Origin of the sequence: Anabaena sp. UHCC 0451, from assembly GCF_034931405.1 — a bacterium.
In the GTDB taxonomy this organism is placed as follows: Bacteria; Cyanobacteriota; Cyanobacteriia; order Cyanobacteriales; family Nostocaceae; genus RDYJ01.
Genome location: NZ_JAYGHA010000007.1, coordinates 1 through 57,671 on the forward strand (window position 1 = coordinate 1; position 57,671 = coordinate 57,671).

The window sequence follows — 57,671 nt, forward strand, 5'->3', positions numbered from 1 at the left end:
GGTCTATTTTTTTACAAACCCCTTCATTGCAATAATGAGGGGGTTTGTTTTTGGCTAAAGCCTAATTACAATATGAGAAGTTTTATGTTTTTTTACTCAGTAATACCTAATCAATTTTACTCGAGTTTTTCCACGACTTAGCAACTCCTAAGTATCTAAAGTATCTAAAAAATTCTTCTATATTAAGAAATGTTGTCAAGCATGGCTGCAATATTATACAATGTTAAAATTGATAGCAGTAAAATTATAAATAATTTAATATGGCAATTATGATACCTCCCTCTCTTCCTAAAAAAGCAAGTGAGGGAGAAAAAAGAATATACAATATTCTCAAAAATAAGCTGTCAGATAATTTCTATGTTTGGTATGAACCTAGAATAGATGGCCGTTATCCTGACTTTATTATTTTGTCCCCTGATTTTGGATTACTTGTTATAGAAGTTAAAGGATGGTATCTCAAACACATACTTAAAGCTTCCTATGATAGTTTTGAAATAGAGAATAATCAAAATGATTTAGAGACAATTGAAAAACAGAAATCTCCTTTACGTCAAGGTAAAGATTATCTTGACAAATTATTAAATCTTCTCAAAAAATCTAGAGTATTAACTAACCAATCAGGCAAATACCAAGGAAGTTTATGTTTTCCTATTGGTGTTGGTGCAGTTATGTCTAACTTAACCTATGAACAAGCTGATAAAAATAATTTAACTGATGTACTACCAATTAAAAGTGTAATTTATCGTGATGAATTATTGACATGGGAAAAAGATGATATTCAAGAAAAAACAATTATCCAGCGTTTTCAAGAAATGTTTGGAATTAACTTTGTTTTTTCTCCTTTAACACCTGATCAGATTAGTACCATCAAAGGAATTATATATCCTGAAATTGTTATTAGACAAGAAAAAGCTACATTAAAAAGTGTTAATTCTGAATTTTCAATTTTACCAAGCGATATTATATTAACAACATTAGACAGTAAACAAGAATCTTTGGCTAAAAGTATAGGAGATGGTCATCGTATCTTCTTTGGTGTGTCTGGTTCAGGGAAAACCCTATTGTTAATCTCACGTGCTAAATACTTAATCAACCAAAATCATAATGCAAGAATATTAATACTGTGTTTCAACGTATGTTTAGCAGCCTACATAAAATCAGTTTTTCATCAAGATTCACAAAATAAGCATTATCAAAATATTGAAGTCAGAAATTTTGATGACTGGGCAAAATCTGTATTAGGTAGATTACCCAGTCAAGTCCAAGGAAATCGGGATGAATATACAGGTAAAATAGTTATTGATAAATTATCTGAATATTCACTAGAACAAAAATGGGATGCCATTTTTATTGATGAAGCGCATACTTTTGTTCCTATTTGGTTTCAGTGTTGTGTTAATGCTCTGAAAGATAGTGAAAATGGTGATTTAATGATTGTTGCAGATGGCAACCAAAGCCTTTATAAAAGGTCTAATTTTAAGTGGACAGATGTAGGAATTAAAGCACAAGGCCGCACTATAAGCAAGAAATTTGACTTAGACAAAAACTATCGTAACACTCATCAAATTCTATCATCTGCTTTGAATGTTTTAAACCGTGTCTCTGATTTAGTTGAACCTTTAGAAGATGATGATATAACTTTCCCTCTGGTTAAACCCGATTTAGCATTGAGACAGGGGGATAAACCAAAAATTTATATAAGCAGCACACCTGATGAACAAGAGAAATCTATTATATCAACTATCCATTCTTTAAAATTATTAAATATTGATAATCGTGATATAGCTATTTTATATAGACAAGCAGGTCAGGAATATCTACAAAGATTAAATGGTATTATTCAACAACTAAATCATCAAGGTATATCAACTTATTGGGTTAATCAAAATGATAATTCTAAGAGACAATATAACCGAGAAAGAGAAGGTGTCAGAATTATAACTATGCTTTCATCTCTTGGTTTAGAGTTTAAAGCAGTATTATTAATTTGGTTAGAACAGTTTGATGATTCTATTGGTAAAAAAGACGCTGAAATTTTAGCAAGAAGACAGATTTATGTTGCAATGACTCGCGCTCAGGAATATTTAAGTTTATATATTAATAATCAATCTAAACTAACATCGGAATTAAAGAATAATTTAAATTTTGACATATTCAATTAATAGAAATATTACTGTATCAGGGATTAATCATTATGAATGAAAATGAATTAATGAACACTGCAAATGAACTACTTAAACAACAGCAATGGAAGGAAGCAGGAACACTTTTTCGGCAAGTATGGGAAAATGAAAATAATGCTTATGCTGCAAGTCGTTATCTCAAATGTTTACGTAAAGCTGGTTATGCTTCAGCCTCTATTAAACAAGGAAATAAAGCACTTAATCAATTTCCTGGTAATAAATATATTAAAAATGAATTAGTTTGGGCATATTATGATGATACTATTAAACCCGAAGAATCTAAAGAAAATTTATACCAACTAATAGAATCAGCAAAAATAATTTTAAGTTTACAGCCAGATAGTTTAGCTAAAGAATTAACTGTTTTTGCTGTGATTAAAGCTGCTAAACAAAAAGAAAAGTGGGATATTGTCTTGGAATGGTGTAATGTACTAAAACCAGAAGAATTGAATGATGAACCAACAATTATTGATGGTAGAAGAGGCAGGTCTAGAAAGGAGCAATGGTTTTTCGCTAAGGTAAAAAGTCTGATTGAACTTGAATTATGGAAAGAAGCTCGTGTTTGTGCATTAGCAGCAATTAAAGTTTATCCCAAAGAAATGAATTTTTACCGATTTTCTGCTGGAGCATTAGCTAATCTAGGAGAAGAAGAAAAAGCTATTCTTGAGTTGCAGGATATCCTACTAAAACATCGAGAAGAATGGTATATTTACCAGGATTTATCAGATATATATTTAAGTATTAATCAGCCAGAAACAGCCCTAAAGTTTGCTTGTCAAGCAGCATTATCTCCAGGAGAAGATAAAATAAAAGTTACTTTATATGAAAAAATTTGTCAGCAAAGCTTATTATTAGGAAAGTTAGAAATGTCTGCACAACATTTAGAACTATCTAAAGCAATTCGAGAAAGAGAGGGGTGGAAAGTCAAAGATACCTTACAACAATTACAAACAAAAATTAACCAAGAAATCACTAATCAGCAATTAACATTTACTCAATTTGAGGGAGATATTACTAAATTAAATCAAATATGTCGAAAATACTGGAAGGAAATTTTATATGAGGATATTCCCCGTTATTGCGGTACAATTGAATCATTACCACCTAATCAAGCGCATGGATGGATTATAGATGATACTGGAAATCGTGTCTTCTTCTTACAAAAGGATTTACCTAAATTTTTGCGTAAAGAAAATCAAAGAGTAAGTTTTATTTTACAAGAAAGTTATGATAGAAAAAGAGATAGAAAATCATTTAAAGCCGCAGATTTTCAAATACAAAAACAATAATTTATCGAAGGGAATATGTGAGCAATTTTTGTCAAGATAATGAAAGATGAAACTACTTAGGTGAGATAGATCCCGGACTTATTCAAGAAGTCGGGGATCTAAACGTCTATCTTCACCTAACTTGAAGCACTTGTATAAAACCTTAAAGCAAACCGCCAAAACCAGGTAGAAACAAATAATAACACCACCGCTAAAAATACAGCACCTATTAACCAAGTTAAATTACCTTGACCTAACATTGCTTGGGCGGGAACTGTCGTTAAAAAAGCTACTGGAACTACAAAGGTAAAGAAAACACGGTAAGTAGCTGGATAAGCTACAATCGGGTATCTACCAGCTTCTAATAAACCTCTTAATACCTCAGTGGCATTGTATATTTTCACAAACCAAATGCTAGTAGCTCCCAGCATAAACCAGAGACTGTAAAGAATGACCAAGCCGCAAACCAAAGGAAATATACTCACTAAATAGTCATCTATACCTAAACCCAGGCGTTTACCTGCATAGCCAATGATGATACAGGCAAAGATTAAATCTGGTAATCCCCACGGTGATAGGGTGTGGGTAGAAAGCCAAAATTGACTGCGGATGGGTTTTAATAATACAAAATCTAATGTCCCTTCTTGAACATGACGGACAATGCGGTTTAAGTTGGGAGCGAGGAATGTGGCTGAAAAACCTTGCAGGAGCGTGAAAATTCCTAAAACTATTAAAGCTGCATCCCAAGACCATCCGGGAAAGGTGTAACCTGTGCGATAAAACAAGAATAAGCTGAAAATACTGCCGACAAGATTTCCTAAGCTGCTGAGGGTAGCGATGATGAAGTTGAGACGATATTCCATCTCTGCGGAAATGGCTGCACTCCAAAAAAGTCTGATTACTTTCAAGTATCTTTGCATTCTTTTTGTTTAACTTCTTACCCACTTCATCTAAGATAACTTTATCTCAACTTCATACGGTTTTTTAATTTTACCGATTGCATAAGGTTAAGATGTTGGATGCAACTTCTCGGTTAAGTCTGATTTTATGCACGTTGATTTACGACAATTCGGCATTTAATCAAAGAAAATAGTGTGAATAAAGGTTAAAATCTCTTTCTTAGTAATCAGAAAACTTATCTATGGCTAAACTGTCTAACGAATTACAACGCTATTTTTTTGAAGAAGAAAGACCTGATAAAGTAACTTTGGCGGATATTTTGTTACTAGCTGGGGAAAGAATTTTTGGCTTTTTGCTGGTAATTTTGTCTTTACCTTCAGCTTTACCAGTACCTGCACCTGGTTACTCAACACCTTTTGGTATTCTAATTTTTATTTTGGCTGTACAGTTAATAGCAGGTGCAAAAACCCCTTGGCTACCTCAAAAAATGCTTAATCATCAGATTCAACTTTCTACAGTTCAGGGGTTTCTGAAAGCGGGACTGCCTTGGTTGCGAAGAATTGAAGCGATCGCTCGTCCGCGTTTATCTTATATTTGTACCACATTACCAGGTAGAATCACCATTGGCTGTGCGATCGCTCTGATGGCAATTTCAATGATGATTCCCATCCCTGGAACTAATACTTTACCCGCAATGGGCATTTTCGTGACAGCCTTTGGCTTGTCAGAAGATGATGGTGCTATTAGCTTAGGCGGTTTAGTGTTGTGTTTGATGGGAGGGATTTTAACAACATCAATTTTATTAGCTTTGGTTTGGGGTGGTTCTAGTCTGTTGGATGTGATCAAAACTTGGTTGGGACGGTAGGTGACTGGTGACTGGGAGGATGAATAACCTCATGACTAAAGACTAAAGACTAAAGACTAATGACTAATGACTAATGACTAAAAAACGTTCTAATTATTGGTTACTTGTACCCTATCTCCGCACCCAGTGGGAAACCATCGCTAAGGGATTTGTCGGTATTGTAGGATATGTGCTGGCTACGTTAACGCTGATTAATTTGGCGGGTAAATTGGCGGTTCCCTTTGGACAGGGTAATGTAGTAGCGATCGCTCAATTAACGGGTATCTGTGCTTTAGTATTTCTAGTGCGGGGTTTTTTCCAATCTGTACAAGATTTATACATGGCTAGGGCAGCTTTAAGGGTTGCTTTTCATCTGCGTCAAAAGGTTTATTCACATTTGCAAAAACTCAATCTCAGCTATTTTGAAACTGCAAAAGCTGGTGATTTATCTTATCGTCTCACCGAAGATGTGGACAGAGTTGGAGAAGTTGTCAATAAGCTATTTCATGATTTTGTTCCCTGCGTTTTGCAGTTGGTTGCTATTCCCATTTACATGATTTATTTGAATTGGCAATTAACTTTAGCTACAGTGATTGTAGCACCAATTATGGGAGTTTTAATTGGTTGGTTTGGGGAACGTTTACGTAAATATTCCCTCAAAAGTCAAAATCGTATTTCCGATTTATCAGCTATCTTAACAGAAGTTTTTAGCGGTATTCGTTTGATCCAAGCTTTTGCAGCAGAAAACTACGAAATTGCTAGATTTAGCCATGAAGCTGAACGTAGTTTAAAAGCTAAATATTCAGCAGAAAAATTAAAAGCAATTCAAATTCCCATTGTCGGTTTTTTAGAAGCTTTGAGCGCGTTATCTTTGCTCATGGTAGGAACATGGCAAATTTCTCAAAACAATTTAACTGTAGGAGCTTTTTTCAGTTATTTAGCAGCAGCAGCTTTGTTAATTGATCCTATCGGTCATACTACCAATAACTATAACGAATTTAAGCAAGGTGAGGCTTCAGTTGATAGAGTATTTGAGTTATTAGCTATTCAACCGACGGTATTAGAAAAACCAATTGCCATTACTCTTCCATCTGTAAATGGCAAAGTTGAATATCGTGATGTTACCTTCTCTTATAAACCTGGTGAACTGGTATTAAATAATATTAGTTTATTAGTAATGCCAGGACAAGCGATCGCACTTGTGGGTGCTTCCGGTGCTGGTAAAACTACTTTTGTAAATCTGTTACCGCGATTCTATGATCCTGAATTTGGGGAAATTTTTATAGATGATGTCAATATTCGAGATGTGACATTAAATAGTTTAAGAAAACAAATTGGTATAGTTCCCCAAGAAACAATTATGTTTTCAGGAACTATAGCCCAAAATATTGCTTTTGGACAGGATACTTTTGAGATGAAAGCAGTGGAAGAAGCCGCAAAAATTGCTAATGCTCATCAATTTATTATGCAATTACCCGAAGGTTATCAAACTTGGGTAGGTGAACGAGGTGTGAATTTATCAGGAGGACAAAGACAGAGAATTGCGATCGCCCGTGCTGTACTATTAAACCCGCAAATTTTGATACTTGATGAAGCGACATCGGCATTAGATTCTGAGTCAGAAGCTTTGGTACAGGAGGCTTTAGAAAGATTGATGAAAAATCGTACTGTGTTAATTATTGCTCACAGATTATCGACAGTGAGAAAATGCGATCGGATTTTGGTTTTAGAAAAAGGGCAAATTGTCGAGTCAGGAAATCATGAAGAATTGTTAGCTTTAGAAGGGAGATATGCGCGATTTTATGCTCAACAGTTTAATGTTTAATTAAGTAAATCTGATATTATCCTAGCTGTATTATCCACTAAGAAAAAGCTGCTAAATAGGGCTTGCTGTTCGCGGAGCGTGCCGTCAGGCATATAAACCGAAAACCTATATATATTAAGAGTTGCAGAGTTAAAAAAGTGAATTAGGTGCAAGGAATAAGCATTGAAGCCATTAAAAACCTATCACTTTCTGAAATTTGAGACTATTCTTATCTCCTTCTAATTCTTCCTCCTGACTCCTGACTCCTGACTCCTGACTCCTAGCCTTCACGAAAAGACTTTTTCAGCAAGCCCTAATTACCGGAGATGTCTATTGGGGAGATGGGTCAGTTATCAGTAATTACTGTTTGCTGTCCCAATCCCTCATCCTTAGTAAACTAAAGGTGCTACATTACGCATTTGTCGTAAAGAATTTATACAAGCAGGACAGTCACAGCCAAACAAATCAACCGCCTTATTACTTTCTTCAATATTGAACTCTAGCATAAGAACATCATTAGGAGTCAAAGAATCTTCTGCTTGGGCTTGGTACTGTGGAATTTGAGCCAATACGGAAGCTCTAGCACAGACTAAACCTACTTTATGTTTATTGCGAATGCAAGACAAATTATCTGTACTTTGGGCTGTGCTTTCAGCTGGAAGTTCTACAGCTTGGGCTTTATTTACCATTACACCCATCGTTAAGAAAGAGCTAATCAACACAGGAGAAGAAAACAAGCTTAGTATAAATTTGTTCATTTTTTTATTTGACAAAAGTCCTTGAATACTCAGGATAAACGATTAATTCTTTCAATTCAAGAGCAGATATATCAGGAATATTGACACTCCCCGGTCTAAAGACACGGGGATTCTGAAGAAGTCCAAAAACGGACTCTTAAAGGCGTATTTAAAGCGCCACCATAGACTCCATCAAGATTTAATCCCAACGTTGTCTTTACTTTTCTGAAAATATTTGCTGTGGCATTAGCATCAGTATTAACATATAGTAATCCTATTTGATTTGTAATTATTGCCAGAGTCAGATATCCGATTTCTCTAAGCTTGTTGTTCATACACAATAAATAAACAAAAAAAATGTCCGCACGAGCGGACATATATCAGGGCTTCTGTCACTTTTGTTGGCTACAATCATGTATGAAACATGATGCTTTTATTGTTAATTATAAAAACTAGAATTTCAAGTATTTATTACTATTTAGCCAGACATAATTACTGGAATTATATCTTTTTTTTGTGAGATTTTAGGAAAAATTACAGATATTTAAGCCGACTATTTATATTTGGGGTAAGCATATTCTCATGATTTTCTAGAACGAACATATAAATATAAAATGCTCTTAATAAATAGCTAGATTTATTAGATAACAAACATTTGTCTAACAGCATAACACAACTAACTAAAATTAGTCGTTTATTTGTAGACATAATTCCAATATTTATTTCTTGGAATTTCTCAAATTTTCTGATATTTTTTACTTACAACTTAAATGTGGTCAGGGATAACAGCCGATACAAAAATTCTCACAATTGTTTGTTTTTTATTCCTACTTCATTCTGTAATTGTCGTCACTATTCCTTTGGGAATATAAATTAGAAATTAGAAATTACACATTAAGACAAATTAAGAATAATAACGCCGTGGTGTATAAACCCGGATATCTTTTTCACTGGTTTCTATTTTCCGCGTTTGAGAAGAACCAACAATAATCAAGGTTCGCATATCGGCTTCTATTGGTTCTAATTGTTCAAGGGTAATAACTTTTACTACTTGTCCTGGTCTGCCAAGATTCCACCCTAATATAACAGGAGTATCCGATTTTCTATACTGTAGTAAGATATTTTTTGCCTCTGCTAATTGCCAAGTACGTTGTTTAGAAACAGGATTATAAAATGCGATGACAAAATCACCTTGGGCTGCATTTGTGATGCGTTGGGCGATAATTTCCCAAGGTTTCAAAATGTCAGAAAGCGAAATTACACAAAAGTCATGTCCTAAAGGTGCGCCAATAGCTGCGGCGGTGGCTTGCATGGCGGAAATGCCGGGGGCGACTTGAATATCAATGGTTTGCCATTCTGGTTGATTATATCGGTCTATGACTTCAAAAACTGCGGTGGCCATGGCATAAATACCGGGGTCTCCTGAAGAAACTACTGCTACATATTTACCCTCTGCGGCTAAGTCTAAGGCCATTTTTGCCCGTGTTTCTTCTTCTCTGTTATCAGATTCATGAATTTTTTTACCATCAGCTAAAGCACCAATTAAATTAATATAGGTTTTATAACCAACTAAATCAGTAGCATGACTGAGGATTTCTTTAACTTCAGGAGACATCCATTTTGATGCACCAGGTCCTGTACCAATGATGGCTAATTTTCCCTGTGGTTGTCCGATGGTTTGGGGGTCGATAATTTGGGGATAAATGGTAATTGTAATCTGGGAAAATGGAGAACAAAAGGATTTACTATTTGCATCTGTCCCAGCATAAACAACAGCTTCATGTAAGCTGTATCCTTGTGTTGTCAATTCTGTCAGTTGACTGACTTTAAAAAATCTAATTGGTACTTTGAAGATATGAGCGATATTTTCAAGTATGGGATTAGTCGCTAGATATAGAGGTGCAAGAATAACAGCGACTGCTTTGGGGGAAACCTGCGCGTCTTCTAGTAGTTCGTAAATTTGGGTAAGTGTTTCTGAGTTGGGAGAATTGATGGCGATTGCAATCTTGGCGGGATGATAAACTAAACAATTAGTTTGAGAAATCGCGGCATTTTCTGTAACTTGAATAGTTAACTCGCCATTATCATCAATCGGTAAGTTACTTTCACTCAACCAAGGTGCTATTCCTACTAATTTAACTTTTGCCCCTGCTAATAAGTCAGCAATAAATTTTTTTGCATCTTCTGGGTTAGCTAAATGATATCCAGGAGGAGGAGATAGCAAAGCTGTTTGAAAACGCAAATCTCCTGTAGTCGTAATCGCTGCTTTTACATTTAAAGCTTCTGCAATATGACGTGCTAATTCATTTACTCCATTCAGTCCACCCAAAAGCGGGACAACGGCACTACCATCTTCAGCTACAGCTAATACTGGCGGCTCTTGACTTTTATCTGTAATCAGTGGTGCTAAAGTTCTAATCAAAATTCCAGCCGCACAAATACCAATTATCGGTGTTCCTGCTGCGAATAACTCCCGCAGTGTATCGCCGAAATTTGTGAACCTCACATCCACTTCATCGGTACGACCAACTAAACCGTATAACTTAGCCCCTGGTAAATTATTTGTAATTTGCCTTGCTACTGTGACACTATTTTGACCCAGTATGACAACGGCAGGTGCAACCCTTGTTTTCATTTAATTAATATTTAATTTATATTTACCTAATTATTATTAGATAGTTCTTCCTTATCAAAATCAATCATAGCAGATTTTTTGGTTGAAGTCAATACTCTTAACTTACTATTGCGCTGAATTTTGATCAAAATTTAAGTGGGTAATGGGTAATTTTTGATCATTCTTCGGCCTTCTGCCTCCTTAAAGCTTCTGCTTAGTAGGTATGATAATCATCGAGAAATAAGGTACTGCTTCGGCATCAACTTCATCTAGAGGGATGATGCGTTGTTCCGTAGTGGTTGCCCGTTCAATATATTTTGCCCGTGAAGTGAGTCCTAGTTGATGCAAGACATCACGCACTTTAGCAAAATGACGACCGAGTTTCATAATTGCAGCTGCATCTGTAGCTAAAAGTTGGGCAATTAGCATTTCTGTGGGCAGCGTGGCGGGTAGAACTGTGAGAATGTCGTTGTAATAGGTGAAGGGTACACCCAAGGAGACTGGACAGGCCATCAAAGAAGAAATACCAGGGACGACTTCCGTTTGATAGTGTGCAGATAAACGGGTGAAGATATACATAAAAGAACCGTAAAAAAACGGATCACCTTCACAGAGTACAACGACATCCCGACCAGCAGCTAGATGTTCGGCGATGGGTTCAACTTCTTGGTCATAGATGGATTTGGCTTTTTCTGGTTCTAAAGCACGGGGAAGATGGTATAAAACCTCAATTTGATTACCGGGTAAATATGGCGACACAATTTTTCTAGCGATACTTTCCCGGTCTACGGCTGATTGATAGGCAATAACAGAGGCCGAACGTAATAAGCGTAATGCTTTTAATGTCAAAAGTTCTGGATCTCCAGGTCCGACACCAATTCCATACAGACGGCCTTTTGGGTTCATATTTCTTCCTCTGTGGCTAAGGCATTAACAGCAGCAGAAGCGATCGCACTGCCGCCCCGTCGTCCATGTAAAGTTATAAATGGGACATTGCGGCTATCTGCGGCTAAAGCGATTTTTGATTCGGCTGCACCGACAAACCCCACGGGAAAGCCTAAAATTAATGCCGGACGTGGTACTCCTTCATCTAGCATTTCCAGTAATCTAAATAAGGCTGTGGGTGCATTACCAATGGCGACTACTGCCCCTTCCAGATGAAAACGCCATAGTTCTAAAGCTGCGGCTGAACGGGTATTTCCCAACCTTTTGGCTATGGTAGGAACTTCGGGATCATTCAAGGTGCAGATAACTGCGTTCTTGACAGATAATCTTTTTCTGGTGACACCTTCGGCAACCATACGACAATCACACAAAATGGGTGCGCCAGCTGCCAAGGCTTTTCTCCCTGACTCTACTGCATTTCGTGAATAGGCTAAATCAGTGGCAATATCCGGCATTCCACAGGCATGAATCAGACGGACGGCAACTTGCGCTACATCTTCGGGCAGAATGTCTAAGTTAGCTTCTGAGCGAATAATGGCGAAGGATTTTTTGTATATTTCGTTGGCATCACGTATATAATTAAACATAGTTCTGAGATTTGGGATTTGAGACTTAAATTGATTGAACAGTGAACAATTGTTTGAGTTCAGATATATCATAACGATTGGCAAATTCTCTAAATGATTCTTGAGAATTAACCCGGTTACTTTTATACATTTTCAACATTTGTTCCATCAGTTGGGGTAATTTCGCCACACTTACATAATCGCAAATTTGACGACCAAATTGCTGTACAGTGTCGTCAGCAAGATAGACTTGATATCCTATCATTGTTTCATTTTCTGCCTCAAGATTCACACCAAGTAATGTAATATCACCTTGATGATGTTGAGCGCAAGATTTAATACATCCACTAAAGTGAATATTAATGGGAGAATCTAAGGTAAGTTGAGTTTCTAAATATTCTCCTAATGTTAAAGCGTGACTTTTTGTATCTGTCGCAGCAGCAACACAACCCTGTTTACCAGAACAAGATACTAACCCGCTTTTAATGTTTATAGCTGAATAACTAAGTCCTAAATGGGTAATTTGTGTTTCCACTTCCCAAATGTGCTGTTGGGGAATATCAGTGATTAATAAATTCTGCCAAGGTGTCAGTCTTAGATTACCATTACCATATTTTGTGGCTAAATCGGCTAAACCCCGAATTTGCCAACTTTGTAACCGTCCTAAAGGTAAAACAACTCCGATATAGAATAATCCTAATTGTTTTTGGCGGTGAATACCCAGATGGTATAGATTTTGTTGTTCATAATTCTGTATTTCTGAATTTTTGCGTCCATTGATGAGATTTTGATGCTTTAGTTGGGAATTTAATAAATTTTTATATGCAGTTAAATATTCTTGAGCTTGTTGCAGATAATTTTCCCAACCTAAATTATGAATAACTTCTCGTAAACGTGGTTTACGTCGGCTACTAGAATCTGTATGTTGTAAATACACTGCCGCTAAAGCTGCTAAAACTGGAATACATTCTTCTGGATGTAACAAAATTCCTGTATTTGTAGCTAATTTTCCTTTTTCACTAGCACAAATATTCAAAATGAAGTAAACTGAATTTAGTCCCCATTTCCCCGTAGGAAAGAACTTAGGTTCTTTCCTACCCCCCTCATCTCCTAGAACAGCAACAAAAGTGATGTCGTTGGGGCAGTTTTTGACAGAAAGTTTACCACCACCATCAAAACAAACACTGAATTTGGCTGAAAGTCCCCCCAAATGTGAATTAGCGGTTATATATTCATCCCAAGCTTTCACTAAGGGACGAGTATCAATTAATTCTTGATTGTCTATACCCGCCGTGGGACTGGTCATAATATTGCGAAGATGGTCTACAGCGGGATTAATAGAACCTAATCCTAAATTTTGCAAACGCTGGAGAACTTCAATATTTATTTCTTGTTTAATCTCTCTAATTTGTAAATTAGCCCGATTTGTCACATCCACATATCCTCCGCCATAATTATCTGCTATGTTAGCAATAGTGCGGAATTGGTCACTACTCAAAATGCCCCCAGGAATTCTTAAGCGAGATAAGATGCCATCTTTAGCCGTTGTAGTGTAAAATAAACCTGGACAGGTAGTAAATGCGCTTAACAAAACTAGAACCCCTTCCCTGTGCGACGCAGAGATAGAACTGATATAGATTTCCCTAGAGTTGGCATTCTGACTCGTTCAATTTCGGATTTTAGATTTTGGATTTTTGGTTTTCTGATTACCTGTATTGATTACAAGCTTTATCTCAGTATTAACCATCTAAAATCAGCAATCTAAACCCTCAAATTGCTTTACAGCTGCGGCACAGTCCCGGAATTTAACCAGAGTTTCCCAAGTCTAAGAAATAGTAGTGTACCACAAGAGAAGATTTATTGGTGAAAATATTTGCAAAATTCTCTAGATTACCAACTTATTTGTTGTCAAAACCTTGCGGTATCTAAGGAATTCATCACTGATGCAGGATTAAATTCTGAAGACTTTTGACTAGGGAAGTCATTCTTTTGGTTGATATCTAAGTTAAAAATCCCTCTTCTTTAGTCAGAGGAAAATAATTATCTGTTTATTTAAAATGAGAGAAATGAGGTTAGTCAAGTGTAAAGTAAAACCAAAGCAAAGAAGTATTATAACTGATGAGGCATTGGTAATAGGTAAATAATGTAGAAATGTGGGAATGTGAAATTGTTATATTCCCTATTTGATTGGAATAATAAAAACATGAAAATACCACCAGAAATCACTTATCGTAATCTAGAAAAATCAGAGGCAATTGATAATTTAGTCCATGAAAAAATTGCCAAGCTTGAGCATATTTGTAATTACATTAATAGTTGTCATATTGTGATTGAAAAAATCCATGATAGACCCCGTAGTGGTTCTCCTTATCGAGTAAGAATTGATCTGACTATTCCCCCTGGACATGAATTAGTAGCACAAAGAAATCCCGGTGAAGGTATTCAATATCAACCTTTAGATGCAGTAATTAGAGAAACCTTTGATGCTATGCGTCAGCAGTTAACTAAAATTACTCAACTACAACGTGCAAGTGAACAAGCTAACAGATATGCAGAAGTAAAAGAAACTACAGCTTTTGTGACTAAATTATTTCGAGAAGATGGCTATGGATTTCTAAAAAGTTTAGATGGACGGGAAATATATTTCCATCATAATAGCGTTTTACATCATGATTTTGAACGATTAGAAATTGGTACGGGTGTGCATTTTTCCTTAGAAGAAGGTGAAGAAGGACCCCAAGCAAGTACAGTAAAAATAGTTGATAAACCCGGTGTTCGTGCTGGTAAATCATCAGAAACCATAATTGAACCGCCCTTAGATTGGCAGGAATAATTGTATGAATATACAAGCTGATGAAGTGAAAACAATTGCATCTCAATTGCTGGCTGCAATGCTATCTAATCCTCATATTTATCCCCAAGTTAGTGATGAAGGATGTTGTGGAAATATGGAGCAGCAATTAATTATTATATCTGTAGAAATGGCAGAAAGCTTAATGGAACATATTGAAAAAACTCATTCCCAAAGTGAACGAAAATTAGTATCTCAGCAATAAATAATGTAGAGCCGTAAGAATTCATCTGAGGAGATAAAATCCTCGATTTCTTTTGTTTATTGTGTCCCTAAGTGATAAATTGATCTGGTAAAGTCGGGGATCTGGGTATGAACGATTGCTATAGCTGAATACTTACATAGATCCCTAATTTATGTACTACAATAAATCAGGGATCTGTTAAATATTTTAACGGTGTGAGAGTTCTAATAAAGTAATTGTTTGTGGTCTAAAGCTTGATGGACTTTCCCAATAATTGGCTTTATTAATATTCAATTTTAGCAAAGCAATGTTTGGCTCATCTATTCCTGCATGAAACCAAGTTTGTAATTCTGGTTTCCATTTTTCTTCTAATTTATTTCTATCTCTCACAAGTTCTGCTGTACCGGAAATAGAAACATATCGCTGTTGTTCAGGTGAAGTAAAACTCACATTTACTTGTTGATGGTGTTCAATTTCTAATACCTTATGGGAATTAGCAAAGGTAAAGAACCAAAGTTTACCCTCTGCGTCAATGTCGCTAAAAATAGACATAGGACGACTGTGCAAACTACCATCATCATCGACTGTGGTTAACATCGCTGAGTCAATATTTTGAATCAGTGTACGCAATGTTTGAATTTGTTGATTTTGGTTTGGTGAATTTGTCATGGAACTATTTTTATTAAGTAAAGGTTATTGAATATCCTTTTTAGTAATAAAGTTTTTAGGTTTATATTGCATGAATCTAGAGGTGTAATTCTCATGTCATTAACTCAGCTAGTTGGTGTATCACTAAAGTAATAGTATAAGATAAAAAAGGTTTTTATTTTGCTGTTTGCTCACAAATACTTCTGTTACTTTAGGATGATGGAAATAGGTTTAATTTTAATTAAACTTTGATATTGATTGGCTAGATAACGTGATATTAATGGAGATTTAAAAATGACATCAACATTAGATACAATGGTTGAAGGTTTGACAGCAATAGTTTTCTCACCTTTGATTTTACCTATTGCATCAGCAGTCAAACAACCTGTAGTTCAAAATACTATCAAGGATGGTATTCTTTTATCGAAAAGGGTTAAGGATGCAGTTGCAGAAATGGGTGAAACTTTGGAAAAAGCAACCGCAGATGCGAGAAAGGAAAAACCAGCCAGTTTAAAATCTAGAACTTATCCAAACTATGTCACAAATGGTAAGTCAGAAGCAGCAAAAGATTTTATAAATATCATATCTGATCTCAATACAGATGTGGGAAGAATGACAAATGGTGTTGCTGATTTACGAGTGATATTACCTGTAGGAATAGGTTTACTTTCGATCCAACAATTGCTCAAAAAAGGACTACAGCTAGAAGAAATACCTTGGTATATATTGGCTTGGTATGCTTTCGATATTTTTACGAGACTGAATGTTGAGGATGAAACTCAATTAACGAATTTATCAATTAATACGGTTTCCATGGAATTTCAGGAGCAACAAAGTAGTGATTCAAATAATACACAGCAGTGTCAAAGGGAGAGCTAGATATAAAATTAAGGAACTTTATCATTCGCAGTGTTTAAAAACATATTTAGAGCGATCACTTGTCAACTACTCAGAAATTATTTCTGTTTCTGCTAATGTCTTAACTAGCAATATCTTGGTGTTTTTTAAACAGGATATTAGCTATAAAAAAATTGCATTTTTTATTGAAAAAGCTTTATCAGATTATCAAGATAAGGCTGGATTTATTGATGTAAAAACATTAGCAAAGGTTACTCAAAAAGATAAATTAACTGTATCCAATCACGAGCAAAAAACCGAAAACTGGCATTTAATGACAGCGGATAATGTTCTACAATCATTAAATACTTCAAACATTTCAGGATTATCCAGTATAACTGCTAATAAACACCTGAATAAATATGGTAAAAATCTGTTATCAACAACAGTAACACGCTCAGAAATAAGTATATTAACTGAGCAATTTAAATCCTTACCAGTTGCTTTATTAGGTGTTGCTGCCGGAATTTCTATTTTCACCGGGGGAATTATTGATGCTGTAGTAATTTTGGGTGTAGTTGGTTTAAATGCTGCCATTGGTTATCTTACAGAAAGCCAGTCAGAACGCATTATTAATTCCCTAAAAAATCGCTCAGAAAAATCAACTTGGGTAATTAGAGATAATAAATTACAAGAAATACCTACAGAAAATGTAGTATTAGGAGATATTTTAGTTCTTAAACCTGGTAGCTATATTGCCGCAGATGCCAGAATTATTGAAGCTGAAAATTTAAGTATTGATGAATCTGCTTTAACTGGGGAAAGTGTTCCCGTCACTAAAAATACCATATCATTAAATAGTGAAGATGTGCCTTTAGCTGATCGCTTGAATATGATTTATAAAGGTACATTAGTAATTAATGGACAGGGAATAGCAGCGGTAATTGCTACAGGACAATTTACCGAAATGGGTAAGATTCAGCAATTAGTAAGTGAAGCAACAACAACCCAAACTCCCCTGGCTAAACAATTAGATCAAGTGGGTAGCCAACTTGTTTTAATTAGTATGGGATTATGTGGTTTAGTATTTGGAATGGGGGTTTTACGAGGATATAATTTATTAGCAATGCTGCAATCTTCTATATCTTTAGCAGTCGCAGCAGTTCCCGAAGGTTTACCAACAATTGCCACCACAACCCTAGCTTTAGGCATTCGTGATATGCGAAAAAATCACGTTCTTGTCCGCAGTTTAAATGCAGTTGAAGCTTTGGGTTCTGTACAGACTATTTGCTTAGATAAAACCGGAACTCTCACAGAAAATAAAATGTCTGTAGTGGAAATTGTCACCGACAGTAAACACATTCAAGTAACTGATGGTGAATTTATTGCAGGTGAAGAAACTATTAATCCCTACACTTGTCATGAACTATTAAAATTGATTCATATTGCAGTTCTTTGTAATGAAAGTGAAGTTAGTCAAAACAATAATGGTGAATATCGGGTTACAGGTTCAGCTACAGAAAATGCTTTGATTCACACAGCGATTAGTGCGGGTGTAGATGTAATAAAATTGAAGGAAAAATATCCTTTGCTGCAAACTAATTTGCGTTCAGAAAATCGCAACATGATGAGTACGATTCATGATACTAATAATTGTCAGCAAATGGTGGCAGTTAAAGGAAACCCTGCGGAAGTTTTACAAGTTTGTCATCGGTGGCTGAAAAATGGTGAAATTATACCTTTGACAGCAGAAGATCGGCAAAAAATGGAAATAGAAAATGATCGTTTGGCAGGAAAAGCATTAAGAGTTTTAGGGATAGCTTATGGTTATAGAGAGGAATCTGAAAATAACAATAATCATGAATCAGATTTAATTTGGTTGGGTTTGGTGGGGATGGCAGATCCAATTAGAAAAGGTGCAAAAGAATTAATTGCAAACTTCCATCAAGCAGGAATTGATACGGTGATGATTACTGGTGATCAAACTCCTACAGCTTATGCGATCGCCAAAGAGTTAGAATTAAATCGACATCCTCAATTAGAAATTCTTGACTCTAATAACCTCAATAATCTCACACCCGAAGCATTAGCAGCACTCAGCGACAAAGTTGACGTTTTTGCCCGCATTAGTCCTAGTAATAAATTGCAAATTGTTCAAGCATTGCAGGCATCAGGTAAAGTGGTTTCTATGACCGGTGATGGCATTAATGACGCACCCGCACTAAAAGCCGCCCAAGTCGGTGTAGCAATGGGTAAAGAAGGTACAGATGTTGCCCGTGAAGTTGCTGATATTGTGTTAGAAGATGACAGATTAGAAACAATGATGATTGCTGTTAGTCGGGGCAGAACAATTTACAACAACATCAGAAAATCTGTACATTTTCTTTTAGCTACAAATCTCAGTGAAATTATGGTGATGACAACTGCTACCGCAGTCGGTATTGGTGAACCTTTAAACGCAATTCAACTGCTATGGTTGAACTTAGTAACTGATATTTTCCCTGGACTTTCTTTAGCTATGGAAGCACCAGAAGCAGACGTATTAAATCAACCACCTCGTAACCCTAATGAAGCAATTATTAAAAATACCGATTTTGGCAGAATTGTATTTGAATCTGCTGCCATATCTATTAGTACCTTAGCTGCCTATGGTTACGGTATTTCTAAATATGGAATTAGTCCTAAAGCTAGTACCTTAGCTTTTATGACTCTTACTTCTGGACAATTACTACATACTATTAGCAGTCGTTCTGAAAAACACAGCATTTTTAGTAAGGAAAAACTACCATCTAATCCTTATTTAAATACTGCTATCGTTGGTTCTTTTGGTATTCAACTTTTGGCTTTAGCTGTGCCACAGTTACGGAGTTTGTTGAAAATTGCACCGTTAAATATAGGAGATACTGCTGTAATTGCTGGTGGTGCTGTGTTGCCTTTGTTGGTTAATGAAGGGAGTAAAAAAATAAATTAAATCATGATAGTAACGAACCGCAGAGGCGCAGAGAGCGCAGAGAAAAGAGAGGATTTTTTTTATGAAGAAGGATTTTATGTTTACGTCGGAATCTGTTACGGAAGGGCATCCTGATAAGCTTTGTGATCAAATTAGTGATGCTATTGTAGATAGGTTTTTACAACAAGATCCTTATGGGAGAATAATTACAGAATGTGCAGTTTCTACAGGTATTGTTTTTATTGCTGCTCGATTTGAACCTAGTGCTAATGTAGATTTTACTAATATAGCACGACAGGTAATTGAACAGGTTGGTTATCAACAAAAGGAATTTAATGGTAAAAATTGCAGTATTTTAACTAGCTTAATAGAATTGCCTCCTGATGAACATCATTTATTTGATGAGAAAAATTTATCTGATGCGGAAATAGAAAAAATCACTGTTACTAATCAAGCTACGGTTTTTGGTTTTGCTTGCAATCAAACTTATAATTTTATGCCTTTACCAATTTGGTTAGCACATAAATTAGCTAGACAAATTAGTGAGGTTAGAAAGCAGAAAATCCTCCCCTATCTCACCCCAGATGGTAAAACTCAGGTAGGTGTTGAATATAAAAACCGTAGACCTTTTAGAATTCACAGCATTGCAGTTATTGCTAGTCAAAATCAATCTGAAAAACCTGATTTACAACAATTACGTGATGATATTCGTGAAACTGTGATTTCTCCTGTGTTTGAGAATGAAAAAATTAAACCTGATGCCAAAACTAAAATATTTATCAATCCTGATGGCAGATTTATTACTGGTGGACCAACTACTCATGCAGGTTTAACAGGTAGAAAAAATGCTATTGATACCTATGGTGAATATTCTAAACATAGCGGTTCGGCGTTAAGTGGTAAAGACCCGATTAGAATAGATAGAGTTGGTGCTTATGTTGCCAGATATGCTGCTAAAAATGTTGTTGCTGCTAAATTAGCTGATGAATGCGAAGTGCAATTAAGTTATTCTATTGGACTTTCTCGTCCTGTGAGTGTGCAGGTAGAAACTTTTGGAACTGGAAAGATTTCTGATGAGGAAATAACGGCAATTTTAGAGAAACATTTTGATTTTCGGTTAGCAGGAATTATTAAACAATTTAATTTGAGGTTTTTACCTTCTTTAACTAAAGGTGGTTTTTATCGTCAGCTTGCTGCTTATGGTCATGTGGGTAGAAGTGATATAGAATTGCCTTGGGAAAAGGTGGATAAGGTTGGGGTGTTTTAGACTAAATCTATCTTTTGTTAAGGTTGTTATGAAATATTTAAGTTAGGGAATAAAAAAATAATTCATCCTAATATATTTAGGATAAATTAAATTTTAAGCAGTGATTAAACCTAGCTTTGTTAATCTAATAGTTAGTGCTTGAACACTAACAGCAAATTCATCTGCTAATTCTTTCACAGCTTTATCATCATCAGGTGGCAGATTACGAACTTTTTCTATCAGCACCGATTCAGGCATCAACAATTCTGCGGCAAAAGTATTTGCTTCTATTTCTTGTCGTTTAGTTCCCTCCGATGCTTTCTCATCTCTAAAAAAGACAAGTGATGAGTCAATAAAAACATTAGATACAGTATGGTGTAGTAAAAAGTGTCCTAATTCATGAGCTATAGTAAATCTTTGCCTATTTGGGTGATGGTTATCATTGATACCAATTATGGCATAACTATCTTTAATAACCAACATTCCTGATGTTTTATCTTCTAATTTTTCTTTACGGACGCTTATATTGTGTTCTTTTAAAATAGCATCTAGCTTAATTGGTAAAGTATCACCAAAGCGTTCTAGTATTTTTTGGGCTGCTTGTTTTGCTTTCCTACTCATTAGTTCTTCTCCCCTAATTATTCTTCCATTAGCTGCTGGAGAAATTCAGCAGTTTTAGGAAGTTCTTCTTTGACTTCATCTTCTATTGTCGTTGATTTTGTATTGAGATTAGTGACTTCGGCTTCAGTTGGCAATATCGCTGCAACCTTTACATCTAAAACTATACACAACTGATATAGCACATGGAGCGGTGCTTTCTGACGGCCAGCCTCAATATTAGTGATTGAGGTGCGTAGTACACCTATTGCATCTGCTAACTCAGCCTGAGTCATACCCATTTCGGTACGTCGTTGTTTTATGCGTCTACCTATCTGCTGATACAGGTTATTTTCGTTGATTTTCATAAGGTTAAGTATGAGTGTTTATGCTTACCTAGTCAAATGTCAATATAAACAACATAATATTTTGTTTTTGTGCTTGACATTAGGTAATAGCTTTGCTAGGATAGGTGTGTTAACTTTCATAAGTAATAGCACTATGTATCTTGCTGAACCAATTCAGATTCACTTACAATGGACTCCTGGGAACAATCACGTCCTTCCTTATAACAGCATCACTGTCAGATCATTTGTGCCGCCGTTAGTAGGAGGAGTCTATATTCTCTACACGCTTTCAAAGTTAAATAGGCGTTATTATTCGTTCTATGTTGGAGAATCTGAAGATTTACGTGGTCGTTTACTAGCTCACTTAGCCGAGTCAGAACAACATAAAAATGTACACATTTACAACACTGTGCAAACATATATCTGTGGTTTCGAGTTTGCTGTTATTTCGCCTACTAAGAAAACGATACTGAGAGCAGCCGAAGCAGCTATCTACTACAATTCTCCGGTCTCATTCCGGTATAATGACGAAAGAAGGCTATCGTATAACCCAAATTACAACTTTTTGGGTATATAAACTTATAATTAGGCTTATATTTGATGTTGCGCCATGACTTGAATATAATGGCTTGACGGCAATTTAGAGTTAGATAAGACATTATATGTGCGATCGCATTTCCACACAGAATATAGTTATGCGATCGCCTCCTAAACCTTATAATCAAGTTATAACCATGACATATTTTTTAGACACAGGCTTTCAGAAATTGAACGACCCAGAAGAAGGCATCTATAATAATATGGAGGCTTTCAGTAGAGGCAACTTGAAAACTGTAGATATACAACTTGAAGAAACCATTCTGGAAAAAGCACTTGCTTTGGCAAAGTCCCACAATTTAGACTTGTCACAGTTGATTGCTTACGCAATTGATAAACTGGCAGTAGCTGAACCAGAAAATTACCCCTTACTAGGATTATTTGCTGATGATCCTGAATCAGTAGATGCGATGCTAGAAGAAGTAATGAAAGATCGAGCAGCACACCCATTAAATCAACGTTTTGGACAAAGTAATACTTGACACTGACATTCTTTCCGAAAGCCTGAAGCGCAGAAACCAGCGTGTTGTATCCAGGGCTATTGCTTATCTAACTGTTTTTGGTCGTTATACTATCAGCACTATTACAGTCTTGGAAATTGTCAAAGGCTGGCATAAGCTGCAACGAGAAGATAAAATTCAGGAATTTTTTGCCCAAATTTCTGTTGCTGAAGTGTTAACAATGCAACTGGCTGAGGCTGAGTTAGCAGGACGAATTTATGCGGATTTAGAACGCACAGGGCAACCAATAGGACTTGCTGATGCTATGATTGCAGCGATCGCTATCCAACAAAACTTAATTTTAGTTAGCGGTAATTTATCTCACTATCAGCGTATTCAAACATTGGGTTACAACTTAAAACTAGATAACTGGCGAATATAAACACAGTTTCATAAAAGCAGTCATAATTGAGAATTGAAATGTAAGCATTCAAATATAAACTGAATGCTTACCTATGCTAAATTGATATTAATAATGTTCGGTTAAGAGTTTTTGTAGGTTGGGTTAAGCGACAGCGCAACCCAACAAAAGTCCGTAAATATTGGGTTTCCTAGCGTCAACCCAACCTACCTAATTTAATGTTTTTAGCTTAACCGACAAGTATTGAAATTAATATCACATCACTGCTTGATTCAACTTACTTTTTCTTAGCATAAACTAAAAGACTCTTGTATTTTTCAACTAGATAAATTTTCCCTTGGGCTGTAAATGATTCAATGATTTCTTCAGCTTTAGCATAACCAACTGACTGTGTATAGAACAGTATTTTCCCGTGAGGATTCAATTTACTGAGAAATAAATCAACCATTGATTCATCATTATGATGCACAAAGGGAGCATCTTCAGCCATATAAAATTCACCAATATGAAAGAGTGCAACCACATCTAACATAGGCAAAGAACGATCCGTGAGAGTGTAAATATCTGTACAAAGTACCTTGTAAAATTTAGCCAATTGGCGATTTTTACGACACATTTGAACATAAGCTTCATGTTCGAGAATAGAAGCAGTAATACCAATGATTTCATTGGGTTTATCAAGTTTCTGATTTTCTAATCCTAAAATGTGATGAGACCCTGTACCAAAATGAAATACAGTCTGATCTTGAATATTATACTTTTGCAAATATTCGATTAATTCCAGATCACATGGACAGAGGTGCGGTTGTAATCCCCATGAGGATTTTGTGCGGTAGTAATCATTACCAACCCAGTGTGGTAAAACAGGTTGACTCAAACTCACTGAGTAGTACAATTTAGCTAATTGGCGATTGCTGAAAACAAGATCACGAATCGTTTTTCTAACAGTAAGAACCATCTGTTAACCCTCAATAGTTTTGCAAAAGTGAATGGGATTGTGATATTTCAGCTACTAAATCATTCAAGACATTCTGCTAAAAATGTTGATATGTGTTTTATGCTTGATGAGCATTAGCTATTTAGACTGCTCACAAGTTGATAAAATGACCCTGTTTGAGTACCAAAAAACTGGAGTAGATGCGGTTTTAGATGTCAATTAGCCAGGGAGAATTATCTTGTAGTTCAAGTCACCTACCAATTGCATCAACTTACTTTTTACCTTGAAGATATTACCTCCAAGAATTTTGGTACTTTATTTGTAGTAATGCAGGTCAGCTTAACATAAAAAAAATTTGCAAAAATAAAGATAATATCAAGTTAATATAAAAACTTGTTCAAGTTTTCGTAATATATCATTTGTGTTCCCTATTATCACCAAGTAAAATATCTGACTTTGTATGAATATTGCCTTCCTGATTGCGTATTCTCAATTATCCAATTTTGACTTGATTTTTATATAAATTCATTCCAGGTAAGTAAGTCGGCACGAAAAACCCAAGGTATGTAACAAAATCTAAAATCCCTGAAAGTCTCTTCCCTTTTGCCTCTTGCCTTTTTCCTTGCCATAACGATAAATTTTAACGCCTACCTACTTAAACCTCTTTGGGGAACAAGATTATCTCCTGCAAATCCATCTAACTATTTTCTCAAGGTAATAAAACTCTTTCTCTATCAGGACTTATGCAACTGGTATATTGGTAGGGTGCGTCAGATATAAAAAATATGTTTATTTGCAGGATTCATGCAGTCTGACGCACCCTACAACAGATTTTTGGTGTGACACGCAGCTTTAGTCCTATCTATTTTTCGTCCTGTACAAAGGAAAGGCACAACTGATACTAATTAAAAGCCCCTGATTGCTACCGCAGCAAGTTATATTAGAAAAGGTGGCAAATGGAAATTACACCAATGACAGAACAACCCAACACAGACTCATTACAGACACCAATTGATGAACCACAACCCAAGTCAGAGAATGATTCTTGGAGAAACCGCATTACTAGTGTTGTTAGCAAAACTACAAGCAAATTAACCCAACTTCTACCTGTAGACCAAGTAACACAGACCGTAGGGCAATGGTTTAGTGTCAATGATGCCCAAGTTGCAGAGATTTTAGCAACTATCCGCACTCAGTTACCCACTACAGAAGCTTTATTAATAGGAAAACCCCAAACTGGTAAAAGTTCAATTGTTCGGGGTTTAACAGGCGTTTCTGCGGAGATTATCGGCCAGGGTTTTCGTCCTCATACTCAAAATACTCAACGTTACGCTTATCCTTCTAATGATTTACCGTTGTTAGTTTTCACTGATACGGTGGGCTTGGGAGATGTTAACAAAGATACAGAAACAATTATTCAAGAGTTAATTAGTGATTTACAAACAGAAACTACAGGGGCTAGAGTTTTAATTCTGACTGTTAAAATTAATGATTTTGCAACTGATACCTTGATAAAAATTGCTCAAAAGTTGTGTCAGCAATATCCAAATATTCCCTGTTTGTTAGCGGTGACTTGTTTACATGAAATTTACCCAACGGAAATAGATAATCATCCTATTTATCCACCAGATTTTGAGGAATTGAATCGAGCATTTACAGAAATAAAAAATAATTTTGCAGGTTTATATAATCGTGCAGTTCTGATGGATTTTACTTTAGAAGAAGATGGTTATGATCCTGTTTTCTATGGTTTGGAAGCACTGCGAGATAATTTAGCTGAACTTTTACCGGAAGCAGAATCAAAAGCCATTTATCAATTATTAGATAAACAAGCAGGTGAGAAATTAGGCAATATTTATCGAGATGCTGCAAGACATTATATTTTACCTTTTTCCATTATGGCAGGTACTTTAGCCGCAGTACCTTTACCTTTTGCCACAATGCCTGTTTTAACCGCTTTACAAGTTTCAATGGTGGGACTGTTGGGTAAATTATATGGTCAGACTTTGACACCATCTCAAGCTGGGGGTATTGTCAGTGCCATAGCGGGTGGTTTTATCGCGCAAGCAGTTGCACGGGAATTAATTAAATTTATTCCTGGTTTTGGTAGTGTTATTGCCGCATCTTGGGCAGGTGCTTATACCTGGTCTTTAGGTGAAGCTGCTTGTGTTTATTTTGGTGATTTAATGGGTGGGAAAAAGCCTGATCCCCAGAAAATTCAAAATGTAATGCAAGAGGCTTTTGAAGGGGCAAAAGACCGATTTAAGGCTATGAAAAGTTAGAACTTCAAGAAGTCAGAATAGCCTCAAATTAGCCAAATATTCCCTAAATTACTTGATAGAAAATTCACAAAAACAATTTAAATCGTGCTAATTGATTTTCAATGGTCAAGGTAAGGATTTTATTCAGTTCAGCCCTATCTGTAAATTGTAAGAGTTGCTGCGTGGGTAAATCAAAGGGAAATTGTCCCTCTACTTCTGGACGTTGTTGATGTGCTAGTAAAATTTGTTCAGACCGCTTACTTTCAATAGCATAACCCATTTCTACGCAAACATTAGGACTGGGAATTAATTGACAGGTTTCTTGGCCATCAATGCTTGTAATAGCTGTAATATCAGCAATAAATAACAAACTCTTACGGATTTTTCGCATCATGGTGCGGTTTAACCGCAGAGGTGCATTTTTAAGACGTGATGATTCTATTAATGTTAGAGGTAAACGGGATTTTTTATTTAAAATTTTCAAACTTTCTTGCAATTCTTCTCTCAGTAAATCGCTTGCTTGTGCATACTCAGTTTGATAACAGAAAAAAATGGTTGGTTCTAACTGCGCTAACAAAGCCTGTTTAGTCAAATAAATTTCATGACTGATTAAGTCAATGTTGGCTACACAATAACCACCACTACCCTCTATATAAAATTCTATATTTTCGCCTTCCAGATAACGCCTAAACCAAGTTGATGATTTGACTTCATCACTATCTTCTAAAAAATCGGCACGTAATCCTGATTTGAGCAGGCTTTTCTTACTGAGACGAATGTCTGGAGGACGTTTTTCCAATTCTGTAATTGGCTCATAATCCTGTAGATACCACGCTCTGAGCGCAATAATTGACATAAAATGCTATTTAAATTGTCTTTTTCTATTCAATTTTAGTACAAACTTACGCATTAGTGATTGGTGATTGGTAAGAATTTTTTACCCATTACCCATTACCTACTCACAAACACAACAACACCCAACATCTACTAGCTTGGTTTTTCCCTCCTCTTGTTTATTCTAGCCAGGGATGTACTACCTTTCATCATCTTGATAAACAAGTAATGAAAACCAGTCACATTGCCCCCTGATTCTCAATAATTTGAGGGAACATAAGCGTTCGCGTTGGGTGTTGTATGGTTTTGACGAGACAGATAGGAATTTAACAGCGTTTTCAACCTCTCACTACATTTTCAACTTTTTCAACTTTACTCTAGCTGTTTAATCTGCCAGGGAAGCTTTTTTCTTTAGCTTCAATTATTAGAATAACACCTCAAAATTTGGTTGGAGATATTTGCAACTAAACTTTACTTTTAGAGTAAAAATGAGTAAAGAAAAATTTAGCAACTAGGTTCATTAGTGACTTAAATAATTTATTGGCAAGGGTTTATATTTTATTGCCATTTGATAGTAATTACTCATCAATATTTTAAGTTTTGAAACAACCCCATTCACAGGATGATTTTAGACAGTCATTAGTCATTAGCAAAAGTTTCTGCTCTTTTCTCTTCCCAATCCTCAATCCCCAATCCCCAATTCCCTCCTGGCAATTTCAGAGGAATTTCAATCCAAAACTCTGTGCCTTTCCCCGGTTCTGATATACATTCCATCAGTCCACCGTGTTTTTCTACAACAATTTGATAGCTAATTGCTAATCCTAGTCCTGTACCTTTACCTACAGGCTTTGTAGTAAAAAATGGATCAAAAATCCGCTTTTTTATATCTTTACTCATGCCTGGTCCATTATCGGCAATGCTAATTAACAAATAGGGATTTTGTGTGGAAACTCTGGTAGAAATACGAATAGTTGGTAAAGGTTGAGTATCAGTTAATTGGGGCTTTTGTTCAATCTCATCTGTTAAGACATCAATGGCATTGTTAATAATATTCATAAATACCTGATTCATTTGTCCGGCATAGCATTCTACTTTTGGTAAGTCACCATAATCTTTGATGATCTCAATACCGGGAAAATAACCATGTGGTTTAAGTCGATGTTGTAAAATCAATAAAGTATTATCAATACCTTCATGCAAATCAACACGTTTATTTTCAGCTTCATCAAGACGAGAAAAGTTGCGTAATGATAGGACTATTGAACGAATTCGCTCTGATCCTACTCGCATTGATGACATGATTTTTGGTAAATCCTGCACCAAAAAATTAAAGTCGATGGCTTCCATGGTGGAGCGAATTTCACTATTTGGCTGGGGATAATGGGACTGGTAGAGTTGTAAAAGTTTGAGCAAGTCTTCGCTATAATTACTGGCATGACAGAGGTTGCCATAAATAAAGTTAACAGGATTATTTATTTCGTGAGCTATACCTGCTACTAATTGTCCTAAACCGGACATCTTTTCTGTTTGAACTAATTTAGATTGGGTTTCTTGAAGTTGATGCAATGTATGTTCTAGCTGTGCAGCTTTAGCTGTGGCTTTAGCTTCGGCTATACAGCTTTGTTCATAGAGTTGAGCTTGCTGAATAGCAATTGCTGCTTGGTCTGCTAACTGTTGTAGTAAGTCAATTTCTGCATCCTGCCAAATTCTAGGAGATTCACAGTGGTGGGCAACTAATAAACCCCAAAGTTGCTTACCCATTTTGATGGGAACAATTAAGTTGGCTTGGACTTGCATACTGACTAATAATTCTCGATGGCAATTACTCAATGTATCTGTGTAGATATTATTAATTGCCCTGACCCTACCCTCTAGGTAAAGTTGGATATACTCTTGAGGAAAACATTCTGATGATAACTTCAGTCCTAAAACTGATTGCCAATTACCATTAACTTCTTCTACAATTACTTCACCATCAAATTCACTCATTAACTGATAAATTATCACCCGGTCAGAATTGAGTAAGGGACGGACTTCTCGGACAATAGTTTGAAGAATGGTATTCAAATCTAATGTTCTGCGAATCTGATCTGTAACTTGTTTGAGTGCTTTGGTTAACAGTAAAGTTTTTTCGATCTCAGCAGTTTGTTCCTGTACCCTGATTTCTAGATTGGCATTCAGCATCTGTAGTTCTTGGTGTGTTTGCTGTTGATGAATTGCCATTGAGAAGTTATGACATAAAGCTTGTGCTAGTGATATGTCTTCCATTTCCCAAGCAGGTGCTTGTCCTTTTTTTTCTTCTTTCCAAACTTCAAAAGAAAGACGGGGTAATTCTTGATGCTTATTTTGGTCGGCTCTCCCTGCCCAGAGGATTTCGCTATCAAATTCTGGACGAAAAATAGTTAATACACCAAGAAAATTTTCCCGGTATTGTAGGGGAATTACCATTAATCCCCGAATCCGAGTAGATTGAAATGACAGGGCTAAGACTCTCAAATTAGTTTCTTTATATAGGTCGGAAATTGCTCTAATTTGCCCTGTTTTATCCTCAGCCATCCAGTTTTGCCACACAGGATGCTGTTCAATTACACTATTTGCTGATTCATAAGGTAGCTGTGGTTGTTTTCCACAGGTATAGAGTTCTCCAGTTTTCTCAATATAAAGTCTGCCACCTATGCCATGAAAAGATGTAGTTGTTGTTTCTAATGCTTTTTGGACTTGGATTGTTGGTAATTGATGTAAAAGTGTTGCCACTTGGTTAATAATAGCTTCTCGCTGTTGCTTGTTTCTGGCTTCACTGAGGAGGTTACTTTGAGAAATAGCGATCGCTACTTGATCGGCTATTTGTTGCACTACTTTGAGTTCTCGCTTTAAAACAGTGCGCGTTTGACTGTGATGAGACACTAGCAATCCCCACAGTTTTGGATGCTTTGATTCTCCTTTTGGGTCATATTCTAAAATTGGTACTACTAGGGAAGACTCTACACCCATAGCCTGTAAATATTGAATATGACATGGGTCTACTTGCCGATAGTTAATATTTTGTGTGAGTAAGGTTTTGCCATTTTTTGCTGATTTTAGTGGCGATAAACCAATTATTCCCGTAGCTACATCTACGATGGAACGTTGTCGAGCTAACAAAAACATCTCTATAGCAGATTGGGGAATGTCATTGGCTGGGAAATGCAGTCCTAATAATGATGGCAGACGCTGTTGATGAATAGATTCTGCAATGACTTCACCACTACCATCTTTGTCAAATCGATATATTTTGACTCGATCTGTTCTCAAAAATGAGCGAACTTCAGTTACAGTTGTGGTTAATATTTCTTGCAGATCAAGAGATCGTCTAATCTGCTTGATCATCCGATGCAGTAAAGTTTCTTGATCTAAGCTTTGCTGCCAACCATCTGGCTTATCGGTAAAAGTCATTACTAATCTTCACCTTATCAAAAACATATTTTTTTAAAACCTTTGTCTGATATGAAGTTATAACTTCAACACTTGTAGATTTATGATCTTTGATTTTATAAACTTTATTTTCTTTATCTTCTCTACATAATATCACAAATTTTATATCTAGTTTTTTTGATGGCTCTCAGTAAAATTACTTATGTATGCAGGTAAGAGGCAAAAGGATGCGATCAGATTCAGAGATGACGAATTTCCTCACGTACACTCATCAGAATTTTACCTAGATAATTTTGACCTGTTTTATCTGCACCACAGCCCCAAAAATAATCTGTGGGCGAGTTTTCCACCAGAACTTCATCCCCTGTTGCCAAAAGAACTGCTTGGATTCTCTCATGAGTGAGGAATTTTTTGAGTACGGCTAATCGCATCACATCAGTTTTGACTATCTCCCAGTCTGGGCGTAGTTTGCGAGTGCTACATCGTCCTAAAGCAGCCGCGACTTCAGGGGTAGCAGCTGCATAAATTAAGGGTATAATAACCTCATCTTTACTATTAACAAACTTTTGTGCTTGATAATAATGCTCAACTGTTGGCCAGTACATACCCTCGATTTCGATAGAGTGGGAAGAAAAGTTAGAAAAACAGCCATAAGGCTGCCAAGCTTTGTAAAAGTAAATAGTCATTTGAAAATTGCTCTTTATATACAGGTTTTGAGTTCAATCTTGCATAAGTCCTATAGAAATGTATCGAATGAAAAGAATTTCTGTGAATACCTCATTAATTGCCACAATACTTAAATATACATTTAACAATGTACAGTCAAGGGTAATACTAATATGTATATTACAAAATGAAGTGAGAAATGTGAGTGTAAGCTAGAATCAGTAGACTTTAAACATAGTCTGATGGGGTAGATTTAGGAGCAAATAACAGGAAGGGAGTATGGACAACAACAACTGGTTGGAACAGCTAATGATGCTGGGTATTGGTACAACCTCTTTAGTAGCAGACAAACTCAAGCAAGTTGGTGATGAATTGGTCAAGGATGGTAAGCTCAATCCTGAGCAAGCAAAAGTGGTAATGGATGATATTGTGCAGCAGTTAAAGTCAGAGCAGGGTAGCTGGGAAGTGCAGATGCAACGACAAATGCGAAATATGATGCAAGATTTGGGGGTGGCGCGTCAGTCAGAAGTAGATGAATTACGAGGAAGAATTGACCGTTTAGAGCGTCAGGTGCGCGATTTAGAAAATAAGCTTTGGCGCTAGAATACCTATTGTGATTTAAACTGATTTGTGTGCTGTCGGTAATCTAATTACCAAGCTACCTATATGGGGAGGGCAAATTTTGAAAGGAATTTTACTCAGCGTGGTGTTCATGCTGGTGTGTGTTGTGGCTTTAGTGTTAGCGCAAATGGGTGGTCAACAGGATACTGCTATTGCGACTAGCTTAACTCAAACTCCACCAGCAGCTACTGCTGTAATTGCAGAAAAAAATACTCTGATAGCGAACAATACTATTATGTCTGACGCAAATGTCGTAACTACCTCCTCTGGATTGAAGTATATTGAGTTAGCAAAGGGGGATCAAACTGGAGCGACTCCTCAAAAAGGACAAACGGTTGTGGTTCATTATGTTGGTACTTTAGAAAATGGTAAGCAGTTTGATAGTTCACGCGATCGCGGACAACCCTTTAAGTTTAAAATTGGGATCGGACAGGTAATCAAAGGCTGGGACGAAGGACTGAGTACGATGAAAGTAGGCGATCGCCGTCAGCTAATCATCCCTCCAGAGTTAGGTTATGGTGCGAGGGGTGCTGGTGGAGTCATTCCACCTGATGCTACTTTGCTTTTTGATGTAGAATTACTGGGTATTGAGTAATAACTGGGAACTGGGGACTGGTAAAAACTTTTTCCCCATTCCCAATTAATAATTATTTGGTCGAGCTAGATTTTTAAACTTTGTAAACTGCGGATCAAATAAAAGTTTCACAGTTCCTGTTGGTCCGTTACGGTGTTTAGCTATAATCACTTCTGCTATTCCCCGATCTGGTGTATCTGGTGAATAATATTCATCACGATAAAGCATAATTACTAAATCTGCGTCTTGTTCAATTGAATTGTGAACAATGATATTATTAGCAACAAAATTATGTAAATAAGGAACTGTTAAGTCAAATACTTCTTCTTCTCCATCTGGTATGATTGACACAATTTCATCCCAATATACATCATTTTCAGCTAAATCTATCTCTTTGGTTGTGTACTGTATAGCATGACGTGGCAATGTACAACCATCACCAATTAAATGTCCTAATAATGCAACCTCAGCAGAGGTCATGGTTTGCTTACCAGGACTAGAAATATATCTAGGCAAACAGAGATGTTGTTGCAAATTTAATTCATCTAATCTTTTCCAACCATTAATAGTTAAAAATTGATGATTGGCAGTAGCACGAATTTTTCTACCTAATCGAGTTTTTAATGTAAATACTGGTTTAATGCCTGTAGAAAATGCGTTAGTAACAATAGCTTTTTCTAATTTCATTGTATTTTCATTTAATGCCCAAACGGCAAAGCCAGATTTACCTGCTAAATCTTTAATTGGGATTGGTATTCCATCATCCGCTAATGTTACTAAAGAATCACCTGTTAAACAACCCGATTCTCTTAAATCCGATAACATTGGTCGTTTATTGGTGCGTGCTTCTACACCGCGACTCAACTGAGATAAGGCAATTACTGGAACGGATAATTCACGAGCTAAACCTTTTAAAGAACGGGTAATTCTTGATAATTCTTGTACGCGATTATCTCCTGCTCCTTCCATTAATTGCAAGTAATCTATGACAATTAATCCTAGTTCTGTATTCTGTTCTGCTTGCAGTCGTCGCGCTTGACTCCGCATTTGAGTAACTGTAATATTCGGAGTGTCGTCAATAAAAATTGGCATTTCTGAAAGCATACCAATTGCCCGACTTAAAGGTTCCCACTGGGTTTGGCTAATGCGTCCAGTCCGTAAATAACTACTTTCAATTCCGGCTTCACTAGCTAATAGTCGCTGTACTAATTGTTCTTTGGACATTTCCAAGCTGAAAACTGCAACTGGTAATTTATAACCAGCAGCAATATTATGAGCTAGGTTTAAGCAAAATGCCGTTTTCCCCATTGATGGCCTACCAGCGACGATAATTAAATCAGAACGCTGAAAACCGGTGGTCATGGCATCTAAATCATAAAAACCGCAGGGAATACCGGGTAAAGCGATGCCTTCATGTCGTTTTTCGACTTCTTGAAAGGCATTAATTAAGGTATCAGAAATGTGAACTAAACCTGATTGGGGTTTTTCTTGAGTAACGCCAAAAACTTTCTGTTCTGCTTGATCAAGGACAATGGGTAATTCTGTTTGTGTCTCGTAACCCAATTGTACAACTTCATTACCAGCCTTAATTAATTGCCGTCGCAGGTATTTTTCCATAACTAACCCTGCTAAGGAATCAATGTTAACTGCTGATACTGTCCGGTCTACCAAAGTTGCTAATTTATTTCTACCGCCAATGCGGGTGAGTTTATCATTGTCAGTTAACCAACTGGTGAGAGAAAGTAAGTCTGTAGGTTGATTTTGAGCGTGGAGAGTGAGGGCAGCTTGATAAATATCTCTATGGGCATTAATATAAAAAGCTTCAGGAATGAGGCGATCGCGAACTCGACCTACTGCTTCTGGATCTAAGAGAATACCCCCCAAAATTGCCTCTTCTGCTTCAATATTTTGGGGTGGTAGACGGTCGCTACCATCGCTTTGAAAACTCAGTTCTTCAGCCATAAGCGATTTTGGATTTGTGAGCAGGTTTTAAATAAATACAGGTTTTAAATACAGGTTTTAAATATTAGCTTAACTTGGTAGTTAGGAGGTAAAAGGCACAAGGTAAAAGGCACAAGGCAATACGTCATTCTCTTCATCACCCTATAACTCTCTTACCTGCCACCTGTTACCTGTCACCTGTCACCTGACTTAGCTGGCAACAACTTCGATATCAATTTGTGCTGTTACTTCAGAATGTAGCTTAATTTCGGCTTTGTATGTACCCAGGTGATTAATATCAGGGATAGTAATACCACGGCGATCAATTTCTTGACTGGTAGCGGCTTGAATTGCTTCTGCTACATCTTGGGTGGTGACTGTACCAAAAATAGCTTCGTTTTCACCTACTGACTTGGCAATTTTCAAGCTACCAACTTTTTCTAGGGCTGCTTTTTGCTCTAGTGCTTGCTGTTGGAGTTCTAGTTGGCGTTGACGTTCTTGTTCACGACGACGTTCTACTTGTCTGAGAATACCAGGAGTAGCATGAGCCGCTAAACTCTGGGGAATTAGGTAATTACGAGCATAGCCGGGTGCTACATCTACTAAGTCGCCGGATTTTCCCAGCTTGCTCACATCTTTTGTTAAAACTAACTGCACTCTTTTCGCCATTGTTTTTCTTTTTTCCTGTAAAATCTATTAACTTGGGTGTCAGCAGGATAGCTTACAAAAGTGTAGCTTGACCTTGAGCGACTTTGAATATATCCCAAAGACTAAATATTATAGCTAATTATGGGGGGAATTCGCAACACTAAAGTTCTAACAATATTTGATTATTCGTAGATGGAAGCAACAGCAAAAAAGATGCAGGATGTCATTGACACGCCCTGCTCTAAAGAGACGGGGATTCTACATTCACAGACTCGCCAAGTCACAATAACTATATTTAGGATATAAATGGGTTAAAAACAGCCATAAAATAGGTTCAAATACGGTTAACTTTCTGATTTCGATCCTTGCGTTTTTGTCAAAGTTGTCAACTTAAATCAATTTGAAAATATAAATCCCGGTTTGTGGTTCGCTGATTCTGATATTTTAGTAATCTGAAATAATTGCTCAGGTTTCAAGGCTTCCCGACGGAGGTGTTGATAACAGCTAACACAATTTGAATATTAAAACATCTACATTTATGGCGCTCCTAGTTCAGAAATACGGTGGTACATCTGTTGGTTCTGTTGAACGTATCCAAGCGGTTGCACAACGGGTTGATAAAACTGTCAAAGCAGGAAATTCCGTTGTTGTCGTTGTTTCCGCAATGGGAAAAACCACCGACGGACTCGTTAAACTAGCTAATGAAATCTCTAAAACTCCTAACCGTCGGGAAATGGATATGCTGCTTTCTACTGGGGAGCAAGTCACCATTGCTTTACTGAGTATGGCTTTGCAGGAAATTGGACAACCTGCTATTTCCATGACTGGCGCTCAAGTTGGAATTGTTACCGAAGCTGAACATACCCGCGCTCGGATTTTGCATATTGAAACAGAACGCGTGATGACGCAGATTAACTTAGGCAAAGTGGTTGTTGTGGCTGGGTTTCAAGGAATATCTAGCACCAGAGAAATGGAAATTACCACTTTGGGACGTGGTGGTTCTGACACTTCTGCGGTGGCTTTAGCAGCAGCTTTAGGTGCAAATTTCTGTGAAATTTATACAGACGTACCAGGGATTTTAACTACAGATCCGCGCCTTGTCCCGGAAGCCCAGCTAATCACAGAAATTACCTGTGATGAAATGCTGGAATTAGCTAGTTTAGGCGCTAAGGTGTTACATCCTCGTGCGGTGGAAATTGCTAAAAATTATGGCGTTCCTTTGGTGGTAAGATCCAGTTGGACGGATCAGCCGGGAACTTGGGTGACATCGCCAAAAGTGCAAGAACGGGCGTTAGTCAATTTAGAATTGGCTCGTTCTGTGGATGCGGTAGAATTTGACATAGACCAGACTAAGATATCTTTATTGCGTGTACCAGATAAACCAGGGGTAGCAGCGCGGTTATTTGGGGAGATTTCCCGGCAAAATGTTGATGTGGATTTGATTATTCAGTCAATTCATGAAGGTAATACTAATGATATTGCTTTTACCGTAAATACACCAATATTAAAAAGGGCGGAAGCGGTAGCATCAGCGATCGCACCAGCTTTGAGAAATCAACCTAATTCCGATGAGGCTGAAGTTTTAGTAGAAAGTGATACTGCAAAAGTCAGTATTTCTGGCGCGGGAATGATTGGCCGTCCTGGGGTTGCAGCCAAGATGTTTGCTACATTAGCGGAGGCTGGTGTGAATATTCAAATGATTTCTACCAGTGAAGTTAAAGTCAGTTGTTTGATAGAGGCTAATGATTGCGATCGCGCGATTTCTGCCCTTTGTAACGCATTTGAAATCACTGCTTCTCCTGCTGTCCTCAGTTCACCTCCTCCCGAATCTCCCGCAGTGCGTGGTGTCGCTTTAGACATGAATCAAGCCCGGTTGGCGATTCGCCAAGTTCCAGATCAACCAGGGATGTCCGCGAAATTGTTTGGTTTATTGGCAGAATATAATATCAGTGTAGATATGATTATTCAATCACAACGCTGTCGGGTGGTTGATGGTGTAGCGCGTCGGGATATTGCTTTTACTGTAGCGAGGATGGATGCAGAAAACGCCCAGCGGCAATTAACCCAAGTAGCGGATCAGTTAGGATGGGGTGAGGTAGTTTTGGATAGTGCGATCGCAAAAGTCAGTATAGTTGGTTCGGGGATGGTAGGACACCCAGGTATTGCAGCGAAAATGTTTACAGCTTTAGCTCAAAATCAAATTAACATCCAAATGATTGCAACTTCAGAAATTAAAATTAGCTGTGTTGTAGGACAGGATGAAGGTGTGAAAGCTTTGCAAGTTATTCATGCAGCTTTTGGTTTAGCTGGGAGTGAAAAATTTGTAGTACCTGCATAACAAATAGATCCCCGATTTATTAAATAAATCGGGGATTTGATATTTCTATAAAATGCCCAGATAAACACAGATAAAGATGGATCAATCATTGAATTTCAGAATTCTGTGCAGCCTTACATAAAATTAGAATAAGTCTATAGAAATATATATTTAATATGCCTTTTGATGGAAGATCGTCATCATAAAATTATGTAGCCTAGCTAGTATACAAAACACTTACTCAAAAAACTCCGTTTCATCTTATTTCTCTGTGTCCTCTGTGTCCTCTGCGGTTCGTTTTAAAACTTTTAGTAACCTTTTTTAAATTGAATTTTCCAGACTTCTAATATTGAACAAATCAAAAATAGATTATCAATCATGAATGGATTAAAAGGCAAAAACACCCTGATTACTGGTGCAAGTTCAGGAATTGGACAAGCGATCGCTGTTAGACTGGCACAAGAAGGTTGTAATATTGCCATTAATTACCGCAAAAGTCCAGTCGGTGCAGAAGATACCAAAGAAATGGCCTTACAAAAAGCTTGTGCAGATATCGAAAATTGTGGTGTCAAGTCGCTGTTAGTGCAGGGTGATATTTCCCAGGAAGAAGATATTATCCAGATGGTAAATACTGTAATTGAAAAATGGTGTAGTGGTAATTTGTAATTGTCCTTGAGGGTTTCTCACTAACCACACCCAACCGCTACCAAAGCGATCGCCTCCTGCTTGATTAAATTGGTTTCTAAATTGCTCAAAACTGCCAAAGGTTTGGTTAATTTCTTGGGCAATTTCTCCTGTTGGTTGTCTACCACCTTGAGGACTCATTATTTGCCAAAAAATCGTATGGTTGAGATGACCACCGCCATTGTTACGTACTGTTCTGCGAATATCTTCAGGAACACTATTTAAGTCACGCAGTAATGCTTCTACACTTCTATTTTGTAGATTCGGTTGATTTCTTAAAGCATCATTGAGGTTATTTACATAAGCTGCATGATGTCCATCATGATGCAGTTTCATTGTTTCTGCATCAATGGCTTTTTCTAATGCGTTCTCAGCATAAGGTAGTGGGGGTAATTCGGCGGGATTTGTACTCAGTGGGCGATCAAGATAACCTACGGGGCGTGTATCAGTTACAGGTGTGGTTATTTGTACGGGTGTTGCGGTGGGAATTTCTGGTAACTCTACTACCTGTTGAGGTTGACAAGCAAATAGGGTAAATACTAAGAAAAATCCTGTACAAAACCAAATAAATGGTTTCAAAAACAATGTTTTCATGATGGATTTAACTAGAGTAAAATTACTAAAATTACTATTTCTTAATTCATGCAATTGGGGCTACAAGTCTTAAAAGAATTGAGTTGATAATTGTGAGAGTAATTGAACCTAGTAAAGCACTCCAAAAGCCATACCGTAACCTAAAACCTGGTACTATTGCAGCTGCTAAAGCAAAGATTATGGCATTCAAGATAAAAAAGAATAAGCCGATAGTGAGAATAATTACTGGTAAGGTAAAAAAGGTCAAAATTGGCAGCAAAATAGCATTCAAAATCCCAAAAACTACGGCGGTAATAGCCGCTATACCAAAATCATCTATTTCAATGCCCAAAAATGGCAGTTTAGAAATAATCAAAAAGCTCACAGCAGTAACTAGCCATGTAAGAATAAGTCCGGTCATAATTATTTCTCTTTTTTTTAATAGGTCAGAATTTAGGAGTTATAATTGTGATAATTTGGGATATTTTGTTTAACGCGAAAATTAGACAACATTACAAAACCTTTGACTTGACAGCCTAATTCTTCTAACCAGGCGACTAATTCATGATTACTATTAGATAAAATGGTATAATCTTGATCATCTTGGACTAAAGTTAGCCCAGTTTGAGTATTTTCAATGCGCGTGCTGATATTTCTCATAAAGCGTTCCTCTAATGATTTGGCTAATTCTATGGCTTGAGATTCCGCTACTCTTAGACTTAATAAATTAGCATTTTTTTCTACTGCAATTTGTTGCAAATGGTCAATATTCCTAAATTTGCGTTTTCCAATTGTGCCTTGAGTTGGTATTAAAAGTGCAGCCAAGCCATCGCTTAATTTTTGCTGATTTAGTGCAAAATAATTCCAATCTCCATAAGCATATAAGATTAACCCTCCTTGACTATGAGGTAAAACGAGTTCTGAATGCAAACCAAGGTTAAGAACGTAGACAAAAACTGCTCCTGCTGGCTTCTTGGGAGGTATGATCAGTGGGGGAGTAAAAATCCAAATTAGCCCAATAGAAGTAACAAATGCTAATGTAAATAGTGCAATTCGGCGTAACCGCATGGCTGCACTAATTTCTCTGAATTTTGGCAGAATAATTATTTTAATGTTAACTTAATTTGGCAGGTTTTAAAACTATCTATTGGTAGATTTAAACTATGTCTAATGGTAGAATATTTGTAAGGATTTAGGAGTTAGTCAGGTTCAGCATTGCTAAACCCGTACAGAAGTCAGAATATTTGCTGGTAATTTAGCACTTAGAATTACTAAATGAATCTAACTATGAATTCGTGGTTCTGGGTGTAAAGTTGCTAAGATTTCACTTTCTACAATTGCTAATTCATCCAGTCTTTGCATAACTTTTTCTCGGTCAAAATAGGTATCTGCTAAAACCCAATAAGTGCCAAAATGTCGCGCTTCTGATGACATTAAACCGCGATAAAATTTAGCTAATTCTGGTTCTGGACAGTTCGCTGCTAAAAGTCCTAAACGTTCGTGACTGCGTGCTTCAATTAAACCAGTAACTAATAAATTATCTAAAAATTGCTCTGGTTCTTTTTTTCTGACTTGTGCTTTTAAACTTGAACCGTAAGGAGGTGCTGATAGTGCTGCGAGGGGAATATTACGACGTTCTAGCCATTGGTTGACGAGTTCAAAATGTTCTAGTTCTTCACGAGCGATCGCTGTTAATTCTCTTACCATTTTAGTATTAGAAGGGTAACGAAACATAAAATTTAAGGCTACACCTGCGGCTTTGCGTTCACAGTGGGAATGATCAAGTAAAATAATATCTAAATTTGCGATCGCTTGTTCTATCCAAGCATCACTGGTAGGTTGTTTGAGAGCGTTAATAGTTGGTAAAGGTGAACTTAGCACAATTGGTAATTGGTAATTGATAAGAAATTAGTACCTATTATACCAATTTTATCTGATGCTGTACAAAATCAGAAAATCAATTAATTTATCCGCCTTTATCTGTGTTCATCTGCGTTTATCTGCGGTCAATTATTATTGATATTTGACTCTATACAACTTCAATGTAAATTGATATGAGGTAATCATCCACTCTATATTGTAGATTGCAGATCAATGAGGTAAAGAATCAAAATTGAAACCTATACACAAAGCCAGTTTTACTCCTGACTCCTGAATTCTGCTGTATTTTAGATTAATTTCTTTACCAATTACCTATTACCAAATTACCAAATTACCAAGCTATTGGTTGACGATCTCTAAAAAAGTTACCCGTAGCACTTCCATCGGAAAGAGTCGCTAACCAAACAATAGTATCAACTCCTTCTTCTAGGGTACGGGGTGCTGCTGAACTTCCCATATCAGTTTTTACCCACCCAGGACAAACGGAATTCACTAAAATGTTATTGGTTTGCAATTCATTTGCTAAAATGCGAGTGAGAGCATTTAACGCAGTTTTGGAAAGACGATATCCAGGATAACCACCTTCCATATCGGTTAATTGTCCCATCCCAGAAGAAACATTCACAATTCGTCCATAATTTTGAGCTTTCATTAAGGGAATTAACGCCTTAGTGACTCGAAACACACCATAAACATTTGTTTCCATTGTTTTTTGCAATGTTTCTATCTGAGTATCAAAAATGCTATTTCCTTCATCTCTTGAATCTAGCAAAATACCTGCATTATTTATTAAAACATCGAGTTTACCAAATTCTTTTTGAATGAAATTTGCTAATTTTTGGCAACTTTGATCACTGGTAACATCTAAAGGATGAAATGTGATATTTAATCCTTCATTTTGTAAAATTTGCGTTGCTTTTTGACCTTTTGCTTCATCTCGACTGGTGAGAATTACATGATATCCCATTTTAGCTAATTGCCGAGATGCTTCAAATCCTAAACCGCGATTTGCACCAGTAACAACAGCTAATTTTTTGGTGCTGTTCATGCTAATTTTCTCCTGAATAGAGAGGTTATTTACAACTTTCTATTTACTAAAGTTGCACTAGCTTGATCAACTGGCATGAGGATGATTTCATTAATATTAACGTGAGCAGGTCTGGTAGCACAGAAAAATACAACATCAGCGACATCATCAGCAGTAAGGGGAGTAACACCTTGATAAACTTTTTTTGCTCGTTCTGTATCCCCATGAAAGCGGACTTCACTAAATTCTGTTTCCACCATACCGGGGTCAACGGAAGTCACACGGATGGGAGTACCTAACAAATCTTGTTTTAAGCCTTCAGTAATGGCTTTAACTGCGGCTTTTGTGCCACAATAAACATTACCACCGGGGTAAGTTTGATGTCCAGCAATAGAACCGATATTAATAACATGACCATGACCACGCGCAACCATACCGGGGACGACGTAGCGGGTAAGGTAGAGTAAACCTTTGATATTAGTATCAATCATTTCTTCCCAGTCTTGGAAGTCACCTTCATGCAGTTTATCTAAACCGCGACTTAAACCAGCGTTGTTGATTAAAATGTCAATTTCTGACCATTCGATGGGTAAATTATTTATAGCAGATTCAACGGATGAGCGATCGCACACATCTAACTGGAGTAAATGAATTTCTACACCATATAATTGATTAAGTTCTCTTGCTTTTTCCTCCAACTTTTCTAAGCGTCGCGCTGCTAAAATTAGTTTGGCATTTTCACGCGCAAAGACTTTAGCACAAGCAGCACCAATTCCGCTACTTGCACCAGTGATTAATACAGTTTGAGTGTTTAAAGATATCATTTTTAATAGTATCTATCGTTATCTATTTTTTTATATCACGTAGAGGCTAAGAATGATGGACATTTAGCATTTTTTATCTAAGTGATCAGCTATAGCAATCGTTCATACCCAGATCGAAGTTATTAGCTTTGCAAAAACGATATGGGTTATTGGATATTTAGTATATTCTCCTATTTTTAACAATGATCAATAGTTATTGACTTTATGTACTCAAAAAAGATAAGATTTAATTTAGTAGATACTGTTGAAACTAAAAAGTAGTGTCGGATTTTCTTGTTCTGATCTCTCTATTTTTTGATATTTTTCTTCTGGACTCATACTTAAACACTACTATATTTTTTCTCTCATGGCAGTATCCCTGACTTAGTTGCCTCAATATGTATAAAATAAAATTACTGATACGGATGTTCTTTTATGATGTTTAATGTGAAGATAGTTAAGATACTTAGCTGTATAAAATTAACATTGATGAAAAACATTCTTCCTTTGATCATAGGTACTGCTGCTATTCTAGCTAGTGCTACTCCTTCTAAAGCACTAACCTTCAATGTAAATCAATCATGGACTGGCAGTTTCGCTGGTAATGGTAACGTAGCAACACTAACAGGTACGGTAGATATTCCCGTAGGTAATTACACTAGAAATAATGGAAATCAATCATCTCCTTTTACAGGTGTAAATTTAACCTTGAATATCAATGGTGTTTCAGATGCATTAAATGCTTCAAGCCTTAACATTGTTAATACACTGGCATCATACTTCATAAATGTAAGTTCGGCAGATATAAAGATAAGTACCTCAGGTGCATCTGGCGCAGGGTCAAATTACTTGTTATTTACAAGCACTAGTACATCAAGTCGTGTCTTGTTTGGCTCCGATGCTAATCCTGCGTTCGTGTTTGGTAGTCTCAGTTCAGGTACTCTAGCAGTTACAGACAGCTCATTTCCTCTGACATTAGGTACAGTAGCACCAACCCCAACCCCAGTTCCATGGGAAGGAGCAAATCAATCAATTATATTTTTTGGGGCGTCACTTTTTATCGGATATAAAATTCTCATGAGAAAAATAGCTTATAAATCAATCATAAGCAATTAAGTCACACTCGTAAATTGGCAATATTATTGCTAAAAAAACTACCTTATTGCTGTTATTTGGAGTAGGGTAGTTTTTTATCTAAAATGGGATATCGTCATCATTTGTAACCAGCTATTCTCAGGCTTCAAAGGTTTCCCCGCTAACGTTATATAGAACCGTTCCTTGTTCAGCCGGAATTGATTTCAGAATTTATTCAGCAAACACACCCGCAAAAAAGTCCAATGTTTCCTTTAAAGCCTTGATGAAAATATCAATTTCTTCGCGGGTATTGTAAAAAGATAAACTTGCCCGTGCAGTTCCTGCTAAACTTAAATGACGGTGTAATGGTTGAGTACAATGATGTCCAGAACGAATCGCCACACCTTCTTGATCTAACAAAGTTGCTAAATCATTAGCGTGGACACCCTCTGCTGTAAAAGCGGCTAATGCGGCTCTACCTTCCCCTTGAGCATTAGGTTTTGGTCCGTAGATTCTGATTTGGGGTATTTGCGCTAATTGCTCGAATAAATAGGCAGTTAACTCGGCTTCATAAGCATGGATTTGATCCATACCGATATTAGTAAGATAATCTATGGCTGCACCAAGTGCGATCGCTTCCCCAATAGCCGGAGTACCCGCTTCAAATTTATGGGGTAATTCTGCATAGGTGGAATGGTCTAAAAATACCTCTGCAATCATCTCACCACCACCGAAAAATGGCGGCATTGCTTCTAGTAATTCCAGCTTACCATATAAAAAGCCAATGCCTGTAGGAGCGCACATTTTATGTCCAGAAGCTACTAACCAATCACAGTCAATTTCTTGAACATCAATAGGAGTATGGGGAACACTTTGACAAGCATCAAGTAAGAATTTTGCACCGGATTTGTGAGCAATTTCGGCTATTTCTTTAACTGGATTTATACAACCCAAAGTATTAGAAACATGAACGATAGACACCAATTTTGTTTTGTCAGAAATCAGAGTTTTAAACTGTTCCAAATCAAAAGTTTCTTCGGTCGTCAATTCCACAAACTTTAATATTGCACCTGTTTTTTGGGCGACAAATTGCCAAGGAACAATATTACTATGATGTTCCATTACCGAGAGAATAATTTCATCTCCTGGCTGTAAATTGCTCATTCCCCAACTGTAAGCAACTAGGTTAATTGCTTCACTAGCGTTCCGGGTGTAAACAATTTCTTGGCGTGATTTCGCATTAATAAATTTAGCAATTTTATCCCGTGCGGCTTCATAAGCATCTGTCGCTTTTGCACTTAGAGAATGTGCGCCACGGTGAACATTAGAATTATATTGTTCGTAATAATCACGCCAAGCATTTAATACAACTAAAGGCTTCTGAGAAGTAGCCGCATTATCGAGATAAACCAGGGGTTTACCGTGAACTTCCTGATGTAAAATTGGGAAGTCAGCGCGAACTTTATCACCGAGAGATTTGGTAGAAGTGAAGGTCATTTTTAATAAAGATTTCAGGAGTTTTTAGGTTTAATTACACCGGGCGGTTAGAAACCGCAGCTACACAGGCGAAACCCACCTTCGTGGGTTGAAAAACTTGAATTTTAGTCCACGAAGGTGGACTTCGTTTGTATAACCGCGATTTCTAATCGCCTTTCTAATCGCCAAGGCTATTTATTCGTGAGACTTGTAACAGTTCTCAACAAACTTTCTCGCAAAGAAGCAACAGGGATAAAGTTAATAATTTCCGTTGCGAAAGCATTAACTAATAACTTCCGGGCATCATTTTCATCAATACCGCGACTTTGCAGATAGAATATTTCATTATCCTCCAACTGACTGACAGTAGCACCATGAGCGCATTTAACATTATCAGCCGTGATTTCTAATTGAGGTTTGGTGTCAATTCTCGACTTAGATGATAACAGCAAATTGCGGTTTAATTGAGATGCGTCAGTTAACTGCGCCAGTTTAGGAACAAAAACCTTACCATTGAAGACACCATGAGCGCGATCGCCTATAATGCACTTATGTAACTGTTTACTCACACCATGAGGATGATTTAAAGACAAAGCACTGTGAGTATCAGCCAACTGACTATCAGCAATAACAGTCAAACCATTCAGCGTCGTTTCCGTTTGTTCACCAGTTTGCAAAATCTCCAAATTGTGACGAGAGATTCTCCCCCCAACAGTCACCGCATTACAACTATAACGACTATATCGCGCCTGAGTAACAGCAGTTTTTCCAATATGAAAAGCCGCAGCACCTTCCCGCACAATTCTATTGTGACTCACTTGAGCATTTTCATTTACCCAAATTTCCGTCACACCATTAGTAAAATAAACCTCTTCCTCTGCGTTCTCTGCGCCTCTGCGGTTCGTATACTCTTCAATTAAACATACCTGAGAACCACATTCCGCTACTACCAAACAACGAGGTTGAGAAATAATTGCAGACTCACCCGACACAGAAACAAATAATAGATGAATTGGGTTTTCAACCACCACATTTTTACCAACCCATACCACCGCGACATCATTTAAAGCCGCAGTATTCAGAGCAGTAAAAACCTCCTTCTCACCTTCAGCTTGCGCTAAATATTCCCGAACAACCTCACCAGGTAAAACATCCAAATTACCAACTTTCAAACCAGCAGGTAAATTTTCAGTATTAGATAAACCAGGTGCATAAACACCATTTACAAAAACTAACCGCACAGAAACTTCAGGTAAAACAAAATCTTCAACAGACGTTTCATTAAACGTCCCTAAATTAAATTCTACCTGTTTGAGTGGTGATAAATCAGTAAATCGCCATTCCTCCTCGCGGGTATTAGGGATAACAGAATGACGCACCCAATTAGCAGCACCGTCGCGCAAATCTTGTAACCAACCATCTGATTTTCTGGTAGTTACCCGACTTAACAAATCACTTAAAAAACCATCTCTATCTAATAGAGAATCAGGAATAGAAGTAAGAGAAACTGGAGTATTCATTATTATACACCCACTCCCAAAGCTTCTTCCAGAACCCAATCATAACCGCGAGATTCTAACTCCAACGCCAACTCCTTACCACCACTTCTAATAATTTGTCCCTGCGCCATAACGTGAACAAAATCAGGAACAATATAATCTAAAAGACGCTGATAATGAGTAATCATAATTGTCGCATTTTCAGCATTAGTTAACTGATTAACTCCATTAGCCACAATTTTCAGAGCATCAATATCCAAACCTGAATCAGTTTCATCTAAAATAGCTAACTTAGGTTCTAAAATAGCCATTTGCAGAATTTCATTCCGCTTTTTCTCACCACCAGAAAAACCCTCATTCACACTGCGGTTAAGAAAAGAAGAATTCATCTTCACAACATCCAACTTTTCCTCAACCAAATCATCAAAATCGAAAGCGTCAACCTCTTCCAAACCTTGAGCTTTGCGACGAGAATTATAAGCCACCCGCAGAAAATCCAAATTACTCACACCAGGAATTTCTAGAGGATATTGAAAAGCTAAAAATACACCATTTCTAGCCCTATCTGCTGCTTCCATTTCCAAAAGATTTTGTCCTTGGAAAACCACCTCACCACCAGTAACAGAATAAGCAGGGTGTCCCGCCAAAACCTTAGAAAACGTACTCTTCCCAGAACCATTTGGTCCCATAATTGCGTGAACTTCCCCAGCGCGAACCTCCAAATTCAAACCCTTTAAAATTGGAGTTCCATCAACATCAGCAGTCAAACCCTTAACCGACAAAATCAAACCACTATTCTCAATAATCATGTTCTCTCTCTTTATTCTCTTTACTCTGCGTACTCTGCGTCTCTGCGGTTCGTTCTTCTTAACCCACACTACCTTCCAACTTCAGACTCAACAACTTATCAGCCTCAACAGCAAACTCCATAGGAAGCTGATTAAAAACATCCTTACAGAAACCGCTAATCATCATAGAAATAGCATCTTCCGAAGAAATACCACGTTGAGCAAAAAAGAACAATTGATCTTCACCAATTTTAGAAGTAGAAGCCTCATGCTCAACCTTCCCCGTATTATTCTGAACTTGAATATAGGGAAAAGTATTAGCTTGAGCATTATCACCAATTAACATCGAATCACATTGAGAATAATTTCTCGCACCCTTAGCAGTAGGATTAATCTTCACCAAACCCCGGTAACTATTACTAGACTTACCAGCAGAAATTCCCTTAGAAATAATTGTACTGCGGGTATTTTTACCAACGTGAATCATCTTACTACCAGTATCGGCTTGCTGCATATTATTTGTTAATGCAACCGAATAAAATTCACCCACAGAATTATCACCAACCAAAACGCAACTAGGATACTTCCAAGTAATAGCTGAACCCGTTTCTACTTGAGTCCAAGAAATCTTAGAATTGACACCTTGACATAAACCACGTTTAGTCACAAAGTTATAAATTCCGCCTTTACCATTAACATCACCAGCGTACCAGTTCTGCACAGTAGAATATTTAATTTCCGCATTATCTAAAGCCACCAATTCCACAACCGCCGCGTGTAATTGGTTGCTGTCGTACATGGGTGCTGTACAACCTTCCAGATAAGAAACATAACTTCCTTCGTCGGCGACAATTAAAGTCCGTTCAAACTGTCCTGTATCGCCGGAGTTAATGCGGAAATAGGTAGACAATTCCATCGGACATTTTAGTCCCTTGGGAATATAAACGAACGAACCATCACTAAATACCGCCGCATTTAAAGCTGCGAAATAATTATCAGCAATGGGAACAACGCTACCTAAATATTTTTTAATCAATTCTGGGTGTTCTTGCATAGCTTCCGAAAAAGAACAGAAGATTACGCCTTCTTTAGCCAGTTTTTCTTTATATGTAGTGGCGACAGAAACACTATCAAAAATCGCATCAACAGCAACATTAGTTAATCGCTTTTGTTCATTTAAAGGAATACCTAATTTTGCGAAGGTTTCCAATAAAGTCGGATCAACTTCATCTAAACTGTTGAGTTTGGCTTTCTTTTGTTTCGGTGCAGAATAATAAATAATATCCTGATAATTAATAGGCGGATATTGGACATGAGACCAAGTTGGTTCTGTCATTTTCAGCCATTGGTGATATGCTCGGAGGCGATATTCCAGCATGAATTCCGGCTCATTCTTTTTGGTGGAAATCAGGCGAACAACGTCTTCGCTTAACCCACGGGGGATAGTATCGGCTTCAATATCGGTAACAAAGCCGTACTTATAAGGTTGGTTGACTAAGGTGGTGACAGATGCGCTCATCGTTTCTCTTGTGTTCTCTTTAAAGGACGGGCGACGGGTTGCACAAAGCTAATTCCCGTCTTGTGTTACCGATTCCTAACAGGACTGCTAGAATAGGTTTAACGACTAAAACAACTCGGCTGTTGTTTAATCTATTTTCATTGTACGATAGATTAACAACAACAATGTTGTTTAAGTTAAATTTTCAGAAAAAAAGTTTTTTATTTTGGGACGTTTGCGAAGCGTCTAGTAAAGAAGATGGCGACTACCCAGCAGACCTCAACTAAGCAGGATATCCTCGAATATCTATTAAAGCACTCACAAGCAACGGCTGTTGAGTTGGCGAACTTTTTCGATGTCAGTCCCCAAGCGATTCGCCGTCATTTAAAGGATTTAGAGACGGAGGAGCTAGTTATATACTCAGTATCAGAACAGCCGAGTATGGGCAGACCGCAGCACGTTTATCACTTGAGTCGGGGGGGAAGATCACATTTACAAAAAAGTGCTAACCGCTTAAATGATGGTTATGGCGAGTTTGCGGTTTCTCTCTTGGACACTTTAGCGGAAACTGTGGGACGTGACCAAGTAAAGTCTATTTTACGGAAACAGTGGGAACGCAAAGCCCAAGAATATCGGGAAAAAGTGGGTACTGGTTCTTTGCAGGAACGAGTTGCAACTTTGATAGAATTGCGAAAGGCTGAAGGTTTTATGGCAGAGTTTCACGCTGTGGAATCAGATGCTAGTGGTGCGGAAAGATTCATTTTTGTGGAACATACCTGCGCTATTTCTGATGTTGCGGAATCTTTTCCCAGTGTTTGTGGTCATGAATTGGAAATGTTTGCGGCTATTCTCCCAGATTGTACTGTGGAACGGACTCACTGGTTGATTCATGGTGAACATCGTTGTGGTTATTTGGTGGAGAAAAGTTAATTAGGGGTTATTTGTATGCTTCTATACCCACCCGGAAACCAATTTCCGGGATAATGGCTTAATTACGTTAAAATGTACTTGTGTTAACTAAATAAATTGTTACTTTACAAAACTATTAACAATATCTAAACTAAATAAAGATTTTTATTATTTTTCAGCTATATATTTTGCATCCACAACAGATTAAGGAACAACTCAAATTATTAATTGAGGAAGCATCAACCATAGATCCCAGTTTAGCAATTAGGTTAAATCAGATTAATAACTGGATTAAAGATGTTAAACCTGGTACATTAATGTCTAAACGTTTTGTTCTTTTGTTTTTACAACAATTTATTCGAGATACAGAAATTAGACTTGATATAAAACGTTTAACTTCTGAAGCAGAAAGACAAGACGTTTATGAATTAATGACACCTCCTGAAAGATACTGGTATGGTGAATTGTTTCCTAGATGGTTAAGTAAAAATGACCCCAAATTTCATATTTGGAGAAAAAAATTAATGTCTGGTGAGTTCAATCAGGAGGATGAAAAATTAATTAATTTGATTGCTGATGTCATTAAACTGAATGGTGGTCAAGCCTTACAACGCTATATTATAGACTTATCTATGGCAAGTGATATAATAGTTAGTAGTATTCAAGAACAACCCCTTTGTATTCAACTAACTAGCCAATCTCAAGAATTTACACAAGCAAAATCTGATGATTGGGAAAATACTTTGATTTCTTGGGGAATAGCAAGAGGATTATTTTTAAGTTTTAATCCTGGTGAAAGTGATTTTATCAATCAAATAGTTAATTTAGCACTAGATAAGAGTGATAATCTGAATAATGGTATTTATCAAAAAATAAATTTATAGTGTTTGGTTAGTTTGATTATGTATAGCAAAAATTTTCACAGAGGTAATTATGATTAACCAAGAAATTACTGAACGTCAAAAAAGACTAGAACAGTTTTTACAGCATTTAGAATCAGCCCGTCAATTAGAAGATGATATTATGAAATATGGGTTAGAAGCGGCTGATTTATATTTTGAAGATATAGATGGTGATTGGTTAGAAACTTGGGGAGATGATGACGATGAACCCGGTTATATTGAGAAAATTACTACTTTCTTAGAAAGTGATGATGTGGTTGCGGTGGAGGTAAGAAAACGTTTACAGAATAAATCTCATGATGAAATTATTGCTGGTTTGGAATATTGTTTGAGTCAATTAACGGAGAAAGATCGGATTTTTGCAGCTAAGGATTTTTTAGTTGGTGATGTTGTGATTTCTGGAAATAGTCGCGCTTCTGGTAATAGTTCTATTAATGAGGTTGAGTTGTTGGAGTTAGCGGAGGATTTGATGGAGAAGTTGACGGATATTTTGGGGTAATTTTTATATTTTAATCAATTTAGATATATCTTCTACTTGTCTAATGTTATCCCAATCAATCACTGCAACCCAAATATTCTCTTCTGGAGAATGTTTAACCATTCCCTCTACTTCTAAATCTTCGCTATAAAAGGTCAGTATTTGAGCATCTTGTAATTCAATTTTTTGACGTGCTAAATCTTCAATTGTGCCAATACAATTTAAACGCAGCCGGTCTTCTTCATCAGCTCGCTCTTATCTCTTTCCTACTCTCTAACTGCTGATATTATGGTTTACGGTGTTGTCTCAAAATGTTAAAAAAAGCAAAGTGTTACTAAATTAATTTCTGATCGGAAACTGAAAACTATGCAATTTAGTATGATAATTAAGTAATATAAATTACTCAAAAAATTTACAGGCATTACTTTATTATGCAGCATGAGGCAATACTGAAACTCAAACCGCGCCCTCTCCGCTTAGTTTACTTAGTGAATACAACAACTGATCTGAAAAATGCGGTGACACTTTACACACATTTATGGGGGGGCTTGTCAAATACAATCTTTCCAGTACCCGATGATACTGATAAACTTATCCTCTTGGAGTATGCTTTACGCTCAATTAATCCTGATTATATTTTCTTGCCAGAACAAGATATTCCAGAAAATGTTACTGAAATTTTAGATCAGTTTCCAAGTCGCTGCTTAAAACTTTCATCAGAGCGAATTGAAGACATAGCTAATTTGAATGATCATCTTTTTGGTCTTCCATTGCAGACAGTAAATGGTTCTCAAATTCGAGAATTTCCACATATTATTCGTGTTTTAAATTCTATATACAAAAATCCCTTATCGGACACTAATATTTGCTTGATTTCAGATAATTCTACATTTGGACATGAGATATTTTTGCAATTTGGTAAACCATCAAATCAATATCAAGGATACCTAAGCAATCATCTAAATGCTCGGTTAATTAGCATTAATTCTATTGAAGTTTTGCTAAAGGCAAGCTTACTAACAGCAACAAGAATATTCACAAACTCACTTTCTATGACGAAAATACATACACAATCTTCAGGTGGCTGGTCAGTTCGAGATCATGAAAAAGTTTGCAATTTATTCCTTTCTAAATATGATGAAATTAATATTGCTACCAGTTTTTGGAACTACCGCCGTTTAGATATATGGTATAGTAATAAGTTCTATTTGCCTAAAAAAGACTTCCTACAAAACTTAGAAAATTGTATTTCAATTTTGTCTAAATTTTTTCTCTCAATGTCGGAACTGAGAATTTATGTTAATTTATCAAATGATGAAGCAAGAAATTTAGCAAACCAAATTCATAATATTTTTAATAAATTTGATAGAGATATTTTTGTAAGAGTTTTTTATAATAATTCCGGTTTTGATTTTCAGCCAGGTAATGTTTACTCTAGCAAACCAGTTATTACAACACGAGAAATTTCATCATTAGATAAATCCATACGCTTTAGTCCTATCATACCCTCTGGACACGAAAATTCAGATTATCTTTTTGGATATGATGCAGAAATTGAATTTTCCTCTGGTAAATCATTTTCTGCACCTTTTACACAAACTTCTGCTGTACTCCTATCGAATCACATACAAGAAGTCAAATATTCAGAAAATTCTCAAGACCCTATATTCAAAGATTGGCAACAGGGGAAAACACAACCTGTACGACCTGCTGAAAAGGGTGTTACGGGGTTAGCTTACTCTAACGCAGAATGCCGTATATATTTACCTGAAAGCGAAGAAATTATTGCAAGATGGTTAAAAATTAAAGGTTTATTTTTTGAATTAAATGATCATACTCGCTATGCTAAAGGTTTTATTAAGCGTTTTGGAGGTTTTGATAAAACTAGAGATTTAATTATGTCAGGTGGAGCGAAAATATTTAGGGCTTTTGGTACTAGTGAATCCTCGGAAATCAATAAATTAGATGGAAATAAATTAGATGGAAATAAATTAAAGTATTCACATAAATCTGAACAAAGTGGATTAAAATTTTCGGAAATAAAAGGATATTTAGAACGAGAATTAAATCTGATCCGGAAAGATGCAAAGAATACGAAAGATGCAAAGAATATAGTAGAGCAAAATCTTCCGGCATTATTGGAAGCAGGTTTATTATACCGAGGATATGCCCTAAAATGCCCATATTGTGGGTTAAAAGACTGGTACAAGCTTGACAAAATTAACGAATTTGTTGAATGCAATGGTTGTGCAGAAAATTTCCAGTTAGGTTGTAAAGAAAATTCTCATTTTGACAATTTGGATAAGTTAGAATTTGCATATAAACCTAATGAATTAGCAGCCCGGTTTCTTAAAACTGGTGGACAGGCTGTACTTTCAACAGCAGTTTTTTTATCCTGGCTTGCTTCTTCTGGACACATTCAACTAGGAGGAGACCTTCACAAAATAGGGGAAAAAGATAAATTCTCTGACATTGATCTATTCATAATTGTGAAAAATGTTTTCATACTTGCTGAATGTAAGTCTTGGCGAATCATCAATGAAGAAAACGTCAAAGAAATAATAGAGCATCTTGAAAAAGTAATTGAAACAGCAGTCCTTGTAAGCGCCAAAGTAGTAGTTTTAGGCGTTGTGAATACATCAGTTACCTGTGACTTACATTCCCTTGTGAATGATGTAGCACAAAAGGCAACCGAAAAAGGAATTGGTGTACATCTATTGTTCAATGATACGTTTTATCTATGGGGTCAAAAAAAGAACGAAATCAAAGAACAATGGCAATTGAATGTGATGGATCTTTTAGTTCCAAAAAATGACTTGCCACAGAATCCAAATGTATCTGTAGGAGAACCTATCAGACAATATAGTTGGGATGAGGGAGATCAACTGGTAGATAGAAACTTGGTAGAATCTTGGAGGCAAGAGTTTTAACGGTTTTAGGCGGGTCTGTTTCATTTGGGAAAATGGAAATGCTTATAATGTAGAAATAGTGGATTACCATTAGGAGAAAAAGTCATGGAAAACAACTTACTATATAATCTCCATGCTGGTGAAATTTTAAAATATCAATTTTTAGAAGAATTAGATATCAGCGAAAATACTTTAGCTGTTAATTTAGGTTTAACTTATCCTACTATTCAAGGAAATATTACAGGTAGACTTAAAATAACAGCAGATATAAATTTATGCCTTTGGCTCTATTTTAGATTTTCAGATGGTTATTTTTTAAGATTGTAAAGTGCTTATTAAACCAACTTCCCCCACTTGATAACTGTATTAAAACTTCTGCGATCGCTTTCGATAAATTTTTATTTGAATGTTCATAAGTCAAAGTTAAAAATTGATAACCTTTTCTTATCAACTCAGAGTTATCAATCATTTTATGATACAATATAATCGAGTTACAAAAATACAACTACATAAATATAAAAAATATGAACAACCTATCAATTCCAGCGCAAACATTACAGGAAGCATGGGAAAAAGGCTTACAGCAAGTTTTAACCCAAGTTGCTGTAAATATGTTACGAGAAGGTATTGATTTAGATTTTATCGTCAAACTAACTGGACTGCCATTAGAAGTAGTTAAAAATTTACAAGCTGTTGATACAGATGATGATAAAATATTGGTCAAAGAATTTTTAGAAATTAGTGAATCATCATTAAATAAAATTTGGCTTGTTCCAGAGGAAGACGAAGCATGGAAGGATCTATAGAACATTTAATTAAAGGTGATGTTATATCTGTTCCTTTTCCTCTAATTGAAATTGATGATAGTGATATAATAGAATAATTAAAACTGCGAGGTGAATTTCTATGGTAACTCTAGCACCTACTCACAGCGACACTCACACCAATAGCGTCATCCTCCATAATATTTCCTGGAATACTTTTGAAAGAATTTTATTAGAAACAGGTAGCGATCGCCATAACAGATTTACTTATAATCAGGGAATCTTAGAAATTATGACTCCATTAATGCCCCATGAACATAATAAAAGATTGATAGAAAAAATAATTGATACTTTAGTTGAAGAGTTAAATCTCAATGTCAAAAGCACTGGTTCATTAACTTGTAAAAGAGAAGATTTAGCTAGAGGTGTAGAACCTGATTCTAGTTTCTATATTCAAAATGAACCAATCATGAGAAATAAAACCAGTTTAGATTTAACTCAAGATCCTCCACCTGATTTAGTCATAGAAGTTGATTATGCTAGTTCTTCTATTGATAAATTACCGATTTATTTAGCTTTAGGTGTTCCTGAAGTTTGGCGTTATGGTGAACCTGTGATGCAAATTTATAGTTTATCTGAGGATAAATATATTCCTTCCAATGGTTCACCAACCTTTGCGAATTTACCTTTAAATACAGAAATTCCTCAGTTTTTGGCTTCTAGTTTACAAGTGGGTGAGGTGACGATGATTAGAAATTTTCGGAGTTGGTTAAAAACACAAATTTCCTGATTAAATTAAGAAGTCGGTGATCTGGGTATTATGTTTTTAAGGTTGAGTTACTTATTGCTCGGCTTTTATTGCTCAGGGGTGACAATAATATGATTTAATGGTAGAAAGGCAATTTCTCGATTAAACAGAATTTTGAATTTTTATGGATATCGCCCCTAATCAATCATCAACCCAATTTTTATCTTCGGAAGAATCAGCCCAAGTTGACGCGGCTTTGTTATCTTCTCCGGAAAAGTTTTTAAGTAGATTGACAATTTCTTCTTTAAGGATTTTACAGCACATTGCTAAGGAATATGATGTGTCTATTGAGGAGTTGACGACTAAACAAATTATTACTTGGTTTGAAATTGATGCAAAAGTTAGAAGAGAGAAAGGAGTTGAGGAAGCGTTTTTGAAATGGTAGGGAATTTCGGCTAATTCGTAATTTTTAATATTCCTAGTAAGAATTCAGGTAAGGCGATAAGATCCCCGACTTCTGAGATCAATTTATCCTTTATTGACACAATAAATAATAAATAAAAGAAGTCGGGGATATATTAATGATTGTAATTATTGGTTCGAGGACTACGCGCACCAGCAACTGCACCCATTAATGAAGCTGCTAAACCTAATAAAGAACCTAAAACAAACCACCATAAAGTTCTAGAAGTTGCAGCTGCAATTTCACGAGTTTGTTCAGCAGTTAAGGCAGGTAAATTCTGTGGTATGGTAGAACCTTGTCCTTGTATTTGATTCATTACTGCTGCCGCATTGTAAGCCGCAACACCAAAAGCACCCCATACGCCATTTGCTAATAGAAAAGAACTAATTGCTAAAGTTGATGCCCAAAGAATTGCGCCGTTGAGTAGGGCTGTATCTCGGTGCATGGGTCCACAAGCACGGGTTGTTATCCAACCACCTAGAAATAGAGACAGTAATAAAGCAACCGTTGACCAAATTCCTACATTACTGATAATACCTGTTGCTATTGTTCTTGGTGCTAAAGAATCAGCTATTCTACCTGCACCCAAAGCCCCAAACAAGGAACTCAAAATTAATTGAGTGGATAAAGCCAGCAAAACACCAGAAATTATGGGACCCCAACGCACCCTATCCCGGTATTCTGTCACTCGTGTTGATACCGTAGACTCAGGTTGAATAATTTCGTCCCCTACTCGATTTACGTATGACATAGTTTATTTTCTCCCTTGCTATTTCAGCAAGTTTTTCAGGTATATTTATGCTTAATACTTATAATTAAATTGTTTTTTGGTGTTTTTAATATCTATCACTGGAAAGAGTTAATTACTATATCTTTAGTTAGAAGAAATTATTTTTATTTTTTCATATTAACAAGTTGATCTTTTATCTAAATCTGAAATTAATGAGATGAAATTAATGAGAGTCTGACTGAAAGTAAACATCTAATTTAATGTGTCAGACTTTTTATGTACTCAAAAATGATAAAATTTTAACGAATTTTTACCGCTGTACCTGTAGCAGTAATTAGTAATAAAACTCCAGATTGGTCAACATTAATTGTACCTGTATCAATTTCAATGCCGATCACAGCATCTGCTCCTAAACGTTGCGCTCGTTGTTCTATTTCTTCCAGTGCTTTTCTTTGTCCTTCTTCAAATAGACGTTCGTAACTACCTGTTCTTCCCCCAACAATATCGCGAATGCTGGCTAAAAAATCCCGCAAGAAATTACTACCATAGACAACTTCTGCTGTAACAATGCCCAAATATGAATCAATTACTGCACCTTGAATGACATCGGTTGTACTTAAAAGCATATATTCACCTTACAAATAGCAAATAGCTGGATATGTTTGAGGATATGTTTGAGGATATGTTTGAGGATATATTTTATTTTTGCATTATCTTGATGCAGAGTACCAGAATTGTTGGAACTTTTTGGATATTCTTTTCATCCTATATTTTCATGCCCCCAAACCTGTAAATGTGAGATATGAGTAATTTTTCTAGCTCTAGTATAAATGCTGGTCTAGGTTGCTGTATACAGGCAAGGATTTCAGTAATTATCAATTTTGGCAGATTTTGTCAATGTGAATAAATACCGTTTTCAAAATTAAAGATTTTTGTTTTAATGTACAAACAAAAAGTTCACTAAAATTCCAGGAAATTTATGGTATACAAACAAACATCGTTTTTAGTGACTGTTCTATTACTAGGAAGTTTTGTGACTACTACTCCTGCGGTAGCTCAGAGTACAGAAGTATACGTTGCACAAGCCACAAATTCAAGGTTAAAGGAACTTTTAGAGGAAGGACGGAGACTGGTGGATGGGGGAGATTATAATGGGGCGATCGCAGTTTATCAAGAAGCGGGGAGATTAGCTCCCAGAAATGCGAGAATTCATTCTGGAATTGGCTACCTATATGCTCAACAAGGCAATTTTCAGTTGGCTTTAACTGCTTACCGC

The 57,671-nt window shown here is 36.5% G+C and carries 53 protein-coding genes and 1 pseudogene (1 of these 54 running past the window's edge); 26 read left to right on the forward strand and 28 right to left on the reverse strand.

The features are described from left to right. The first annotated feature begins 260 nt into the window (after nt 1-260). Together VB694_RS06425 and VB694_RS06430 are read left to right on the forward strand one after the other, a co-directional pair. Nucleotides 261-2,162: a nuclease-related domain-containing DEAD/DEAH box helicase gene (locus VB694_RS06425; protein ID WP_323359484.1), complete on the forward strand. Its 1,902-nt coding sequence runs from the start codon at nt 261-263 to the stop codon at nt 2,160-2,162. 32 nt (nt 2,163-2,194) lie between these two features. Next, nucleotides 2,195-3,472, forward strand: a complete 1,278-nt coding sequence (locus VB694_RS06430) for a tetratricopeptide repeat protein (protein WP_323359485.1) — start codon at nt 2,195-2,197, stop codon at nt 3,470-3,472. A 116-nt stretch (nt 3,473-3,588) separates the two neighbouring features. Here VB694_RS06430 and VB694_RS06435 read toward each other — a convergent pair whose 3' ends face one another. Beyond that, the gene (locus tag VB694_RS06435; protein ID WP_323359486.1) at nt 3,589-4,371 is read right to left on the reverse strand and encodes an ABC transporter permease; all 783 of its coding nucleotides are present in this window, start codon (nt 4,369-4,371) and stop codon (nt 3,589-3,591) included. A 221-nt stretch (nt 4,372-4,592) separates the two neighbouring features. On the opposite strand from VB694_RS06435, the gene VB694_RS06440 reads away from it, so the two are divergent. Then, the gene (locus VB694_RS06440; RefSeq protein WP_323359487.1) at nt 4,593-5,216 is read left to right on the forward strand and encodes an exopolysaccharide biosynthesis protein; all 624 of its coding nucleotides are present in this window, start codon (nt 4,593-4,595) and stop codon (nt 5,214-5,216) included. 73 nt (nt 5,217-5,289) lie between these two features. Next, on the forward strand, nt 5,290-7,020 hold the full coding sequence (locus tag VB694_RS06445) for an ABC transporter ATP-binding protein (protein ID WP_323359488.1): 1,731 nt from the start codon (nt 5,290-5,292) through the stop codon (nt 7,018-7,020). Nucleotides 7,021-7,388: 368 nt separating this feature from the next. On the opposite strand, the gene VB694_RS06450 is transcribed toward VB694_RS06445, so the two are convergent. From VB694_RS06450 to cobG, 6 genes are all read right to left on the reverse strand, one after another. After that, nucleotides 7,389-7,757, reverse strand: a complete 369-nt coding sequence (locus VB694_RS06450; RefSeq protein ID WP_323359489.1) for a hypothetical protein — start codon at nt 7,755-7,757, stop codon at nt 7,389-7,391. Nucleotides 7,758-7,852: 95 nt separating this feature from the next. Then, entirely contained in the window at nt 7,853-8,071 is a 219-nt protein-coding gene (locus tag VB694_RS06455) for a hypothetical protein (protein WP_323359490.1), read from the reverse strand. 569 nt (nt 8,072-8,640) lie between these two features. After that, nucleotides 8,641-10,371, reverse strand: coding sequence for a precorrin-3B C(17)-methyltransferase (gene cobJ / locus VB694_RS06460; protein ID WP_323359491.1), 1,731 nt, complete (start codon nt 10,369-10,371; stop codon nt 8,641-8,643). A gap of 180 nt (nt 10,372-10,551) precedes the next feature. Further along, on the reverse strand, nt 10,552-11,256 hold the full coding sequence (locus tag VB694_RS06465) for a precorrin-2 C(20)-methyltransferase (protein ID WP_323359492.1): 705 nt from the start codon (nt 11,254-11,256) through the stop codon (nt 10,552-10,554). Further along, the gene (locus VB694_RS06470; RefSeq protein ID WP_323359493.1) at nt 11,253-11,882 is read right to left on the reverse strand and encodes a precorrin-8X methylmutase; all 630 of its coding nucleotides are present in this window, start codon (nt 11,880-11,882) and stop codon (nt 11,253-11,255) included. The genes VB694_RS06465 and VB694_RS06470 overlap by 4 nt, the downstream gene beginning before the upstream one ends. A 25-nt stretch (nt 11,883-11,907) precedes the next feature. After that, on the reverse strand, nt 11,908-13,452 hold the full coding sequence (gene cobG, locus VB694_RS06475; protein WP_323359494.1) for a precorrin-3B synthase: 1,545 nt from the start codon (nt 13,450-13,452) through the stop codon (nt 11,908-11,910). 612 nt (nt 13,453-14,064) lie between these two features. Here cobG and VB694_RS06480 point away from each other — a divergent pair. Both VB694_RS06480 and VB694_RS06485 read left to right on the forward strand, forming a co-directional pair. Then, a complete protein-coding gene (locus VB694_RS06480) occupies nt 14,065-14,694 on the forward strand; it encodes an HPF/RaiA family ribosome-associated protein (RefSeq protein ID WP_323359495.1) in 630 nt (209 codons plus the stop codon). A gap of 4 nt (nt 14,695-14,698) precedes the next feature. Next, nucleotides 14,699-14,917 carry a hypothetical protein gene (locus tag VB694_RS06485; RefSeq protein ID WP_323359496.1) on the forward strand — a complete coding sequence of 73 codons (219 nt, stop codon included), beginning with the start codon at nt 14,699-14,701 and terminating at the stop codon, nt 14,915-14,917. A 186-nt stretch (nt 14,918-15,103) separates the two neighbouring features. On the opposite strand, the gene VB694_RS06490 is transcribed toward VB694_RS06485, so the two are convergent. Continuing rightward, nucleotides 15,104-15,565 (reverse strand): pyridoxamine 5'-phosphate oxidase family protein, encoded by a 462-nt coding sequence (locus VB694_RS06490; protein ID WP_323359497.1) that lies wholly within the window; start codon nt 15,563-15,565, stop codon nt 15,104-15,106. Nucleotides 15,566-15,838: 273 nt separating this feature from the next. Here VB694_RS06490 and VB694_RS06495 point away from each other — a divergent pair, with 273 nt between their 5' ends. The 3 genes from VB694_RS06495 to metK all read left to right on the forward strand — a co-directional run bounded on the left by VB694_RS06495 (nt 15,839) and on the right by metK (nt 20,598). Further along, complete coding sequence (locus VB694_RS06495; RefSeq protein ID WP_323359498.1) at nt 15,839-16,423, forward strand: DUF5132 domain-containing protein; 585 nt, start codon at nt 15,839-15,841, stop codon at nt 16,421-16,423. Continuing rightward, nucleotides 16,383-19,352 carry an HAD-IC family P-type ATPase gene (locus VB694_RS06500; protein ID WP_323359499.1) on the forward strand — a complete coding sequence of 990 codons (2,970 nt, stop codon included), beginning with the start codon at nt 16,383-16,385 and terminating at the stop codon, nt 19,350-19,352. Before VB694_RS06495 ends, VB694_RS06500 begins: the two co-directional genes overlap by 41 nt. 61 nt (nt 19,353-19,413) lie before the next feature. Continuing rightward, nucleotides 19,414-20,598 carry a methionine adenosyltransferase gene (metK, locus tag VB694_RS06505; RefSeq protein ID WP_323359500.1) on the forward strand — a complete coding sequence of 395 codons (1,185 nt, stop codon included), beginning with the start codon at nt 19,414-19,416 and terminating at the stop codon, nt 20,596-20,598. A 93-nt stretch (nt 20,599-20,691) separates the two neighbouring features. Here the strand turns inward: metK and VB694_RS06510 are convergent, their stop codons facing one another. Together VB694_RS06510 and VB694_RS06515 are read right to left on the reverse strand one after the other, a co-directional pair. Next, entirely contained in the window at nt 20,692-21,198 is a 507-nt protein-coding gene (locus VB694_RS06510) for an ImmA/IrrE family metallo-endopeptidase (RefSeq protein WP_323359501.1), read from the reverse strand. A gap of 17 nt (nt 21,199-21,215) precedes the next feature. After that, nucleotides 21,216-21,542, reverse strand: a complete 327-nt coding sequence (locus VB694_RS06515) for a helix-turn-helix transcriptional regulator (protein WP_323359502.1) — start codon at nt 21,540-21,542, stop codon at nt 21,216-21,218. 641 nt (nt 21,543-22,183) lie between these two features. Here VB694_RS06515 and VB694_RS06520 point away from each other — a divergent pair. Beyond that, entirely contained in the window at nt 22,184-22,600 is a 417-nt protein-coding gene (locus VB694_RS06520; RefSeq protein WP_323359503.1) for a hypothetical protein, read from the forward strand. After that, nucleotides 22,581-23,000, forward strand: a complete 420-nt coding sequence (locus VB694_RS06525) for a PIN domain-containing protein (RefSeq protein ID WP_323359504.1) — start codon at nt 22,581-22,583, stop codon at nt 22,998-23,000. The genes VB694_RS06520 and VB694_RS06525 overlap by 20 nt, the downstream gene beginning before the upstream one ends. 256 nt (nt 23,001-23,256) lie before the next feature. Here VB694_RS06525 and VB694_RS06530 read toward each other — a convergent pair whose 3' ends face one another. Beyond that, nucleotides 23,257-23,937 (reverse strand): hypothetical protein, encoded by a 681-nt coding sequence (locus VB694_RS06530; protein ID WP_323359505.1) that lies wholly within the window; start codon nt 23,935-23,937, stop codon nt 23,257-23,259. A gap of 950 nt (nt 23,938-24,887) precedes the next feature. Here VB694_RS06530 and VB694_RS06535 point away from each other — a divergent pair. Next, nucleotides 24,888-26,198: a YcjF family protein gene (locus VB694_RS06535; RefSeq protein ID WP_323359637.1), complete on the forward strand. Its 1,311-nt coding sequence runs from the start codon at nt 24,888-24,890 to the stop codon at nt 26,196-26,198. Between the two features lie 64 nt (nt 26,199-26,262). On the opposite strand, the gene VB694_RS06540 is transcribed toward VB694_RS06535, so the two are convergent. From VB694_RS06540 to VB694_RS06550, 3 genes are all read right to left on the reverse strand, one after another. Then, nucleotides 26,263-27,033 (reverse strand): hypothetical protein, encoded by a 771-nt coding sequence (locus tag VB694_RS06540; protein ID WP_323359506.1) that lies wholly within the window; start codon nt 27,031-27,033, stop codon nt 26,263-26,265. Nucleotides 27,034-27,650: 617 nt separating this feature from the next. After that, nucleotides 27,651-30,443, reverse strand: a complete 2,793-nt coding sequence (locus tag VB694_RS06545; protein WP_323359507.1) for a GAF domain-containing protein — start codon at nt 30,441-30,443, stop codon at nt 27,651-27,653. A gap of 218 nt (nt 30,444-30,661) precedes the next feature. Further along, entirely contained in the window at nt 30,662-31,108 is a 447-nt protein-coding gene (locus VB694_RS06550; RefSeq protein WP_323359508.1) for an NADAR family protein, read from the reverse strand. Nucleotides 31,109-31,367: 259 nt separating this feature from the next. Between VB694_RS06550 and VB694_RS06555 the strand changes: the two genes are divergently transcribed. Next, nucleotides 31,368-31,691: a phasin family protein gene (locus VB694_RS06555; protein ID WP_323359509.1), complete on the forward strand. Its 324-nt coding sequence runs from the start codon at nt 31,368-31,370 to the stop codon at nt 31,689-31,691. A gap of 79 nt (nt 31,692-31,770) precedes the next feature. Continuing rightward, nucleotides 31,771-32,304: an FKBP-type peptidyl-prolyl cis-trans isomerase gene (locus VB694_RS06560; RefSeq protein ID WP_323359510.1), complete on the forward strand. Its 534-nt coding sequence runs from the start codon at nt 31,771-31,773 to the stop codon at nt 32,302-32,304. Between the two features lie 45 nt (nt 32,305-32,349). Here the strand turns inward: VB694_RS06560 and VB694_RS06565 are convergent, their stop codons facing one another. Both VB694_RS06565 and rplI read right to left on the reverse strand, forming a co-directional pair. Beyond that, nucleotides 32,350-34,245, reverse strand: coding sequence for a replicative DNA helicase (locus tag VB694_RS06565; protein ID WP_323359511.1), 1,896 nt, complete (start codon nt 34,243-34,245; stop codon nt 32,350-32,352). Between the two features lie 189 nt (nt 34,246-34,434). Continuing rightward, nucleotides 34,435-34,893, reverse strand: coding sequence for a 50S ribosomal protein L9 (gene rplI, locus VB694_RS06570; RefSeq protein ID WP_323359512.1), 459 nt, complete (start codon nt 34,891-34,893; stop codon nt 34,435-34,437). Between the two features lie 517 nt (nt 34,894-35,410). Here rplI and VB694_RS06575 point away from each other — a divergent pair. Together VB694_RS06575 and VB694_RS06580 are read left to right on the forward strand one after the other, a co-directional pair. Then, nucleotides 35,411-37,210, forward strand: a complete 1,800-nt coding sequence (locus tag VB694_RS06575; protein ID WP_323359638.1) for an aspartate kinase — start codon at nt 35,411-35,413, stop codon at nt 37,208-37,210. Between the two features lie 357 nt (nt 37,211-37,567). Further along, a pseudogene (locus VB694_RS06580) lies at nt 37,568-37,834 on the forward strand (SDR family NAD(P)-dependent oxidoreductase); the annotation flags it as partial. Here the strand turns inward: VB694_RS06580 and VB694_RS06585 are convergent. From VB694_RS06585 to VB694_RS06610, 6 genes are all read right to left on the reverse strand, one after another. Next, nucleotides 37,769-38,467 carry a superoxide dismutase gene (locus VB694_RS06585; protein ID WP_323359513.1) on the reverse strand — a complete coding sequence of 233 codons (699 nt, stop codon included), beginning with the start codon at nt 38,465-38,467 and terminating at the stop codon, nt 37,769-37,771. The pseudogene VB694_RS06580 and the gene VB694_RS06585 overlap by 66 nt on opposite strands. Before the next feature lie 46 nt (nt 38,468-38,513). After that, on the reverse strand, nt 38,514-38,867 hold the full coding sequence (locus VB694_RS06590) for a phage holin family protein (protein ID WP_323359514.1): 354 nt from the start codon (nt 38,865-38,867) through the stop codon (nt 38,514-38,516). 32 nt (nt 38,868-38,899) lie between these two features. After that, nucleotides 38,900-39,514, reverse strand: coding sequence for a DUF2459 domain-containing protein (locus VB694_RS06595; RefSeq protein WP_323359515.1), 615 nt, complete (start codon nt 39,512-39,514; stop codon nt 38,900-38,902). A gap of 213 nt (nt 39,515-39,727) precedes the next feature. Next, nucleotides 39,728-40,327 (reverse strand): tRNA-(ms[2]io[6]A)-hydroxylase, encoded by a 600-nt coding sequence (locus VB694_RS06600; RefSeq protein ID WP_323359516.1) that lies wholly within the window; start codon nt 40,325-40,327, stop codon nt 39,728-39,730. Between the two features lie 331 nt (nt 40,328-40,658). Further along, nucleotides 40,659-41,375, reverse strand: coding sequence for an SDR family oxidoreductase (locus VB694_RS06605; RefSeq protein WP_323359517.1), 717 nt, complete (start codon nt 41,373-41,375; stop codon nt 40,659-40,661). Between the two features lie 29 nt (nt 41,376-41,404). Continuing rightward, nucleotides 41,405-42,178 carry an SDR family oxidoreductase gene (locus tag VB694_RS06610; RefSeq protein WP_323359518.1) on the reverse strand — a complete coding sequence of 258 codons (774 nt, stop codon included), beginning with the start codon at nt 42,176-42,178 and terminating at the stop codon, nt 41,405-41,407. A gap of 414 nt (nt 42,179-42,592) precedes the next feature. Here VB694_RS06610 and VB694_RS06615 point away from each other — a divergent pair, with 414 nt between their 5' ends. Beyond that, on the forward strand, nt 42,593-43,273 hold the full coding sequence (locus tag VB694_RS06615; protein WP_323359519.1) for a hypothetical protein: 681 nt from the start codon (nt 42,593-42,595) through the stop codon (nt 43,271-43,273). A 189-nt stretch (nt 43,274-43,462) separates the two neighbouring features. Here VB694_RS06615 and VB694_RS06620 read toward each other — a convergent pair whose 3' ends face one another. The 4 genes from VB694_RS06620 to sufB form a co-directional block, all read right to left on the reverse strand. Next, complete coding sequence (locus VB694_RS06620) at nt 43,463-44,728, reverse strand: cysteine desulfurase (protein ID WP_323359520.1); 1,266 nt, start codon at nt 44,726-44,728, stop codon at nt 43,463-43,465. Nucleotides 44,729-44,898: 170 nt separating this feature from the next. Next, entirely contained in the window at nt 44,899-46,227 is a 1,329-nt protein-coding gene (gene sufD, locus VB694_RS06625; RefSeq protein WP_323359521.1) for a Fe-S cluster assembly protein SufD, read from the reverse strand. A 2-nt stretch (nt 46,228-46,229) separates the two neighbouring features. After that, complete coding sequence (sufC, locus tag VB694_RS06630) at nt 46,230-47,015, reverse strand: Fe-S cluster assembly ATPase SufC (RefSeq protein WP_323359522.1); 786 nt, start codon at nt 47,013-47,015, stop codon at nt 46,230-46,232. Nucleotides 47,016-47,073: 58 nt separating this feature from the next. Further along, nucleotides 47,074-48,513 (reverse strand): Fe-S cluster assembly protein SufB, encoded by a 1,440-nt coding sequence (gene sufB, locus VB694_RS06635; RefSeq protein ID WP_323359523.1) that lies wholly within the window; start codon nt 48,511-48,513, stop codon nt 47,074-47,076. 237 nt (nt 48,514-48,750) lie between these two features. Between sufB and sufR the strand changes: the two genes are divergently transcribed. The 8 genes from sufR to VB694_RS06675 all read left to right on the forward strand — a co-directional run bounded on the left by sufR (nt 48,751) and on the right by VB694_RS06675 (nt 55,647). Then, nucleotides 48,751-49,422 (forward strand): iron-sulfur cluster biosynthesis transcriptional regulator SufR, encoded by a 672-nt coding sequence (gene sufR / locus VB694_RS06640; protein WP_323359524.1) that lies wholly within the window; start codon nt 48,751-48,753, stop codon nt 49,420-49,422. A 167-nt stretch (nt 49,423-49,589) separates the two neighbouring features. Further along, entirely contained in the window at nt 49,590-50,285 is a 696-nt protein-coding gene (locus VB694_RS06645) for a hypothetical protein (RefSeq protein WP_323359525.1), read from the forward strand. Between the two features lie 49 nt (nt 50,286-50,334). Continuing rightward, nucleotides 50,335-50,802, forward strand: a complete 468-nt coding sequence (locus VB694_RS06650) for a hypothetical protein (protein ID WP_323359526.1) — start codon at nt 50,335-50,337, stop codon at nt 50,800-50,802. Between the two features lie 410 nt (nt 50,803-51,212). Then, entirely contained in the window at nt 51,213-53,711 is a 2,499-nt protein-coding gene (locus tag VB694_RS06655; RefSeq protein ID WP_323359527.1) for a hypothetical protein, read from the forward strand. 84 nt (nt 53,712-53,795) lie between these two features. Continuing rightward, complete coding sequence (locus VB694_RS06660) at nt 53,796-54,017, forward strand: addiction module antidote protein, HigA family (RefSeq protein WP_323359528.1); 222 nt, start codon at nt 53,796-53,798, stop codon at nt 54,015-54,017. Nucleotides 54,018-54,214: 197 nt separating this feature from the next. Continuing rightward, nucleotides 54,215-54,496, forward strand: coding sequence for a hypothetical protein (locus VB694_RS06665; protein ID WP_323359529.1), 282 nt, complete (start codon nt 54,215-54,217; stop codon nt 54,494-54,496). A gap of 100 nt (nt 54,497-54,596) precedes the next feature. Then, a complete protein-coding gene (locus tag VB694_RS06670; protein ID WP_323359530.1) occupies nt 54,597-55,244 on the forward strand; it encodes a Uma2 family endonuclease in 648 nt (215 codons plus the stop codon). Between the two features lie 142 nt (nt 55,245-55,386). Continuing rightward, entirely contained in the window at nt 55,387-55,647 is a 261-nt protein-coding gene (locus VB694_RS06675; protein ID WP_323359531.1) for a hypothetical protein, read from the forward strand. Between the two features lie 133 nt (nt 55,648-55,780). Here the strand turns inward: VB694_RS06675 and VB694_RS06680 are convergent, their stop codons facing one another. Next, complete coding sequence (locus VB694_RS06680) at nt 55,781-56,416, reverse strand: hypothetical protein (protein ID WP_323359532.1); 636 nt, start codon at nt 56,414-56,416, stop codon at nt 55,781-55,783. Nucleotides 56,417-56,694: 278 nt separating this feature from the next. Continuing rightward, nucleotides 56,695-57,021: a YbjQ family protein gene (locus VB694_RS06685; RefSeq protein WP_323359533.1), complete on the reverse strand. Its 327-nt coding sequence runs from the start codon at nt 57,019-57,021 to the stop codon at nt 56,695-56,697. A 353-nt stretch (nt 57,022-57,374) separates the two neighbouring features. On the opposite strand from VB694_RS06685, the gene VB694_RS06690 reads away from it, so the two are divergent. After that, nucleotides 57,375-57,671: the 5' end (the start) of a tetratricopeptide repeat protein gene (locus VB694_RS06690; protein ID WP_323359534.1), read on the forward strand. It continues 390 nt past the right edge of the window; only the first 297 of its 687 coding nucleotides appear in the window; it begins with the start codon at nt 57,375-57,377; its stop codon lies beyond the right edge, outside the window.

What these genes read in the sequence shown, in the direction of transcription:
- VB694_RS06515 (WP_323359502.1), bottom strand. Translation starts at nt 21,542, where the DNA reads ATGAAAATCAACGAAAATAACCTGTATCAGCAGATAGGTAGACGCATA.
- VB694_RS06425 (WP_323359484.1), top strand. Translation starts at nt 261, where the DNA reads ATGGCAATTATGATACCTCCCTCTCTTCCTAAAAAAGCAAGTGAGGGA.
- VB694_RS06565 (WP_323359511.1), bottom strand. Translation starts at nt 34,245, where the DNA reads ATGGCTGAAGAACTGAGTTTTCAAAGCGATGGTAGCGACCGTCTACCA.
- VB694_RS06660 (WP_323359528.1), top strand. Translation starts at nt 53,796, where the DNA reads ATGGAAAACAACTTACTATATAATCTCCATGCTGGTGAAATTTTAAAA.
- VB694_RS06670 (WP_323359530.1), top strand. Translation starts at nt 54,597, where the DNA reads ATGGTAACTCTAGCACCTACTCACAGCGACACTCACACCAATAGCGTC.
- VB694_RS06520 (WP_323359503.1), top strand. Translation starts at nt 22,184, where the DNA reads ATGTGCGATCGCATTTCCACACAGAATATAGTTATGCGATCGCCTCCT.
- VB694_RS06490 (WP_323359497.1), bottom strand. Translation starts at nt 15,565, where the DNA reads ATGACAAATTCACCAAACCAAAATCAACAAATTCAAACATTGCGTACA.
- VB694_RS06665 (WP_323359529.1), top strand. Translation starts at nt 54,215, where the DNA reads ATGAACAACCTATCAATTCCAGCGCAAACATTACAGGAAGCATGGGAA.
- VB694_RS06575 (WP_323359638.1), top strand. Translation starts at nt 35,411, where the DNA reads ATGGCGCTCCTAGTTCAGAAATACGGTGGTACATCTGTTGGTTCTGTT.
- VB694_RS06605 (WP_323359517.1), bottom strand. Translation starts at nt 41,375, where the DNA reads ATGAACAGCACCAAAAAATTAGCTGTTGTTACTGGTGCAAATCGCGGT.
- VB694_RS06480 (WP_323359495.1), top strand. Translation starts at nt 14,065, where the DNA reads ATGAAAATACCACCAGAAATCACTTATCGTAATCTAGAAAAATCAGAG.
- VB694_RS06465 (WP_323359492.1), bottom strand. Translation starts at nt 11,256, where the DNA reads ATGAACCCAAAAGGCCGTCTGTATGGAATTGGTGTCGGACCTGGAGAT.
- sufD (WP_323359521.1), bottom strand. Translation starts at nt 46,227, where the DNA reads ATGAATACTCCAGTTTCTCTTACTTCTATTCCTGATTCTCTATTAGAT.
- VB694_RS06535 (WP_323359637.1), top strand. Translation starts at nt 24,888, where the DNA reads ATGACAGAACAACCCAACACAGACTCATTACAGACACCAATTGATGAA.
- VB694_RS06655 (WP_323359527.1), top strand. Translation starts at nt 51,213, where the DNA reads ATGCAGCATGAGGCAATACTGAAACTCAAACCGCGCCCTCTCCGCTTA.
- VB694_RS06455 (WP_323359490.1), bottom strand. Translation starts at nt 8,071, where the DNA reads ATGAACAACAAGCTTAGAGAAATCGGATATCTGACTCTGGCAATAATT.
- VB694_RS06680 (WP_323359532.1), bottom strand. Translation starts at nt 56,416, where the DNA reads ATGTCATACGTAAATCGAGTAGGGGACGAAATTATTCAACCTGAGTCT.
- VB694_RS06530 (WP_323359505.1), bottom strand. Translation starts at nt 23,937, where the DNA reads ATGGTTCTTACTGTTAGAAAAACGATTCGTGATCTTGTTTTCAGCAAT.
- rplI (WP_323359512.1), bottom strand. Translation starts at nt 34,893, where the DNA reads ATGGCGAAAAGAGTGCAGTTAGTTTTAACAAAAGATGTGAGCAAGCTG.
- VB694_RS06590 (WP_323359514.1), bottom strand. Translation starts at nt 38,867, where the DNA reads ATGACCGGACTTATTCTTACATGGCTAGTTACTGCTGTGAGCTTTTTG.
- VB694_RS06470 (WP_323359493.1), bottom strand. Translation starts at nt 11,882, where the DNA reads ATGTTTAATTATATACGTGATGCCAACGAAATATACAAAAAATCCTTC.
- VB694_RS06545 (WP_323359507.1), bottom strand. Translation starts at nt 30,443, where the DNA reads ATGACTTTTACCGATAAGCCAGATGGTTGGCAGCAAAGCTTAGATCAA.
- VB694_RS06615 (WP_323359519.1), top strand. Translation starts at nt 42,593, where the DNA reads ATGATGTTTAATGTGAAGATAGTTAAGATACTTAGCTGTATAAAATTA.
- VB694_RS06620 (WP_323359520.1), bottom strand. Translation starts at nt 44,728, where the DNA reads ATGACCTTCACTTCTACCAAATCTCTCGGTGATAAAGTTCGCGCTGAC.
- VB694_RS06445 (WP_323359488.1), top strand. Translation starts at nt 5,290, where the DNA reads ATGACTAAAAAACGTTCTAATTATTGGTTACTTGTACCCTATCTCCGC.
- sufR (WP_323359524.1), top strand. Translation starts at nt 48,751, where the DNA reads ATGGCGACTACCCAGCAGACCTCAACTAAGCAGGATATCCTCGAATAT.
- VB694_RS06675 (WP_323359531.1), top strand. Translation starts at nt 55,387, where the DNA reads ATGGATATCGCCCCTAATCAATCATCAACCCAATTTTTATCTTCGGAA.
- VB694_RS06435 (WP_323359486.1), bottom strand. Translation starts at nt 4,371, where the DNA reads ATGCAAAGATACTTGAAAGTAATCAGACTTTTTTGGAGTGCAGCCATT.
- sufB (WP_323359523.1), bottom strand. Translation starts at nt 48,513, where the DNA reads ATGAGCGCATCTGTCACCACCTTAGTCAACCAACCTTATAAGTACGGC.
- cobJ (WP_323359491.1), bottom strand. Translation starts at nt 10,371, where the DNA reads ATGAAAACAAGGGTTGCACCTGCCGTTGTCATACTGGGTCAAAATAGT.
- VB694_RS06555 (WP_323359509.1), top strand. Translation starts at nt 31,368, where the DNA reads ATGGACAACAACAACTGGTTGGAACAGCTAATGATGCTGGGTATTGGT.
- VB694_RS06510 (WP_323359501.1), bottom strand. Translation starts at nt 21,198, where the DNA reads ATGAGTAGGAAAGCAAAACAAGCAGCCCAAAAAATACTAGAACGCTTT.
- VB694_RS06685 (WP_323359533.1), bottom strand. Translation starts at nt 57,021, where the DNA reads ATGCTTTTAAGTACAACCGATGTCATTCAAGGTGCAGTAATTGATTCA.
- VB694_RS06650 (WP_323359526.1), top strand. Translation starts at nt 50,335, where the DNA reads ATGATTAACCAAGAAATTACTGAACGTCAAAAAAGACTAGAACAGTTT.
- VB694_RS06585 (WP_323359513.1), bottom strand. Translation starts at nt 38,467, where the DNA reads ATGAAAACATTGTTTTTGAAACCATTTATTTGGTTTTGTACAGGATTT.
- VB694_RS06610 (WP_323359518.1), bottom strand. Translation starts at nt 42,178, where the DNA reads ATGATATCTTTAAACACTCAAACTGTATTAATCACTGGTGCAAGTAGC.
- VB694_RS06595 (WP_323359515.1), bottom strand. Translation starts at nt 39,514, where the DNA reads ATGCGGTTACGCCGAATTGCACTATTTACATTAGCATTTGTTACTTCT.
- metK (WP_323359500.1), top strand. Translation starts at nt 19,414, where the DNA reads ATGAAGAAGGATTTTATGTTTACGTCGGAATCTGTTACGGAAGGGCAT.
- VB694_RS06440 (WP_323359487.1), top strand. Translation starts at nt 4,593, where the DNA reads ATGGCTAAACTGTCTAACGAATTACAACGCTATTTTTTTGAAGAAGAA.
- VB694_RS06495 (WP_323359498.1), top strand. Translation starts at nt 15,839, where the DNA reads ATGACATCAACATTAGATACAATGGTTGAAGGTTTGACAGCAATAGTT.
- VB694_RS06450 (WP_323359489.1), bottom strand. Translation starts at nt 7,757, where the DNA reads ATGAACAAATTTATACTAAGCTTGTTTTCTTCTCCTGTGTTGATTAGC.
- VB694_RS06485 (WP_323359496.1), top strand. Translation starts at nt 14,699, where the DNA reads ATGAATATACAAGCTGATGAAGTGAAAACAATTGCATCTCAATTGCTG.
- VB694_RS06430 (WP_323359485.1), top strand. Translation starts at nt 2,195, where the DNA reads ATGAATGAAAATGAATTAATGAACACTGCAAATGAACTACTTAAACAA.
- sufC (WP_323359522.1), bottom strand. Translation starts at nt 47,015, where the DNA reads ATGATTATTGAGAATAGTGGTTTGATTTTGTCGGTTAAGGGTTTGACT.
- VB694_RS06540 (WP_323359506.1), bottom strand. Translation starts at nt 27,033, where the DNA reads ATGTCAATTATTGCGCTCAGAGCGTGGTATCTACAGGATTATGAGCCA.
- VB694_RS06550 (WP_323359508.1), bottom strand. Translation starts at nt 31,108, where the DNA reads ATGACTATTTACTTTTACAAAGCTTGGCAGCCTTATGGCTGTTTTTCT.